This window comes from Magnetospirillum sp. (assembly GCA_027532905.1).
GTDB lineage: Bacteria > Pseudomonadota > Alphaproteobacteria > CACIAM-22H2 > CACIAM-22H2 > Tagaea.
Map to the genome: position 1 here is coordinate 166526 of JAPZUA010000002.1, position 55528 is coordinate 222053.

Here is a 55528-nt window from a genome sequence, read left to right on the forward strand (position 1 = left end):
ACATCGCCCCGGCGATCACGAGCGTGGTCGAAGACGGCACAGCGCTTCTCGCCGCCGAATATCTGCTCGACGGTTCGCTGCTGCGCCGCCTCGAAGACGACCGCCCGACCAGCTGGAATGCCGCAAAGATCGTCGTCGTCTATCAGGCGGGCTACACGCTGCTGTCGGGCCTGCCCTACGATGTCGAGCGCTGCGCGATCGATCTCGTCGTGCGCGCCTACAATGCGCGCGGCCGCGACCCGGGCCTGCGCAGCGAGCGCATCCTGGACGTGATCGCGCAAAGCTGGGACACGCCCGGCGGCGACGGTTTCAAAGGCGGCCTGCCGACCGACGTGGCCGACCGTCTCGATCCCTATCGCAAATGGGTGGTCGCGTGAGCGGGGCCGCCGCCAAGATCGCCCGCGCGCTCGCCGTCAATGGCCGCCCGATGGTCTTGAAGCGCCGCACCGGCACCACCACCACCACGACCGACGTCACGGTCAATGGTGTCGCCCAGAACTACGCGCCCGAAACGCTCGTCGGCGACATCCTGCAGGGCGACGCCAAGGTCACGATCTCGAATGCCGAGATCGCGGCCGCATCCTGGCCCGGCCCGCCGTCGCGCGGCGACATGATCGCGATCGACAGCCGCACCTGGTCGGTGCGCGGGGTTGAAACGAAATATCTGGGCAGCGTCGTGCTCGCCCATGTTCTGCATGTGCGGGGCGGCGGCTGATGGGCGCTTTCGCGCAGCAGATCCAAGTGGCGATCGACGGCATCGAAGAACAGGTCCGCGCGCGCCACGTCGCCGCGGCGCGTGCCGCTTTGGCCCGCGCGGTCGAGCCGCGCGCTTTGCCGCCCGCGATCATCCGCGTGGTCGACGGCAAAATCGGGGCACCGCTCGAATCCGTGCGCGTGCCCGGCGTGATCCTGTTTCGCTTGGGCCTGCTGCAGGAGGTCGCGACGTTTGCGCTTGCGGCCGCGCGCGATCTCTCGCCGGTCAAGTCGGGCCGCTATCGCGAATCGTGGGTTACGCTGGTCGACGGCAAACCGCGCGCCGTATCCGAAGGCCCGATCGGCCCCGACGCAACGGTGCACGTGGTCAACACGCAGCCTTATGCGCGCAAGATCCAGGTGCGCGGGGCGCGCTTCTCGGGTGTGGCACCCAAGATCGCCGACCGCCTCGCCAACAAGATCCGCGCCGAGTTCGGCACGGCGGCGTTCCGCGTGTCGGTCGCGTTTGTCGAGCTACCGGGCGGCTATGTCACGCGCGGGCGCGGCAAGGGTGCCAAGCGCGGCGGGACCAACGGCAAGCCGCTGCGCTACCCCGCCGTGCTGATCCGCCAGAAGCGGAGCTTCGACTGATGGCCCGCGCCGATGCCCGCCTTGCGATTCGCACGCGCCTCACCACGCTCGGGCCCGCTTTGCCGCTCACGCTCGAAAACGAGAACGACGACCGCCCCGATCCGCCGTCGCCCTGGATGTATCTCGAGTTTCTCGGCGAAGCCCCCGCGGTCGCCGGCATCGTCGCCACGGGCAGCCACGTCAATCGCCTGTTCGGCAGCTTCGCCGTGCATGTATTTGCCCCGCGCGGCACCGGCCTGGCCGACATCGAAACCGCCTGCGACGCGATCGCCGACCTGTTCAAGACGATCACGGTCGACGGCGTCTTCTACAACGGCGTGCCGCGCATCGATCCCGTCGATCTCGTCTCCGACGATGGCGTGTGGTTCGGCCGCACCGTGACCGTCGATTTCCAGCACGACTGGACCGGCTGACCTCTCGCCCCATTTCCCGCCAAAGGAGTATCCGCAATGTCCGCAACGATCGCGTCGGGCGTAGCCAAACAGCTGCGCTACAAGAAGGAAAGCACGCTCAACACGGCCCCCGGTGCGAGCGGCGCGCAGCTGCTGCGCCGCCAGACGAGCGAGTTTTCGCTGGTCAAGCAGACCTACCAGTCGGCCGAAATCCGCCCGGATTATCAGATCTCGGATTTCCGCCACGGCGGGCGCTCGGTGTCGGGCCAGCTCAACGGCGAATTGTCGTGCTTGAGCTACGCGGATTTCATCGCGGCGGCGCTGCGCGGCTCTTGGGCCACGCCGGCCACGACCGGCGCCCTCACGAACGTGACCGCTTCGGCGACGGGCCCGCATTTTGTGCGCCCGTCCGGATCCTTCCTCACCGACGGTCTCAAGGTCGGCGATGTCGGTCGCTGGTCGGGCTGGACCACCACGGCGGCGGCAAACAATGGCCGCAACTATCGCATCACGGCGCTGACCGCCACACAGATGACGGTGGCCGACCTCAACACCGGTACGGCAACGGTTGCCGCGAAAGCGTCGGGCGACAGCGTCACCTTTACGGTCGTCGGCAAAAAGGTCCAGGTGCCGCTCACGGGCCACACGAACGACAGTTTCTTTTTCGAGGAATGGCACCCCGACATCAATCAGTCGGAGCGTTTCGGCGGCTGCCGCGTGGGCCAGCTCGAAATCGGCTTCCCGGCCTCGGGCATGGCGACGATCGGCGCGCAGTTTACCGGCATCGACATGACCACGGGCACATCGGCCTACTACACCTCGCCCACGGCCGCGACCGTCACGGGCGTGCTCGCCGCCGTCAACGGCAAATTGCGCGTCGGCGGCAACGACATTGCCACGGTCACGCAGCTGGCCGTCACGATCGGCGCCAATTTGAGCACGGCCCAGGTCGTCGGCAGCAATATCAGCCCCGACGTGTTCGTGGGCTCGGTCGTGGTGAACGGCACCTTCTCGGCCTATTTCCAGGACGGGATCTTGCGCGACAATTTCGTCAACGAAGACGAAATCTCGCTGTTCAGCTACCTCACCGCCGACAATTCGAACGGCTCGCCCTTCATGGGCATCTACATGCCGCGCATCAAGCTCGGCCAGAGCCAGAAGGCGGACGGCCAGCAGGGCATCATCCGCAGCTACAATTTCCAGGCCCTGCTGCCGACCTCGGGCGGTGCCGGTACGGCAACCGACCAATCGACGATTATCATCCAAGATTCGCAGGTGCCGTAATGGATACCGATATCTTCTCGCTCGACGGCCTCGTCTATCGCGACACGCTCGAATTTGCGCTGTGCGACCAGGACGGCAACGAAACCGCCTGGCGCCTCACGCTCGCCGGGCCCGGCCACGCCGCCACGGTGGCCTTTACCGAAACCCGCGCCAACATCGCCCGCAAGCGCGAGGCCGAGCGTTTGGCGGCCGAGCGCAAGGGCAAGGTTTGGCTGCCGCCGCCTTCTTCCGAGCTCAATGCCGAGTTCGCCGCACAGTTCGCACCCCGCATCCTCGGCTGGTCGCCGGTCAAGATCGGCGGCGAAATCTTCGCCTACAGCGCCGAGAACGCGCATCGCGTGATGTCGGAGCCGAAGCTTGCCTTCGTCGCGTCCCAGATCGTCGAGCAGGCGAACAGGCTCGACGATTTTTTCGTCAAGCCCGCGAAGGCCTGATCGCCTTCGCGGAACACGCTTTCGGCCTCGCCAAGCGCCAGGCCGACGGCGAAACGCTGCGCACGCATCTCGAAGCGGTCGAGCGGTTCACCGGCCGCCGCCCGCCCGAGCTGGACGGGCCGAAACTGCCCGAGTGCCTCACCCATGTCTGGCTGTGGTTCTGCGAGCTTGCCGGTGCCCGCCAGGGCAGCGGCTTCGGCCCGCTGCCGCTCGCGTGGTCCGACATTGCGGCGTGGGCGCAGCTCACGGGGGCGAACCCCACGCCCGACGATATCCGCCTGATCCGCAGGCTCGACCAAGCCAACCTCGCCCACCTCGTCAAATAGAGCCGGAAAACCCCGCCAATGGCCGAACCCGTCACAACCGAAATCGACATTCGGACGGAGAAGTCGGAGGCGGGCCTGCGCCGTTTGGCCGAAGCGCTCAAAGCGACGGGTGCATCGACCGAAACCGTCACGGCCAAGCTCGACGCGCAGCAGCAGGAATTTGTGCGCCTCACCGCGCGCACCGATGTTGCCTCGGCCACGCGGCTGTCGTTCGAGCGTGCGGAAAAGCGCTTGGGTGCCGCCCTTGATGCCGGTCGCATCAGCACCGAGCAGTATACGGCCGCCCTCGACCAGTTCATCGCCAAACAGACCGTGGCGATCCAGCGCTCGCAGGGCTTCGGTGCGGCGGCGGGTGCGGCCGCAGGCGGCACGCGCAATTTGGGCCAGCTTGCGGGCCAAGCCGGTTTCCAGCTGCAAGACTTTGCCGTGCAGGTGCAAGGCGGTACGAGCGCGCTCACGGCTTTGAGCCAGCAAGGCTCGCAGTTCCTGGGCATCTTCGGGGCGGGCGGTGCGATCGCGGGTGCCGCTTTGGCGTTCGGTGCCATCGCCACGCAGATCGCCCTCACCACAGGCGCTTTCGATGCGCTGCTCGGCCGCTCGGCCGAATTGCAGAACCTGCTCAAAATCGCCAACGATTTCATCGACGACCAGGCCAAGGCCGCCGAGCGCGGGGCCGATCCTTACGAGCGCATGGCCTCGAACCTTGCCAAAGCCCAGATCGAGCTCGCCAAGCTCACCGAGGCCGAGGACAAGCGCCGCGCGCGCGATGCCGCCCGCGTGCAGGGCGAGCAGGATCAGGGCTATTTCGACCCCAACCAGATGTCGACCACGGCCGATCCGCGCCTCGGCCAAGCCCAGCAGACCGTCACGCGCGCCGAGCTCGCCCGCGACGTGGCCGTCATCGACGAGATCGAGAAGGGCCGCGTCGATCGGCAAAAGCAGCTCAACGACCAGACCAAAGAAGCCGCGGACATCGCCGAGCGCGCGCGCACCAAGGCCGAACGCGACGCCGAACGCGAGGCCGACCAGCAGCGCCGCCGCAACGAGGGCCTCGCCGAGCGCATCGCGAACTACGAGCGCGAGGCGATGCTGGCCGGCGAAAGCAAGGCCACCAAGGAAGAGGAGCTTCGCCTTGTCGAAGCCCAACGCAATGCCGGCCGCGAACTGACCGAGATCGAAGAGGCGCGCATCCGCACGGCCACGCGCATTCGCCAGGAGATCGACGAGCAGACGCGCCTTGCCGACGAGGCCCGCCGCAAGGCCGAGCGCGATGCCGAGCGCGAAGCCGAGCAGCTCAAAAAACGCCAGGAAGCGCTCGACGATTACATCGTCACGCTCGAGCGCGAGGCGATGCTGGCCGGGCAGACCAAAGAGGTCCGCGCCGAGGAATTGCGCCTGCTCGAGGCCAAAAAGAAGGCCGGCCGCGATCTCACGCAAGAGGAAGAGGCCCGGATCCGCAACGCCTCGCGCACCAAAGAAGAAAACGAGCGCATGCGCCGCGAGGCGGACGAAACCGCCAAGACCATCGACCGCAGCTTCGAGCGCGCTTTCGACCGCGTGGGCGATTCGCTGGTCGACATGGCGGTCAAAGGCGGCAAGGCCTTCGGCGATCTGCGCAGCATCGCCGCCGGCGTGGCCACCTCGATCTATGCCGATTTCCTGAAACTCGCGGTCGCCAACCCGCTCAAGAAATTCCTGCTCGGCGGCGGCGACGAAGGCGGGGTCGGCGGCATTTTCGGCAAGATCGGCGGCATCTTCGGCAGCGGCGACCAGGGCGGCGGCATGATGAGCGCCGATTTCGGCGGCGGGCTCGGCTCCTTGAGCTACATGGCCGGCGGCGGGCGCATCACGGGCGGCACGCCGGGCAAAGACAGCGTGCCCGTCATGGGCATGCCCGGCGAATTCGTCGTGCAGAAATCCGCCGTCGATTCCGTGGGGCTCGATTTCATGCAGGCGCTCAACGACAACGGCGTGCGGGCCCTCGAAGCCGCCAGCGCCACTTTTGCGCGCGGCAGCGGCAGCGGCAGTTCCGCGGGCGGCGGCGGCGTCACCATCATCGACCAGCGCAGCGCCGCGTCGCCGCCGATCGAAACCTCAACCGACAGCGACGGCCGCACGATTGCGATCGTGCGCGGCGAGATCCGCAACGCCACGCCGCGCATCGTCAATCTCTCGGTGTCGGAGGTCGAAAACCGCTCGGCCCGCGGCGCCCTCAAACTGGCGAACGCCTGATGCCGGTATCTTATCCGCTGTCGCTGCCCTCGCTGCCCGCCTCGGTCGAGTGGGGCGGGCGCTCGGTGGTCGCCATGACCGAAAGCCCCTTTACCTTGAGCCAGGAAACGCAAGTTTGGCCGGGGCAGGGCTGGACCGCGCGCGTGGTGGTGGGGCCCGTCACGGGCAATGCCGCGATCGCCCCGTGGCGCGCGTTTTTCATGGGCCTCAACGGCAAGCAGGGCACGTTCCTGCTCGGCGATCCGATCGGCGTGGCCCCGCGCGGTGTGGCGACCGGAACACCGCTCGTGAACGGGGCGGCCGCTGCGGGGGCGACCACGCTGGCGACCGACGGTTGGACCGCGGGTGTCACCGGCATCTTGCGCGCGGGCGACTATATCCAGATCGGCAGCGGTGCGACCACGCGCCTGCACATGGTCACGACCGACGCCAATTCGAACGGCAGCGGCCAAGCCACGTTCGATATCTGGCCGAACATCCGCCGCGAAGGCATCGCCGACAACGCGGCCATAACGCTGGCCAGCCCGCGCGGCACGTTCCGCCTTGCCCAGAACATCAATCGCCTGCTGCTCGAAGCGCCGTTCCGCGGCTCGTTCAGCTTCGACTGCGTGGAAGCGGTCTAACCCGTGCCAAGAACATTATCCACCGCCATGCAGACGGCCGTGTCGGCGGCGGCAAAAAGGCCCGTGCTGCTTGCCGAGATCGAGACCGCGACGGGCTTTCTGCGCGTCTGGACCGGCCTTGGCGATCTGACCTTTGACGGCGACACCTATGCGGGCGTGGGCGCGCTTGCGAGCGTGTCGGCCCCGGAAGAAACGACCGACCTCAAATCGACCGGGCTCGTCTTTTCGATGACCGGCATCCCCACCTCGCTGCTCGAGCAGTCGGTCAATGCCGTGCGCCAGAACCTGCCAGCACGCCTGTGGCTCGGGTTCTTGGACATGGGCACCGGGGCGCTGATCGCCGATCCGGTACTCGTCTTCGAGGGCACGTGCGGCGTGCCGAGCACCGAGGAAACCGGCGAGACCTGCACGATCGCGCTGTCGGCCGAGAACATCATGGCTTCGCTCAAGCGCCCGCGCGAGATCCGCTACACGCCGGAAGACCAGGCCAATCGCGCCGATGGCGACAAGGGTTTCGACTACAACGCCCTGCTGCAGGACAAATCCATAGATTGGGGGAGTTCGTGATGTCGATGCGGCTCGAAGGCTGGGAACTGCGCCTCGCATCGCTCGTCGACAAGTTCGAGCGCAGCAGCTACGCGCTCGGCAGCAACGATTGCTTCCGCTTCGCATGCGAGACCGTCGCCGCCCTCACGGGGCGCGACGCCTGGCCGCAATTCGAGGGCCGCTATGCCACGCGCAAGGATGCGATTCGCCTGATCCGTGGCGTCGATCCCGATCTCAAGCGCGCCGTCGAAATCGTGTTCGGCGTCGAGCCGGTCGCGATCTTCGGCGCCGGCCGCGGCGATCTTTATCTTTTTGTGGACGGTCTGCCGCATCTGGGCGTGGGCCTCGGCGCGCACGTGGCCGTGATGCTCCCCGAAGGGTTGGGCAGCGTGCGCATCGACGACAAGCGGCTGCAAGCCGCCTGGCGGGTCTGACACATGCCGGGCTTTGTCGCCGCCGCCGTCGCCACGGCCGTCTTCTCGGGCTCGACCTTCTCGGTCGCCGCCGGCCTCACGCTGGGCTTTTCCTGGGGCGCCTTCGCGGGCGCCTTGGTGCTGGGCGGCGTGTCGTCGCTGCTCGCACCCAAGCCCAAAGGTGGCGGGGCTCTGCCGAGCTTCGATCGCATCGCGCAAGACCGCACCGTCACGGTCCAAGAGGCGGTGGGCAAGGGCAAACTCCATTTCGGCCGGTTGCGCATCGGCGGCACGCGCACGCTTGTCGAGCAGACCGGCGGCAACAAAGGCACGCTGCACATCCTGATCACGCTCTCGGCGAACCCTCTCAAGGGCATGGATGAGCTGTGGTTTGCCGACGAGGTGGTGCCGCTCGACGCAAACGGCGACGCGACAGGCAACTATGCGGGCTACGCAAAGGCGTGGTTTGGCGACGGCACGTCCTCGGGCGACGCCACGCTGAATGCCAAGCTCAAAGAGGCGGTCCCGGCTTTGTGGACCGACGCGCACAAGCAGACCGGTTGCGCGAAGCTTTATGTGCAGCTGATCTGGAACGCCGACAAATTCGCAAATGGCGTGCCGAACATGACGATCGTCGGCCCCTGCGAAACCGCGATCGAGGATCCGCGCGACGCATCGACCGGCTGGACCGACAATGCGGCCCTCGTGCTGGCGCGTTACCTCACGATCCCGCAGAACGCCGGCGGCTTCGGCGCGGCCTGGTCGGAGATCGACGAAGCCGAACTCGCCGCGGCAGCGAGTATTTGCGACGAGATCGTCGGCTTGCGCGCCAAACAAACGACGTTCACGGCCAATGCCGGGACCGATCTGATCACGCTCGCCGACGGCGACATGAACCTCGTCACGGGCAGCCGCGTGCGCGTATCGAGTGCGGGCACGCTGCCGGGCGGCCTCACGGCCACGACGGATTATTTTTTCATCGTGGTCGGCAACCTCACCGGCAAGCTCGCGACGACGGAAGAAAACGCCAAAGCGGGCACGGCGATCGATCTTTCGTCGGCGGGCAGCGGCACGCACACTATTCGCGTCGCCACCAACTTTACGGCCGATCCGGCGACCGATCGCATCACGCTTGCCGACGCAAGCGGCCGCCTGCGCACCGGCACGGTCGTGCGGCTTTTCACCGACGGCACGCTGCCGGGCGGGCTTGCGACGGGCACGGATTACTATTTCAGCGAAACCGGCTCGAAAATCGGCGGCCTCGCAACTACGCTTGCCAACGCGCGCACGCGTACGCTGATCGACATCACCTCGGCGGGTACGGGCACGCACCAGATCGCCGCCGTGGGCGAGCCGCGCTACACCGCCAACGGCACGGCCGCCACGGAATCGGCCCCCGACAAGATCATCGGCGACATGCTCACCGCGATGGGCGGCCGCCTGATCCGCTCGGAAGGCAAATGGATCATTCGCGCGGGCGCCTGGCGCGCTTCGTCGCGCACGCTCGCCGCAGACGATCTGGTCGAAGGTTTCAAAGTGGCGTGGCGCCGCGAGCCGCGCGACGTGTTCAACGGCGTCAAAGGCACGTTTGTCGATCCCGATGGCGGCTGGCAGGCCACGGACTATCCCTCGGTCGCTCCGGCCGCGTTCCTCACCGAAGACCAGGGCGTGCGCGCCTGGTCGAGCGGCTACAATCTCGAATTCACGATTTCGCCGAGCATGGCGCAGCGCCTGGCGCGCATCGAGCTCGAGCGCGTGCGCCGCCAGATCGGCACATCGCTCGTCGGCAAACTTTCGTGCCTCGATGTGCGCGGCGGCGACACGGTCGCCTTCGACTGGCCGCGCTACGGCTGGACCGGCAAAACCTTCGAGGTCACGCGTTTCAAATTCGGCCAGCGGTCGGACGGAGACGCGCCCTCGATCGTCTGCGAAATGGAATTGGCCGAGATCGACGCGAATGTCTATGCCTGGAATCCGGCGACCGACGAAGCTTCGATGTCCCCGGCCCCGCGCACGAATCTGCCGAGTGCTTCGACCGTCGCCCCGCCGACGGACCTCGTGCTGTCGTCGGGCACGGGCGAGCTCGACACGCGCAACGACGGCACCATCTTCTCGCGCCTCAAGGCGGCATGGACGGCCCCCGCTGATGCTTATGTCGTCTCGGGCGGCCTGATCGAGATCCAGTACAAAAAATCCGCCGATGCCGATTGGGGCCCAAGCGAATTCACGCAAGGCAGTGCGACCTCCTATCGCATCCTCGATGTCGCCGACGGTGTCGCCTACGATCTGCGCATCCGCAGCCGCAACTATATCGGCGCCACGTCGCCCAATTGGGTCACGGCGACGAACCATGTCGTGCTCGGCAAGACCGATCTGCCGTCGGACGTGGCGGGCTTTTCGGCCGCCGCAAACGGCTCGGCGGTGGTGCTGCGCTGGCAGGCCGTGTCCGATCTCGATCTCGGCGGCTACGATCTGCGCTTCTCGCCGCAGACCGTGAACGACTGGAACGCGGCCACGCCCGTGAGCCAGGCGACGGGGGCGACATCTGTCACCACGATCGCGATCCCGCCCGGCGATTGGCGCTTCTACATCAAGGCTCGCGACAATTCGGGCAATCTCTCGGCCAATGCGGCAACCTCGCTCGCGTCGATCGGCGCCATCCCGGTCAATTCGACGAACAAGATCGTTTTCGCCGCCCCGCAAGCCCCCGATTGGCTGGGCACCAAGACCGACTGCCATGTGCATTGGACCGGCGTGCTGGTGCCGAACTCGACCAAGCTCGCCAGCGAGATCACCGAGGAAGAGGCCGCCGCCTCGTTCAACGCGTATCCGGTCGCCGAGGCGATCTACGAAGCGCCCGAGATCGATCTTCTCTACGACAGCCAGGTGCGCACCTACGCGGGCACGGCCGCGCGCCTGTGCCCCGGCGAAACCGTCGGCGGCGCCATCTGCCAGCTTGAACAGGATTACCGCCTGTCGGCCGACAGCTATGACGGTTTCGAGCCCTGGACGATCGGCACCAACGATCTGCGCTACGCCAAGCAGCGCATCAAGCTGCGCAGCGGCGACGGCATCCAGGTCGCTACGGCCTTCACGCCGACAGCGGACGCAACCTTGCGCACCGAAGAGGGCATCGGGGTCGCGGTGCCGTCGGGCGGCCTCACCGTCACGTTCGCGCGCCGGTTTTTCAGCGCCCCAAACGTGCAGGTGACGCCCACGGGCGGTGCCGTGCAGCAAGCCTGGGCCGAAAGCATCACCGAAACGGGTTTCGTTCTCAAAACCGCAAACGGCAGCGGTGCGGCGACGGCCGGCACCGCCAATTGGCAAGCAATCGGAGTCTAGAATGGTCGCAGCCTATATCGCCCCCGACAACACGTCGCAGCTTTGGCCGGTTTGGCGTTCCGGCATCGACGCCGCCATCGTCGCCGGCGCGCGGATCTCGGTCGCCTTCCTGCCGCAAGCCCAGGACACGCCGAACATGACGGTGAAGGTGCTCGCCGGCGCTTTGATGATCGGCGGCGTGCTGACCGAGGTCGCGGCGCAGAACACGGGCACGATCACGGCCCCCGTCGGCAATCCGAGAATCGACCGCGTTGTTCTCAATCCCGCCGACGGCACGATCGCGGTCGTGACCGGCACGCCCGGTGCTTCGCCTGTGGCCCCGGCGATCCCGGCCGACCGCCTGCCGATCTGCCGTTTCCAGCTGGCGACCAGCACCACCGCGATCGCAAATTCGATGATCATCGACGAGCGCGTGCTGGCGGGCAGTGGTGCCTCGGGCGGCGGTACGGCGACGATCACCGCCGGCGAAGCGCTGTCGATCCGCGATATCATCTACCAGGATGTGTTTAACCAGCGCGGCGGCGGCGCCGACCGCTGGTACCAGGTCGATACCGATGCCATCTCGCCGGTGCGCATCGGCCCGCGCATCGGCATTGCGCTCGCCGCGATCTCGAGCGGTGCGAGCGGAACGGCGCAGGTGCGCCCCGGCCGCGTCGCAGGCTTTTCGGGCCTCACGGCAGGACAGGCGGTCTTCGCCCACACGACGGCTGGCGGCATCACCCAGACCGCACCGACGCTCCCGTCGAGCGGCACGCAGAACGCGTCGCGCCTGATCGGCTATGCGGCCAGCTCGACCGAGATCGATTTCGATCCCGAAGACGACACGGTCTTTACGGGGCGCAATTCTTCGGTTGCGGTCGATGGCACTTTTACCGTCCAGCATTGGCCCGATGCCGGTGCGCGCGAACGCGAGCAGGCGGCGTACATTGTGCAGGCGTCTGCTGTTTTGACCACAGGCACCTTTGGTGTCGCCACGTCCAGCGCAAAAGCCGTAAGCAACGCGGTCGGGCAAAGTCTCGGGTTTCGATTTGACGCGACCACAACCGGCACGCTGACGAGCGCTCGCATTGACGTCAACGCAGTCGTATCCTCCGGCTCGTGGGAAGCGCGGCTCTACACAAACAATGCTGGCAGCCCCGGAACGCAGATCGGAAGCTCGAGCGGTGCGCAAACGATTAGCGCGGCGGGGGCTGTTACGTTTACCTTCGGCAGCCCGCCGTCGATCACGTCTGCAACGACGTATTGGCTCGTCGTTACGCCGACATCTGGCACTCCAAACATCGACGTGAATGCCTGCGCAAATCAAGCTGGTTATGGCTCGGGGCGAAACAATACGATTACGTCGATCACGGATACGAGCATCCTCGGGACCGAGGATTGGCGCGTCGAGATTAACCAAAGCGGCTCTGCCCGCGACGAACCGCTCACGATCGGCGGCAGCGTCGCCAACGCAACCGCCACCGACCGCGTGAATGTGCGCTACGATGACGGCAGCGGTTCGAATGCCGACACGCGCACGACGTTCATAAACCGCACGAACGCGACGCGCGATTTGGCCGTGGAGGTGGTGCTGTGAGCGCCGAGCCCAACAATGTCCGTCTGATCCACGTCGACGATCTCAAGACCCTGATGCGCGAGGCCGCCCAAGAGGGCGTGCGCGATTTCCTGACCGAGCTCGGCATCCCGCGCGACAAGGCGCATCTGCTGCGCAATGCGGTCGAGTTCCAGGTCGCGATCGACAAGACCAAGGGCGAGGTCGGCCGCGAGATCACCAAGGCGATCGCCAAGGCGCTGATCTGGGTGTTCGTGCTCGGCCTCGTCGCCGCCGGCGCCAAGGCGCTTGGCCTCGGCGTGCCCGCGTGGCTCGCCGCCTCGGCCGCCAGCAAACCCTAGGAGACCGACATGGACGAACGGCAAGCCCGCGCGGCGGACGTCGCGCGCATCGGCGGCGTATTGCCCGAAACCGTCGCGGCCGTGACCGATGCGATCGCGGCGGCCGGTGGCAACGCGCTTGCGTGCACCACATTCGCGGGCCCGCTCGCCGTGGCGTGCAAGCGCTTCGATATCCTCACGCGGCTGCGCCTGGCGCATTTTGTGGCGCAGCTCGGGCACGAGTCGGGCGGCTTTTCCCGCGTCGAAGAGAACCTCAATTACACGGCCGTGCGCATCCGCGAAGTGTGGGGCGAGCGCTTCGCCACGAACGCGATGGCCGAGCCCTATGCGCGCAACCCGATCGCCTTGGCGAATCTCGTCTATGCCAGCCGCAACGGCAACGGCCCGGTCGCCTCGGGCGATGGCTGGACCTATCGCGGCCGGGGCCTGATCCAGCTCACCGGCCGCCGCAACTATCGCGCCGCAGGTGCCGCCCTCGGCATCCCGCTCGAGGCCGATCCCGAGCAAGCGCGCAGCCCGTGGAATGCCGGGCTGATCGCCGGTTGGTTCTGGCAGCAGGCCAAATGCAACGCGCACGCCGACAAGGGCGAGGCGGGGCTGGCGGCCGTCACGCGGGCGATCAATGGCGGCCAAACCGGCCTGCAAGACCGCGCCAACCGCTACGAGCGCGCGCTGGCGGCCCTCGCCGCACACCCCGAAACCTTGGAGGCCTAGCCCATGCTGCAAGCCCTGATCCCGCTCGCCCTGCAATTCGTGCCCGGCCTGGTCGGGGCGGCCTTCGGCAAAAACGCCGAGGCCGTCGCCACCGCCGTCGGCGAAACCGCGAAGGCGGTGTTCGGCACCGACGACAAAGACCAGATCGAAAAGGCGATCGCGGCCGACCCGAACCTTGCGATGCGCTTCAAGGAAAAGCTGCTCGATCTGCGCGACCGAGAATCCCAGCGCGCGCACGAAGAGCGCATGGGCGAGCTCAAGGATCTCGAAAACGCGCGCGACCTGTTCAAGAACGGCGGCCAGTCGGTGTCGAGCAATCTCGCCTACGTCACGGTCGCGGCGTTCTTCGTGATCAATGCCGCGATGCTGTGGGGCTACTACGCGCTGCTCACGCAGGGCGTGCAGATCAAGAACCCCGAGCTCGTAATCGCGATCGCGAACGCGGTAGGCCTGCTCGCCGGATTCATCAATTCGAAGGCCGAGCAGGTCTATGGCTTTTTCTTCGGCTCGTCGGTCTCGGCCCGCTCGAACGCCCAGGCCGCAGGTGCGGCGCTGGGCGACATCGCCAAGAAAGCGGCGGGGGCGGGGCGATGAGCGAGAAGCTGCGCGCGACCGTCGATGGCCACGGTCAATCGAATGGGCATCTGCACTTCTGCCCTGGATGCGACGACATGCACCGGCTGCCGCCCGGCTGGGCTTTCAACGGCGATCTCGTCAAGCCGACCTATTCGCCGAGCTTCAAGCACACCTGGGGCCGCCACAAGCCGGGCCAGCCGGAGAAATGCTGCCACTACATCCTCACGGACGGCGTGCTCAATTTCTGCGGCGACAGCACGCATGCGCTCGCGGGCCAAAGCGTCCCGTTGCCGCCGATCCCGGAACGCTATGCGGATTGGGGTCGATGATGAGCGAGAAACTGAAACACCGTGCCGATCTAAATGGACCTTGGGGCTCAACAGCCGCCGAGGATTTCGATGCCGACGAACATCTTAAACGTGGCGAGTTCTGTTATCACCGCGACGAGATCGGCGTCATCAAGTGGATAACGTTCTGGCCCCTTGATTGTGGGACATGGCTTACGGTTTCAATCCTGCCGAACCGGCAAGCCAACGGCCATTCTTGGACGCTGACAGGCCCAGAGGATGCACCCACGCTCCATCCAAGCGTAAACGCAAACGGCATTTGGCATGGTTTTCTGACGGCCGGTGTCGCCAAAGCCTGCTGACGAACGTTGACGACCGATTAAGGGTCTATGTGACCAAGTGTAAAGCCCGCCCCGGGAAACCAGGGCGGGCTTTCTTCATTTCGGCGGTTCGACCGTCGTGACCGCCTTTTTCTCGTTGGGCACCAGCGGTGCGCCGGCGGCGCGCTTGGCGTCGATCTCGGCGATCGCGGCCTGCAGCGCCACGAAGCGGTCGTTCGTGGCCGGGTGCGTGCTGGTGTGCGAGATCCCGCCCGGGTTCTCGACCGCCATGCGGCGCCAGAATTGCGGCGCATTGTCGATCGCGAAACCCGCGCGCGCCATCACATAGAGCCCCACATAATCCGCCTCGGCTTCGAAATCCGGCGAGTTCGCATTCGCGGCCGCGTTCATGAAGGCCCCGCCCGTGCGCACGCCGGTCAGGCCCTGCAGCAGCCCGTCCAGAATGGCGCCGATCACGGCGTTGCCCTGCTTGGCGTCGATATGGCCGCGCATATTGTGGGCGAGCTCGTGCGCCACGATCAGCGCCAATTCCTCGTCTGTCGACGCAAAGCGCACCATGCCCGAAAACATCACGATCCTGCTGCCGTCCGCGTAGGCGTTGAGCTGCGGGTTCTGCTGGTAGACGACCTGATAGTCGCAAGACGGCACGCGCTGCAGCGTCGCCTCGAGCGGCGTGCCGTCGCGCGACACGCGCACGGTCACGGCCGGATCCTTGGTCGCCAGCGCCTTCTCGACGGCCGCCATGCCGTCGCGCCCGGCCGGAATCGGCGTGTCGCCGATGCGCTCGATCACGTCGCCCACGTGCAGGCCTGCAAGGGCGGCCGGGCCGCCCGCCGTCACGCTGGCCACGGCAACGGCCTCGTTGATGCCCTTGTCGCGCGCGGCTTCGCGCATGGCGCCGGAATACATCGCGGCCGTGCGCAGCGAGAAGCCGCCGGCGGGCCGCACCCGCGTGCCGCACAGCTCGGCCCCGGCCGACAGCACGCGGAAGGCGACGTCGTTGAGGCGCAGGCGCTGGGTCTCGAGATTGTCGAACGCCATGCCGCGCTGCAGCTTGGCCTCGGCCCCCGAGGCGGCCGAATCGACCGTCGGCCGCTCGGTCGTGGGCGCGCACGCGCCGAGCGCGAGGACGGCACAGAGCGCGAAGACGGGGGCGAGGGCGGCGAGGCGGGAAAGACTACGAAACATCGAAAACTCCCCTTGCAAGCGGTTTCTTGATGCCCGCAATGCGTGCAGGCGGAACGATGGCAGAAGCGACCCGGCGCGGTCAATGCGCGCGCAGCACCGAGGGGCAGGGCGGGGCGCGGGCAAAGCGGCAGAACGAATCGGCACAGCCCGAAAGCGGCTGCACGGATCCTGCACGGATGTTCGCGGATGGTTGCGGCTCGCGGTGGACGATCGCCGCCGCTGCGCGGGTGCCGCCGAAGCGGCAATAACGCAATAAAATCAGACCCGAAGGATGGTGGGCGCTGTAGGGATTGAACCTACGACCCCGGCCGTGTGAAAGCCGTGCTCTACCGCTGAGCTAAGCGCCCGAACCGGTTGCCCGAATTCGTCAGAGCAGGGGGTATAGTGCGTCCGCCCCGCCAAAGTCAAGAAAGCGCCACTTGTCGGGGGCCCGCACCCCCCTATATGCTTCGCAACGCACCCCCAACCCCGTTTTCGGTGACAGATATGCTGGTTTTGCGCCTCGCAGCCATCGGAGCGGCGTTTGCCGTCGGCGCGGCAAGCTCGCCGGCGGCCGCCCAGACCGCCTGGGCGCCGCGCGAACGGCTCGAAATGGTCTACGACGTCACGGCCGGGGCGCGCATCGTCGAACTCACGCTCGAATTCGCGGTGGTCGGCGACAACTACCAGATCGCTAGCCGCCAGGCCTCGGTCGGCGTTGTGCGCTGGGTGTTTCCATGGCAGTCGCGCACCGACGTGATGGGACGCTTTCTCGGCGATGCGACCCAGCCCGCCACCTACCGCGTCAAGGGCGAATTTCGCGGCCAACCGCGCAGCATCGAGATGGATTATCGCGATGGCCAATTGGTGCGCAACGAAGCCGTGCCCGAAAATCGCGACGACGAGCGCGACGAGGTAACGCCCGAACAGCGCGCCGGCGCCATCGATCCGATATCGGCCGTGATGGCCGTGATCCGCCAGATCAACGAAGGGCGCGGCTGCACCTCGCGCCACGCCGTGTTTGACGGCCGCATGCGCTTCGACATTCTGTTCGAAGACAAGGGCCAGCGCGAATTGCCGCGCACGGCCGGCTCGATCTTCCAGGGCGTCGCCGAGGTCTGCGAATTCACGTGGGTCCCGATCGCCGGCCGCTCGCGCAAAGCCACGGCCAACCGCAATCCGGAAGCCGAAAACCGCACCGGACGCGTGTTCATGGCCCCGCTCGGCGAGCGCGGCGTGCTCGCCCCTGCGCGCATTGAATTCGAGACATGGTTCGGCACCGTCGTGGGCCATCTGCGCGAGGTGCGCGGCCTGCCGCAGAAGGCCTCGGCCGAATAAGCTGCTCCCGCTACTCCAGGTCTTCCGTTTCGGCGGCCAGGGCGTGGCCCGAAACGCGTACTTCCCAGATGAACAGCGCGAGGGCGACGATCACGGCCACCACTGCCGCCGCAAACAGGGCGAGCGGCAGAATGCTTTGCGTGTCGCGCGACAGGCCGCCCACGAACAGCGCCAAGATCGCGCAGCACGTGAGAAAGGCCGAAAGTGCGGCAAGGGCGATGGCGCCGTTGACGATACGCAAGCGCAAGCGTTGCAGCGCCAATTCGCGGCGCAATTGGCGCAGCTCGGGATCGCCGGGGCCGGCGCGCAATTGCACGGCAACCTTGCGCATGCGATCGACCACGCGCGTAAGCCTGCCGGTGAACACGTTGAGCAGGATGCCGAGGCCGTTCAGCAGAAAGACCGGGGCGATCGAAATCTGGATCAGATGCGCGATGGTCTCGTTGTCGCCAATGCCCGGGATCATGCGACGAGGCTCTCGAGTTCGGCAAAATCGCCGATGACGGCGTCGCCGCCGAGGGAAGCGGGCACTATCGTGGAATAGCCCCAATCGACGACGACGAGTTGCATGCGCGCGGCTTTGGCGGCCGCCGCATCGTTGGGCGAATCGCCGACCATCAGGCAGTTGCGATGGCTGACGCCGAGCCGTTCGGCCGTCGCCAGCAGATGGCGCGGATCGGGTTTGCGATTCGGCACGTCACCGCCGACGATCGCGTCGAAATAGCCGGCAAGATCGAGCAGCTCGAGCAGGCGGACGGCCAACGCGTCGGCCTTGTTCGTGCACACGCCGAGCTTGCGCCCGCGCTTGCGCAAGGCCGCCAAGGTCGACGCCACATGCGGGTAGGGCTTCGAGAAGCTCGCGAGCGACGCGCCGTAGATTTCGAACCAGCGCGCGGTTGCGGCATCGACGTCTGGTGCCGGTGCGCCGCTTGCCAGAAACGCGCGCTGCACGAGCACGCGCGCCCCGTCGCCGATCAGGCGGCGGCCGGCGTCGAAACCGATCGGCGCGCGGTCGTATTCGGCGAGCAACGCATCGACAGCGGCGACGATGTCTTGCGCCGTGTCCACGAGCGTGCCGTCGAGATCGAAGATGACGGCGCTGCAATCGAAAATCTGGGACATCGACGTGCAATTCCTTGCAACATTTTGTGATTTCGCGACCGCTTCAGTGTATGGAATTGTTCCGCCGAATCGCCAGGGGTATCGCATCAATGAACGCGCGCGACAAGAAGCTTGCCGTGATCGTGCTCGCCGCCGGGCTCGGCAGCCGCATGAAAAGTGCCAAGCCCAAGGTGCTGCACGCCGTCGGCGGACGGCCGCTGATCGGCCATATCGCGGCCGAACTCGTTGCCTTGCAGCCGACCAAAATCGTGCTCGTGGTCGCTCCCGGCGACACGGCCGTGCTGGCGGCCGCACGTGCGGCAGCGCCCGGCCTCGACATTTCGAGCGTGGAACAACGCGAGCGGCTGGGGACCGGCCATGCCGCGCTGCAGGCCAAGGCCGCACTGCAGGATTTCGACGGCGATATTCTGGTGACGCTGGGCGACGCGCCGTTCGTAAGTGCGGCGACCTTCGCGCGGCTGCGCGCCGAGCTCAATCATGCCTCGAACCCGGCCGTTGCGGTGCTGGGCGTGCGGCTTGGCGATCCGGGCGCTTTCGGGCGCCTTGTCTGCGACGCCGACGGGAGTTTGGCGCGTATCGTCGAAGCCAAAGACGCCGACGAGGTCACGCGGCGCATCGAATTCGTGAACACGGGCGTGATGGCGTTTGCGGGCCGCGGCTTCTTCGATCTTCTGGGCCGGATCGCGCCCAACAATGCGCAGAATGAATTCTATCTGACCGACGCGATCGGGCTGGCGCGCGCAGCCGGCCGGGCGGCGCGCGCGATCGCTGGCGGTGCCGACGAATGGCTTGCCGCCAACGACCGTGCGGAACTCGCCGCCCTCGAAGCAGCGTTCCAGCGCAATAAGCGCCACGCGGCGATGCTAGCGGGCGTGACACTTGTCGATCCCGCGAGCGTTTGGTTCAGCTACGATACGCAGATCGGCGCCGACACGACCGTCTATCCGTCGGTGTTTTTCGGGCCCGGCGTGAAGGTCGGCGCCAATGTCGAGATCAAGAGCTTCTGCCATATCGAGGGCACGGCGATTGCCGACGGCGCTATCGTAGGGCCGTTTGCGCGCCTGCGTCCCGGCGCCGATATCGCAGCCGGTGCCCATATCGGCAATTTCGTCGAAATCAAGAATGCGACGGTAGCGGCCGGGGCCAAGATCAACCATCTGAGCTATGTCGGCGACGCCAAGGTGGGGGCGGGCGCCAATATCGGTGCGGGGACGATCACCTGCAACTACGACGGCTTCGAGAAATTCACGACCGAGATCGGGGCCGGCGCGTTCGTCGGCTCCAACAGCGCATTGGTGGCCCCGGTCAAGATCGGGGCGGGCGCCATCGTCGGCGCAGGTTCGGTCGTGACGGAAGATGTGGAAGACGACGCGCTCGTCGTGGCGCGCGGGGCGGCGCACGCGCGCAGCGGTTGGGCCAAGAAATTCCGCGCGCGTCGCGCGGCCGAAAAAGCGGCGAAGAAAAAGGAATAGCAGTTCATGTGCGGGATCGTCGGAATCGTCGGCAAGGGACCAGCCACGCCGCGTCTGGTGGACGGGCTGTTGCGGCTCGAATATCGCGGCTACGATTCGGCCGGGGTCGCGACCGTGGTCGATGGGCATATCGAGCGGCGTCGTGCGGAAGGGCGCATCCGCAATCTCGAAGCGCTGCTTGTCGAAGAACCGCTGACGGGATCGACCGGGATCGGCCACACGCGCTGGGCCACGCACGGTGCCCCCACGGCGAACAATGCGCATCCGATCGCGACCGAAAAAGTCGCCGTCGTGCACAACGGCATCATCGAAAATTTCGCCGAGCTCAAGGCCGAACTCGTCGCCAAGGGCCGCATCTTCGCGACCGAGACCGACACCGAAGTGGTGGCGCATCTGCTGACGGTGCTGATCCTGGAGGGGCGCACGCCGGATGCCGCGATGGCGGCGGCGATGCATCGACTGCACGGGGCGTTTGCCCTTGCCGTTATTGTGGCCGGGCGGCCCGGTCTGCTGCTGGCCGCCCGACGCGGCTCGCCGCTTGCGATCGGCTACGGCGAGGGCGAAATGTATGTGGGCTCGGACGCGCTCGCACTCGCCCCCCTCACCAAGATGATCTCCTATCTCGACGACGGCGACTGGGCCGTGCTCACGACCGACAGCGTCCAGGTCTACGACCAGACCGACAAGAAGGTGGCGCGCGAAGTGCGCGAGACGGTGCTGTCGGGCGCATTGGTCGGCAAGGGCAATTTCCAGCATTTCATGCAGAAGGAAATTTTCGAGCAGCCGGCCGTGATCGGCGACACGCTGCGCAGCTACGTCAATCCGGCCACGCATCGCGTGACCTTGCCCGAATTGCCGGTCGATCTTGCCGCACTCAAGCGCGTGCAGCTCGTTGCGTGCGGCACGTCGTTCTATGCGGCAAGCGTGGCGCGCTATTGGATCGAGCAACTCGCGCGCCTCCCCTGCGACGTCGAGATCGCGTCGGAATTTCGCTATCGCGACCCGGTGCTGGAAGATGGCGGCTTGTCGATGTTCGTCTCGCAGTCGGGCGAGACGATCGACACGCTGTCGGCCCTGCGATTTGCGCGCGGGCGCGGTCAGAAGATCGCGGCCATCGTCAACGTGCCCGAAAGCTCGATGGCGCGCGAAGCCGATGCGTTGCTGGCAACCCATGCCGGCCCCGAGATCGGCGTCGCCTCGACCAAAGCTTTCACGACGCAGCTGGCCGTGCTTGCCGCCTTTGCGTTTGCGGCCGCGCGCGCGCGCGGCACGCAGAGCCCCGAGCGTCTCGCGGCGCTTGCCCAAGCCATCGCCGGCATCCCGGAGAAAGTCTCGGCCGTGCTGGCGGCCGACGAGCATATAAGGGCCGCCGCCAAGATCGTCGCCCCGGCGCGCGACGTGCTCTATCTCGGGCGTGGCACGGCGTTTCCGATCGCGATGGAGGGTGCACTCAAGCTCAAGGAGATCAGCTACATCCACGCCGAAGGCTATGCCGCCGGCGAGATGAAGCACGGGCCCATTGCGCTGATCGCACCCGACGTGCCGGTGATCGTGCTCGCCCCCAACGACGAATGGTTCGAAAAGACCGCGTCCAACGTGCAGGAAGTGCGCGCGCGCGGCGGCCAGGTCGTGCTGTTCTCGGACAAGGAAGGCATCGCCAAAATCGGCAATCTCGCGGTCGCGGCGATCGAATTGCCGCCGTGCGATCCGTTCGTGGCACCGATCCTCTATTCCGTTCCCGTGCAACTGCTCGCCTACTACGTGGCCCTCATCAAGGGCACCGACATCGACAAGCCGCGCAACCTCGCCAAGAGCGTGACGGTCGAGTAGCGGGCAGGTATAGTACGGCACAAACAAGCCGAATTTTCTGGGGAGAAAAACATGGCCGAACCTGCCCGCGCAGCCCGCTACAGCGGCGTTGCCCTCAAGGACCCGTCGCTGTTCCGCCAGCAAGCCTATATCGACGGCGCTTGGTGCGAAGCGGATTCAAAAAAGACGTTTGACGTCGACGATCCGGCCACGGGCACGATGCTGGGACATGTGCCCGATATGGGCGCTGCCGAAACGCGCCGCGCCATTGAAGCTGCAGAGCGCGCCTTTGCCACGTGGCGAAAGGTGCCCGCCAAGCAGCGCGCTGCGGTCTTGCGCAAATGGCACGACCTCATGATGGCGAACGCCGACGATCTCGCCCTGCTGATGACGATGGAGCAGGGCAAGCCTTTGGCCGAATCGAAGGGCGAAGTCGGCTACGCCGCCTCGTTCCTCGAATGGTTCGCCGAAGAAGCCAAACGCGCCTACGGCGACGTGATCCCGACGACCGCCAACGACCGCCGCTACGTCATCACGAAGGAGCCGATCGGCGTCGTTGCCGCGATCACGCCGTGGAACTTCCCGGCCGCGATGATCACGCGCAAGGCGGGCCCGGCGATCGCGGCGGGCTGCACGGTCGTGCTGAAACCCTCCGAACTCACGCCGTTCTCGGCGTTGGCGCTGGCCGAGCTTGCCGAGCGCGCTGGCTTGCCCAAGGGCGTGTTCAATGTCGTGACGGGCGACGCACCGTCGATCGGCAAGGAGCTCACCGGCAACCCGGTCGTGCGCAAATTGGGATTCACGGGCTCGACCGAGATCGGCAAATTGCTGATGGCCCAGTGTGCGGGCACGGTCAAAAAAGTCTCGCTCGAACTGGGTGGCAACGCGCCCTTCATCGTGTTCGACGATGCCGATCTCGACGCGGCCGTCGAGGGCGCACTTGCCTCCAAATACCGCAACACCGGGCAGACTTGCGTGTGCGCCAACCGATTCCTCGTGCAGGACGGCATTTACGATGCGTTCGCCGCGAAGTTTGCCGCCGCCGCCAAGAAGCTCAACCCGGCACCGGGCACGGAGGCGGGCGCGAGCCAGGGTCCGCTGATCGAGAACGCGGCCGTCGATAAGGTCGAGCGCCACATCGCCGACGCGCTCGCCAAGGGGGCCACATTGCTCACCGGCGGCAAGCGCCATGCGCGCGGCGGGCGTTTCTTCGAACCCACCGTGCTGGCGGGTGTCACCGCGCAGATGCTCGTCGCGCGCGAGGAAACATTCGGGCCGGTCGCACCCTTGTTCCGCTTCAAGACCGACGACGAGGCGGTCCGCATGGCCAACGACACCGAGTTCGGCTTGGCGGCGTATTTCTACAGCCGCGACATTGGCCGCGTGTGGCGTGTGTCCGAAGCGCTCGAATACGGCCTCATCGGAGTCAATGCCGGCGTAATCGCAACGGCCGAAGTGCCGTTCGGCGGCATGAAGGAGTCGGGGATCGGCCGCGAAGGCTCCAAATACGGCCTCGAGGAGTTCATGGAGGTCAAATACGTCTGTATGGGCGGGCTTTGACTTTGTCCGATGCCGACACCCCCAGCCGCCGGAAACGTCCAATCAAATAGTATATACTTATGAATTAGTCAGTGCTAATTTGACGGTATGCTCGATGCAAACACCGTCGGTACCGTCATGCGCGCACTCGCCGATCCGACGCGGCGGGCGGTTTTTGAACGCGTGGTCCACGCAAACGAGATCAGCGTGATCGATCTCACGAAGGGCAGCGGCGTGACGCAAGGTGCGATCTCCCAGCACCTGAAGTCATTGAAGCAGGCCGGTCTGGTCGCCGAGCGTCCGGAGGGCCGCAACGTTTATTACCGTGCGAAACCCGAGGGGCTTGCGCCCCTCGTCGATTGGATGGGCCACTACGGCGCCTTCTGGCACGAAAAGCTCGCCAATCTCGGCGCTCTCTTGAAGGAAATCGATCCATGAACGACGTGACGTCGAAGCCGGCCACGCGGGAAATCGTCATCGACAAAGTCTTTCCGCACGCGCCTGAGAAGATCTGGCGGGCGCTCACGGATGCCACGTTGATCGGCCGCTGGCTCATGGCGCCGACGGGTTTCGCCGCGACGAAGGGGACGGAATTCACGTTCCAGACGAAGGCGGCCGGTGCTTGGGACGGCGTGATTCGGTGCCAGGTGCTGGAGGTCGTAGCGAACGAGCGCCTTGTCTATTCGTGGCAAAGCGGACATGCCGGAAATATCGGCTACGGCGCGCCGCTGGACACTGTCGTCACCTGGACCCTCTCCGCTGCCGCGAACGGCACGCGCGTGCGGATTATCCATTCGGGCTTCGTGCTGCCGAAGAACGACACGGCCTATTCGAATATGGGCGAGGGCTGGAAGAAGGTCGTGCGCAACCTCGATGCGCTTGTGGGCGAGCCGGCACTGTCTAAGCACCTGAATTGAACGCGCCGGATGCCGAGGCACGTCGCACGCGTCGTACAAAATCAATCTAAAATAATGTTCTGTCCAACCGAATAAGGAGACGGCACGTGCGTAAGGCCTATACCGGCGGATGCGCCTGCGGCGCGATCCGCTACGAAATATCCGGCGCGCCGATGTTTTCGAACCACTGCCAGTGCCGCCACTGCCAGCAAAACAGCGGCACAGGCCACGGCTCCTATCTGACATTCGCTTCGCGCGCGGACGTGAAGCTAACCGGGGCCGCGACGCATTGGGACATGCGCGGCGACAGCGGAAATGCAAAGTCCCGCGCGTTCTGTCCGACCTGCGGATCGCCCGTCTATCTGGTTTTTTCGGCGATGCCCGACCTGTTCACAGTGCACGCGGCAAGTCTCGACGATCCCGCCCGGTTCGAGCCGCAGGCGGTGACCTACGGCAGCCGCGGCTACGCATGGGATTCGCTCGATCCGGCACTCCCGAAATTCGACACGATGCCGACGTGAGCGGCACGGCCGAAATGCCGCTCGGCGACATGAAGGGTGCTGGCATTGGGCACGAAGGCTCTAAATACGTCTGTATGGGCGGGCTCTAGGCCAGCCGTTGGGTGCATTGGCTTGTTGGGGCGCGGCGCGCTAAACTGGTGTTCCATCAAGCCGTTCAGGCGAGTCGCCCCATGCCGTCGGAGACCCGGTTCATCTTTTTCGAAACTGGCGAGCTTTTGCGCGCAAGTCTCGATTGGGCCGTCGCCAACGGCAAGAAGATCGGCAAGGCCAAACCTTCGCGTCTGCATGTCGATCTCGAAGCGTTGGCCGTCAGCGTGCATTTCGACGTGAAGGGTGCCGAGCAGCCGACCATCCCGCCGCTCGAACTCAAAAGCGAACATCTGCAGACGGCCCTGCTGACCTTGTGCCGCAAGCAGAAGATCCCGCTGCCGATGAAATCCGCCAAAACGCTGATCGCACTCCAGAACCAGATCACCTTCATGATCACGCTGACGAACGAAAACGACGCGCCCAAGATCAAGATCGAATACGCCGATTGAGAGGCCGCCATGTCCGCCGACGGCTCGGACCTCGCCGCAGCATTGTCATTCGCCGCCAAAGCCCTGTTCTATTTTGCCGCCATCCGCATCGTGACGACCGCGGTCGTCGCGGCCTCGCTGCCTGCGGGTGCTGCGCGCGAGTCTGAATTGCGCTGGCGGCTCTTGTATCTCGACCGTTGGCCTGCCTATGTCTTCACAGCCGCGTGGCTCGTCTATTTCGGGTACGCGGCCCTTGGCGCTGAATCCGTGTGGACGCCGTCGGCGGCGGCTTTTCTTGCGGGGCTCACGCTGGTGCCGGTGCTGTGGAACAAGCGCTTCGGCCGCTACGATTACGCGCCTTCGCTCGCCGTCTACGCCGACGTGCGGCGCGTCTATCGCCGCCAGATCGCGTGGCTGACCGTTGCGTCGATCGCTGGTATGGTCCTGCTGTTCGACGCCGTTTGAGGAAAATCAGTTTATGGACAGTTTCGACTTCGATCTCTTCACGATCGGCGCGGGCTCGGGCGGCGTTGCCGCCTCGCGCCGGGCGGCGAGCTACGGCGCGCGCGTGGGCATTGCCGAGAATTGGCGCGTGGGCGGCACTTGCGTACTGCGCGGCTGCGTGCCCAAGAAGCTGCTCGTCTACGGCACGCATTTCGCGCACGAGATGGAAGACGCGCGCGGCTTCGGCTGGGACGTGTCGGGCGCGCTCGATTGGGGCAAGCTTGTCGCCGCTAAAAACGCCGAGACCAAGCGCCTGGAAGGCATCTACCAGACGATGCTCGACAACGCGAAGGTCGAGACGTTTCTGGGGGCGGCCAAGCTCGTCGACGCGCACACGGTCGTGATCGGCGACAAGCGCATTACGGCCAAATATATTCTGATCGCAACCGGCGGGCGGCCCGAACGGCCGGCCATTCCGGGCATCGCGCACAGCATCACCTCGAACGAAGCGCTCGACCTCACGTCGCTGCCGCGCCGTGTGACGATCGTCGGCGGCGGCTATATCGCGGTCGAGTTCGCGGGCATCTTCCGCGCGGCCGGCTCGGAAGTGACCCTCGTCGTGCGCGGCCCCAAAATCCTGCGCGGCTTCGACGAAGACGTGCGCGACCATCTGACGTCCGAACTCGTGCGCCAGGGGATCGAGATCCGCGCCAACTCTAAAGTGGCGCATATCGACAAGATCGGCTGGATCCTGCGTGCGGCCCTCGAAGACGGCAGCTCGCTTGACACCGAGCAGATCATGTACGCGACCGGCCGCGTGCCCAATGCCGACGGGCTCGGGCTCGAAGAGGTCGGCGTCGTGCGCGACAAGGCCGGTGCCGTCGCGGTCGACGAATGGCAGCAGACGAGCGTGCCCGGCATCTACGCAGTCGGCGACGTCACCAACCGCATCAATCTCACGCCCGTGGCGATCGCCGAAGGCCGCGGTTTGGCCGAGACCTTGTTCAACGCGAACCCGACAACCGTCGACCACAACGACATCGCCTCGGCCGTGTTCAGCCAGCCGCCCGTGGGCACCGTGGGCTTGAGCCAGACCGACGCCGAGCGGCTGCACGGTATCGACGGCGTGGACATCTATCGCGCGGTGTTCCGGCCGATGAAGCACACGCTGTCGGGCCGCCAGGAGAAGACGCTGATGAAGCTCGTCGTCGAAGCGGCGACGGGGCGCGTGCGCGGCTTGCACATGGTCGGCACCGATGCGCCCGAGATTGCGCAGGCGTTTGCCGTGGCCGTCAAAGCCGGGCTCACCAAAAAGGATTTCGACCGCACGATCGCCGTGCATCCGACGGCGGCCGAAGAATTCGTGCTGATGCGCGAGAAGGTGAAGCGCTGACTAGAGCTTCGGCAGCCACGCATCCGTTCGGCCGAGCCAGTAGTAGGCGGTGAGCCCGACGAGCTCCGACAGCGCGCTGGCGAGGATCGGAAAGGGGCCGTCGAAATTGCGCGGCAGCGACCAATCGTCGGCATCCTGCGGCAGCGCGCGGTAGCCGACCGGGTAGGGGATCACATTCCAGCCCGCTTTGCGAAAACAGCCCAATGCGCGGGGCATGTGGAAGGCCGAGGTCACGAGGAGCCACGTTTCGCCTGGCTTGGGCTTGGCGAGGTCAAAGCTGTTGCGCGCGTTTTCGAACGTGTTGCGCGACTGCTCTTCGAACTCGACGCGCGCTGGATCGAGCCCCAAAACGGGAAGCAGAATGCGCGCCCCGGCCGCATCTGTCGTGGCCGGGTCGAGCGGATTGCCCGAGCCACCGGAATAGACGATGCGCATCTGCGGATAGCGGCGCGCCAAATCGGCTGCCGCCACCTGGCGCATCGGCGGGCCGCCCGGCGAAAGTGGCCGGGCCTGCAGCAGAACATTGTTGGCGTCCCCGCCGAGCACGACGATGCCGTCGATATGCGCCGGCAATGCGGCGGGTGCTGGGATGCGCTCTTCGAGCCATACGCTCAGGCTTTCGCCGAGGGGAAGTGTGCCGATCGCGATTTGGAGTGCAAGAATGCTCGTCAGAAGCGCGCGCGCCGCACCCCGCCACCGCGTCCACAGCAGTACGATACCCACAACGAGGCCGAAATAAAGCGGCAGCCGCAGATCGATCGCCAATCCGACGATTTTCGAAAGCCAAAACAGAAGCGTTTGCGTGTCCATTTCGGGCGCCATGTGGCCTCGCGCCCGCGATTCCGTCAAGAAGCTGCTGCAGATGCGGACATCTGCATATAAATTGGGCGGTGAAATCGTGTTGGCGTCGTGCATCGGCCCATGCGGCCATGGCACGGCAGTTGCTCCGCCGAGCACACATGTCGGTCGATGCAAGACGCAACGCCGGACAAACAACCTTAATCGAGGGGAGAGCGAGCATGGATTTCGACAAACTGTCGCGCCGGACTGTTCTTAAATCGGCAGCTGCGACTGGGTTGGTGACGGCCTTGGGTGCGCGCGCGGCCAATGCTCAAGCCCCGCTCGTGGTCGGAGCCATCTATGTCGGCCCGCGCGACGATTTCGGTTACAACCAGGCGCATGCGCTCGGCATTGCCGAGCTCAAGAAGGTGCGCGGCGTCAAGGTCGTCGAAGAAGAAAACGTGCCCGAGACGATCGCCGTCCAGAAGACCATGGAATCGATGATCCAGCTCGACGGCGCCAAGCTCATCGTCGCCACGTCGTTCGGCTATTTCGATCCGCACATGCTGGCGATGGCCGCCAAGTTCCCGCAAGTCGAATTCCGCCACGCGGTCGGGTTGTGGGACGAGAAGAAGCACCCGAAGAATGCCGGCTCCTATTTCGGCTATCTCGACCAGGCCCACTATGTGAACGGCGTCGCCGCCGGTCTCGTGACCAAGACCAAGAAAATCGGCTTCATCGCCGCCAAGCCCATTCCGTCGCTGTTGCGCAACATCAACGCCGTCCTGGTGGGTTTGCGCAAGAACGTGCCCGACGCGACCGTGACCGTTATCTTCACGGGCGACTGGTCGCTGCCGGTGCGCGAAGCGGAGGCCACCAACGCGCTGATCGATGCGGGCTGCGATGTGATCACCTGCCACGTGGACAGCCCCAAGGTCGTGGTGCAGACGGCCGAGCGACGCGGCGCGATGGTGCTCGGCCACAATGCGAGCCAGGCCTCGCTCGCTCCGCGCGGCTTCATCACCGGTGCGGAATACAAGTGGGAGACGATCTACCAAGGCTTTGCGGGCAACCTTGCCAAGGGCGAGAAGCTGCCGAACTGGGTGCGCGGCGGCTACGATCTCGACTTTGTGCGCAACACGGCCTACGGCGCGGCCGCGACAGAGCCTGCGCGCCGCGCGGCCGATGCCGCGATCGCCGACATGAAGGCCGGCAAGCCGATTTTCGTCGGCCCCTTCAAGGACAACAAGGGTGCGGTCGTCGGCACCAAGACCTACGACAACTACGCGCCCGAGCTTGAGGGCATGAACTATCTGATCGAAGGCGTGGTCGGCTCGACGAGCTGACGGAAACGTTCGTGGACGCAAGCCCAGCCGCATCGCCTGCACCGGGGGGACTCGTTTCCGCCGGTGCGGGTGCGCGCCTGCGCCAAGCCGCCGAATACATCGCGATCCCGCTTTTTGCGCTCGCGGTTTCGGCCGTCTTGTTTTCGCTGTTTTTGCTCGCACTCGGCCATTCGCCGGACGAGTTCTTTTCGCTGCTGTGGCGCGGCGGTTTTGGTACCGCGTTTTCGTGGCGCAACACCCTGCAGCGCGCGGCACCCTTGGTGCTGACGGCTTTGGCGGTCGCGATCCCGGCGCGTATTGGCCTCACCATCATCGGCGGCGAAGGGGCCGTGGTGCTGGGCGGGCTTGCGGCCGCCGCTATCGCCATCCCGCTCGCAGGGACGGTACCCACGCTCGTGCTGCTCGGCTGCATGGCGATCCTCGCGGCGTCGGTGGGGGCAGGCTGGATCGGCCTTGCGGGCTATCTGCGCCATGCGCGCAACGTCAATGAGACGATCTCGAGCCTCTTGCTGGCCTATATCGCCATCGCGATTCTGAATTTCACGGTCGAAGGGCCGTTGCGTGATCCAGGCTCGCTCAACAAACCTTCGACCCCGCCCATCGGGCGCGAAAACATGCTCGCACCCGTGCCGGGCCTCGAAGTGCCGTGGGCGCTGGTCGCGGGCATTGCGGTCGCGATCGCACTCCATCTGCTCATGTCGCGCACGACGTTCGGCTTTGCCGCCCGCGTGACCGGCGGCAATCCGCGTGCGGCGCGTGCACAAGGTCTGCCGGTCGGCCGCCTAGTCGTGCTGTGCACGGCGATTGCGGGTGCCTGTGCAGGGCTCGCCGGTTTCTTCGAGGTCGCGGGTATTCACGGCAATGCCAATGCGGCGTTGGCCGCAGGCTACGGCTATACGGGTATCCTTGTGGCGTTTCTGGCACGCCACAACCCGATCGCGGTTGTCCCCGTCGCGATCCTGTTCGGCGGCATTGCGGCGGCGGGCGGCCTCATCCAGCGCCGCATGGGCCTGCCGGACGCAACCGTGCTGCTGCTGCAGGCAACCGTGTTCGTGGTGTTGCTTGCGAGCGAAACGCTCTACGGCCGCTTGCGCTTCTTCAAAGTGGGCGCGCGCGCATGAGTGATCTCGCAACCCTTGCGACCGTCTTGTTCGCGATGATCGGCGGGGCGATCCGCGTCTCGACGCCATTCCTGTTCGTGTCGCTGGGCGAGTGCGTGACCGAGAAAGCGGGCCGCATCAATCTCGGGCTCGAAGGCACGCTCGTGCTAGGGGCGATGGCCGCCTACATGGTCGCCTACGAGACCGGCGATCCGTGGCTCGGCGTGCTCGCGGCGGGGTGTGCGGGCCTGATCCTCGGCGTCATGCACGCAACCTTGTGCAGCCTGCCGCGCGTCAACGACGTTGCGATCGGCATCGCGCTGATGAGCTTCGGCACCGGCCTCGCGTTCTTCTTCGGCAAACCCTACATCCAGCCGCAAGCGCCGCGCCTGCCGTCGGTCGAACTGGGCGGCTGGATCGGCAATCCGCAATTGGCCGAAGCGCTGACGATCAATCCGCTGTTTTTCATCGGCGTGGCGCTGGCGTTTTTCCTGCGCTGGGCGTTCGACAATACGCGCTACGGCTTACTGTTGCGCATGGCGGGCGATTCGGTTGCGGCGTCGCGCGCGATGGGCGTGTCGGTCGATGGCGTGCGGCTCGCTGCAACGGCAGCCGGCGGTTTTCTCTCCGGCATCGGCGGTGCGTTTCTGTCGCTCTATTATCCGGGCAGCTGGAACGAAGCTTTGTCCTCGGGCCAGGGCTTGATGGCGGTCGCCCTCGTGATCTTTGCGCGCTGGGATCCGCAGCGCTGCTTTTACGCGGCGATGCTGTTCGGTGCGGCGGGTGCGCTCGGGCCGGCGTTGCAGTCCGTCGGCATCGTGAAGGGCTATTATTTCTTCAACGCGGCCCCCTACATTCTCACCTTGCTGATCATGATCGGCGCTGGGCGCAACGGCAAAGCCGCGCGCGCGATGCCGAGCGAATTGGGAGTCCAGCGATGAGCAGCGCACTGCGCCAAATCGTGTCGCGCCCCTATCCGTGGCCGTTCGACGGGCAGCTTTCGCGCGACAACACGGCGCTGATCGTGATCGATATGCAGATCGATTTCTGCGGCCCCGGCGGCTATGTCGACACGATGGGCTACGATATTTCGCTCACGCGCGCACCCATCGAGCCGATCCAACGCGTGCTGGCGGCGTTTCGCGCACGCGGCATGCCGGTCTTGCACACGCGCGAAGGCCATCGCCCCGATCTGGCAGACCTGCCCGCCAATAAGCGCTGGCGCTCGCAGCGCATCGGGGCGGGGATCGGCGATCCCGGCCCGTGCGGGCGCGTGCTGGTGCGCGGCGAGCCGGGTTGGGAGATCATCCCGGAGCTTTCCCCGCTGCCCGGCGAAACCGTGATCGACAAGCCCGGCAAGGGCTCGTTCTGCGCGACCGACCTCGATCTCATCTTGCGCCAGCGTGGCATTCGCAACATCGCCCTCGCAGGGATTACGACCGACGTGTGCGTGCACACGACGATGCGCGAAGCCAACGATCGCGGCTACGAATGCGTGCTGCTGGCCGATTGCTGCGGGGCGACCGATGCCGGCAATCATGCGGCCGCCCTCAAGATGGTCGAGATGCAAGGCGGGGTGTTCGGGGCAGTTGCCGACAGCCACGCTTTGATTGCGGGGCTGCCGTCATGAGCGGTGCGATCGGCCTTGCCACCGTCGGCATGACGAAGATCTTCGGCGACTTCACGGCGCTGGAAGACGTATCGATCGACGTGCGTGCGGGCGATTTCCACGCGTTGCTCGGCGAGAACGGGGCCGGCAAATCGACGCTTGTCAAATGCATGATGGGTTTCCAGCCGCCGACGCGCGGCCAGGTGCTGCTCGACGGCAAACCGGTTTCGATCGCCGATCCGCGCGCGGCGCGCGATCTCGGCATCGGCATGGTCTACCAGCATTTCACGCTCGTACCCTCGTTCACGGCTGCCGAAAATCTCGTGGCCGCGCGTGGCCATGTGCCGGCCGTAGTCGATTGGGGCAAGGAGCGCAAAGCCCTCGACAAGTTCCTCGAGACTACGCCGTTCCGCGTTCCTCTCGACCGGCCGGTGCGCGAGCTGGCGGCCGGCGAGAAGCAGAAGCTCGAAATCCTGAAGCTGCTTTATCTCGACCAGCACTTTTTGATCCTCGACGAGCCGACCTCGGTGCTCACGCCCGGCGAGGCCGACGAGATACTGGGGCTGCTGCGCGGCATGACCGATGCGGGGCTCGTGAGCGTGCTCATGATCACGCACAAATTCCGCGAGGTGAACGCATTTGCGCGGAACCTGTCGGTGCTGCGGCGCGGCCGCTTGGTCGGCACAGGGGCCGTGGGGGCCGTCACGACCGCCGAGATGACGCAAATGATGGTCGGCGATGCCGTCCCGCGCCCGCGCTCGGCGCGCGTGACGCATGCACCGGCGGCCGAGGCAAAACGCGCGCTCGAGGTGATCGCCCTCTACGCGTCGGACGATGCCGGCACGCCGCGCGTGCGCGAGCTTGATCTGCATGTCGAGCCCGGCGAAATTCTGGGCATTGCGGGCGTATCGGGCAACGGCCAGAGCGAGTTCATCGAGGCTTTGACCGGCCAGCGGCCGATAGACGACGGGCGCGTGTTTGTGGCGGGCCAGCCTTTCTCGCCGACGCGTGCGGATTTCGCGCGCTTCAAGGTGTTCGGCCTGCCCGAAGAGCCCTTGCGCAACGCGGCTGTGCCGCGCATGTCGGTCGCCGAGAATATGGCGCTGCGCAGCTTCGACCGCGCCCCTATCGCGGGCGTGTTCGGTTGGCTGCGGCCGGCGACGATGCGCGCGCGCGCGCGCGATCTTGTGGCGCGCTATCGCGTGAAGACGACGTCGATCGATGCGGCCATCGAGACGCTTTCGGGCGGCAACGTGCAGCGCGCGATCCTGGCGCGCGAATTGTCCGAGGCAGTCGATCTGCTGATCGTCGTCAATCCGTGTTTCGGTCTCGATTTTTCGTCGGCCGCCGAGATCCGCAACCAAATCCTCGAAGCGCGCAACAAAGGCACGGCTGTGCTGCTCGTCTCCGAAGATCTCGACGAAATCCTCGAACTCGCCGACCGCGTCGCCGTAATGAGCCAAGGCCATATCGCGATGACCGCGCCCATCGGCGAGACCGACCGCAACGCGATCGGCCGCGCCATGGCGGGGCATTGACCAGCCATGGCGATCGCGATTCCCGCACAGCCTTATGCGTTTGCGCTCGACGAAGCGTCGGTCGCCCTCGTGGTCATCGACATGCAGCGCGATTTCGTCGAGCCCGGCGGCTTCGGTGCTTCGCTCGGCAACGACGTGTCGCGGCTCGAAGCGATCGTGCCGACGGTCGCGCGCCTGTTGGCATTCGCGCGTCGGCGCGGGTGGCGCGTGCTGCATACGCGCGAGAGCCATCGCCCCGATCTTTCCGACTGCCCGCCCGCCAAGCGCCTGCGCGGCAGTGCGGCACTTCGCATCGGCGACGCAGGACCGATGGGCCGCATCCTCGTGCGAGGCGAGCCCGGCAATGCGATCCTCGAGGCGGTGGCGCCCATCACGGGCGAGACGGTCGTCGACAAGCCCGGCAAGGGCATGTTCTACGCGACGGACGTAGCCGACATCCTCGCGAAGTGGGGTACCACGCAGCTGGTTTTTGCCGGTGTAACGACCGAAGTGTGCGTGCAAACCTCGATGCGCGAGGCCAACGATCGCGGCTTCGAATGCCTGCTGGTCGAGGATGCGACGCAAAGCTATTTCGAGGAATTCAAGCAGGCAACGCTCGCCATGATCCGCGCGCAAGGTGCTATTGTCGGCTGGACGACGCCTCTAGCTTCCCTCGAAGGCGCTCTAGAGGGCTGAAACCAAAAGGAAAATCGTTTGGTTGCGGTTGCGAAGGCCGCCCTATAGTTTATCCCCAACCGAGTTTGGGGATAGACCATGCCTGCCAAATGGACGCCAGATAGCTGGCGTGCGCGCACCGCACGCCAAATGCCCGTTTACCCCGACGCCGCCGCTTTGGCGGGCGTGGAAAAGCGTTTGGCCGGATATCCGCCGCTGGTTTTTGCAGGCGAAGCGCGCGAACTCAAAGCCCAGCTCGCCAAGGCGGCCGAGGGCAAAGCCGTGCTGCTGCAGGGCGGCGATTGCGCGGAGAGCTTCGCCGAATTCTCGGCCAACAACATCCGCGATACGTTCAAGGTCATCCTGCAGATGACCGTCGTGCTGATGTATGCGGGCGGTCTGCCGGTCGTGAAAGTGGGCCGCATGGCCGGCCAGTTTGCCAAGCCGCGCTCGTCGGACGTTGAGACGGTCGGCGATACGACCTTGCCCGCCTATCGCGGCGACATCATCAGCGGCATCGAATTCACCAAGGAAGCGCGCACGCCAGATCCCGAGCGCATGATCCAGGTCTATTCGCAGTCGGCCGCCACGCTCAATCTGCTGCGCGCCTTCGCGCGTGGCGGCTATGCGGACCTCCATCGCGTGCATGGCTGGACGCAGGGCTTCATCGACCGCAGCCCGGCGGGCGAGCGTTTCCGCGAGCTGGCCGACCGCATTTCGGACTCGCTGCAGTTCATGTCGGCCGTCGGCGTGACGGCCGAAGCAGCCCCGCAGATCCGCGAAGCCTCGTTCTTCACGAGCCACGAAGCGCTGCTGCTGCCCTACGAAGAAGCGCTCACCCGCGTCGACAGCACCACGGGCGATTGGTACGACTGCTCGGCCCACATGGTGTGGATCGGCGACCGCACGCGCCAGCTCGACGGGGCGCACGTGGAATTCTGCCGCGGCATCAAGAACCCGATCGGCCTCAAATGCGGGCCGACGAGCGATCCCGACGAACTCATCCGCTTGATCGACGCGCTCAATCCCGAAAACGAGGCGGGGCGCCTCACGCTGATCGCGCGCATGGGCGACGACAAGGTCGCGGCCAAGCTGCCGCCCTTGCTGCGCCGCGTGGCGCGCGAGGGCCGCAAGGTCGTGTGGAGCTGCGATCCGATGCACGGCAACACGATCAAGTCGGCCTCGGGCTACAAGACGCGGCCCTTCGAGCGCATCCTTGCCGAGCTGCGCGGTTTCTTCGACGCGTGCGGTGCCGAGAGCGTGTTTGCGGGCGGCGTGCATTTCGAGATGACCGGCCAGAACGTGACCGAGTGCACGGGCGGGGCCGAGGCCATTCAGGATGCCGCCCTTGGCGACCGCTACCACACGCATTGCGACCCGCGTCTCAACGGCGCGCAGGCACTCGAACTCGCGTTCCTGCTCGCCGAAAAGCTGCGCGCCCAGACGAGTGCCCAGACGCGGCTGCGCGCGGTCGGCGAAGACGACTAGCCGTCTCGACCCGTCTCTAGCTTCCGAAAGGCACCGCAATGGCCGATGGCCGCGCGTCCGATGCATCCGCCGCTTCGTCGTTGATCCGCCGCCCGACGGCCGACGAAGTGTCGGCTTTGACCGACCATTATTTCAATCGCACGAAGGCCGCTGTTGCGCGCTTCGGCGACAAACGCGTGACCTATGCGGTGTTCATGCGCCGCCCGGTCGTGTGCGCGCCGCGCCTCGCTATCGAATGGCTCGAGACGATCGCGACCGCGCGCAAGACCAAGTTCGACATCGATCTGCGCCACAAAGAAGGCGAATGGACGGGGGCGGGCGATCCGATCATGTACGTGTCGGGCTCGCTCTATGAACTCGTCGATCTCGAGACGATCTATCTGCAGAAGCTGGGCCCGGCTTGCGTTGCCGCCTACAACGCTTACACGATGTGCGTGGACCTACCGCGTACCGCCTTCCTCGCGATGGACGCGCGCCATTGCGCGGGCTCCGAAATGGCCGAGATGATGGCTTATGCCGCATCCGTGGGCTCTGCTGCGGCCAAGGCGGAAGTTGGCGCCAAAGGGTTCGTTGGCAACGCCACGGACGCGACCGCGCATTATTTCGGCCAGACCGGCGGCTTCGGCACGATGCCGCACGCGCTGATCGGCTATGCGGGCTCGACCGTGCGCGCGGCCGAAATGCTGCTCGATCTTTTGGGCACGCAGAACGTGACCGTGCTCGTCGACTATTACGGCCAGGAAGTAACCGACGCGCTCGCGGTCTGCCGCCGCTTTCCCGACGTGGCCGCCTCGGGCCGCCTGTCGGTGCGGCTCGATACGCACGGCGGGCGCTATGTCGAAGGGCTCGATCTCGGCAAATCCTACGCGGTCCTCGAGCGCAACGCGCCGCTCAGCTTGCGCGGTTACCGCACCGAGCAGGAGCTGCGCTATCTGACCGGGACCGGCGTTTCGGCTGCAGCCATCTGGCACATGCGCGAAGAGCTCGACCGCGCCGGGTTCAGCAAAGTGCGCATCGTGGCTTCGTCCGGCTTCACGCCCGCCAAATGCAAGACAATGGCGGTCGCGAACGCGCCCATCGACACGGTGGGCACGGGTTCGTACCTGCCGGAAGTGTGGACCGAAACCTACGCGACGTCCGACATCGTCGAATATGACGGCCAGCCGTCGGTCAAGGTCGGGCGCGAGTTCTTGCTGCGCAAATGACGCTCGCCACGCGCTTCACAAAGGCCCTGGGCCTTCTCCATCCCATCGTGCAAGCGCCGATGGCGGGCGGCATGACCACGCCGGCTCTCGTTGCCGCTGTGTCGAACGCGGGCGGGCTCGGCTCGTTTGCGGCCGCGACCGTCGCCCCCGAGGCGATCCGCGCGCAGGTGGCCGCGATCCGAGCTGCGACCGACAAGCCGTTTGCAGTCAACCTGTTCGTGCTGCCGCCGACGCAAGCGAAGGACTCTGAAGTCGCGTTTGCCAATGCGCTCTTGGCCAAATATCGGCTCGAAGTCGGCATCGACAATAACGGTGCCCAGCCCGCCAAATGGGCCGAAGATTTCGAAGCGCAGTTCGAAACCGTGCTCGATCTCGCTCCGCCGGTGTTCAGCAGCACCTTTGGGGCTATCGGCACGCGCAAGACCGCTGCCCTTAAGGCGCGCGGCGTCTATGTCGTGGGCACGGCAACCAACGTCGCGGAAGCCAAATTGCTCGAAGAGCAGGGTGTGGACGCGATCCTCGCGCAAGGTGGGGAAGCGGGCGGCCATCGCGGCACGTTCCTCGGCCGCTTCGAGGATTCGCTGACCGGCACGCTTGTGCTGGTGCCGCAGATTGTCGATGCGGTGAAGGTGCCTGTGATCGCCGCAGGCGGCATCATGGATGGGCGCGGGCTTGCGGCCTGCCTCGCCTTGGGCGCTTCGGCCGCTGCCATGGGCACGGCCTTTCTCCTGGCCGAGCAGGCCGGCACGCATGCGCTGCACCGGGCCGCGATCGAAAGCGCCGACGACACGAAGACGGCGGTCACGCGCGCTTTCTCAGGGCGGCCGGCGCGCGGGCTTCGCAACCGCTACATCGAAGAAATGGCGCCGCACGCCGCCGAGATGCCCGCGTATCCCGTCACCAATGCGCTCACGGGGCCTTTGCGCGCGGCGGCGGCCGAGCAGGGCAAGCCCGATCTCATGTCGATGTGGGCCGGCCAAGGCGCAGCCCTTGCGCGCAGCGGCGATGCGGGCGACCTTGTGCGCAAGACGGCAGCTGCCGCCCAGGAAATTCTCGAAAAACTCGGGGGCAATTGATGCCGAAGCTCGAAAAAATGATCGAAGGCGCCATTTTCAGCAGCCGCTGGCTGCAGGTGCCGCTTTATTTGGGCCTCATCCTCGTGCTGCTGGTGCTGTGCGCCAAATTTTTCATGGTGCTGTTCAAGCTCGTGGTCGGCATGGGCGAGATGGACGAAGCCAAGATCGTGCTGATGGTGCTCGAGCTTGTCGACGTCGTGATGGTCGCCAACCTCATCGTGATGGTCGTGATTTCCGGCTACGAGAATTTCGTGAGCCGTCTCGACATCGAGGGCCATGGCGAAAAACTGTCCTGGTTCGGCAAGCTCGATGCGGGCTCGCTGAAGATCAAGCTTGCGTCGTCGATCGTCGCGATCTCGTCGATCCATCTCCTGAAGGCGTTTCTCGACGCCGGCGAAATCTCCAACGACAAGCTCTTGATGCTGGTCGTGATCCACATGACCTTCATCGTTTCGGCGCTGATGCTGGCCTATCTTGACAAGATGCTCGGCCAAAAATCCGCCGGCGGCAGCTGAGCGATGGCGGAAAGCTTCGTCCTGGCGCTGGCACAGGTCAATCCGCGCGTCGGCGACATCGCGGGCAATCTCGCGCTTGTGCGCGCGGCGCGCGCGCAAGCGGCTTCGGCGGGTGCGGATCTGGTGCTGCTGCCCGAACTCGTGCTGTCGGGCTATCCGCCCGAAGATCTCGTGCTGAAACCGGCGTTCCTGGCGGCCTGCCGCGAAGCGCTTGAGGCACTTGCCGCCGACACGGCCGACGGCGGGCCGGGCCTCGTGGTCGGCACGCCGTGGCTCGAAGACGGCAAACGCTACAACGCCATCTGCGTGCTCGACGGCGGCAAGATTGCGACCCAGCGCTTCAAGCACCATCTGCCGAACTACGGCGTGTTCGACGAAAAGCGCGTGTTCGACGCAGGCCCGCTGCCCGGCCCCGTGAATTTCCGCGGCGTGCGCTTGGGCCTCATGGTCTGCGAAGACATGTGGTTCGCAGACGTGGCCGAATGCCTCGTCGAAAGCGGCGCCGAGATCCTCGTTGTCCCTAATGGTTCGCCGTTCGAAACCGACAAGCTCGACCGGCGTTTGCAGCTTGCACTCGCGCGCAGCGCCGAAACCGAATTGCCGCTCGTCTACGTGAACCAAATCGGCGGCCAGGACGAGCTTGTGTTCGACGGTGCATCGTTCGTGCTGAACGCCGACCGCTCGCTGCCCGTGCAACTGCCGCAATTTGCGCAAGCGATCGTGGCCACACACTGGACGCGCGATGCGGCCGGCAAGCTCGTGTGCGCCGCCGCCGCACAAGCCGCACCGCTTGAACCGCTGGGTGCGATCTACGGCGCATTGACGCTCGGCTTGCGCGACTACGTCGAGAAGAACCGCTTCAAGGGCGTGATCTTGGGGCTTTCGGGCGGCATCGATTCCGCGTTGACGGCAGCACTCGCGGTCGATGCGTTGGGACCGTCGCGCGTGCATGCGGTGATGATGCCCTCGCGCTACACGAGCAAGGACTCGCTCGAGGATGCGGCCGCGTGCGCCACGTTGCTCGGCATCAAGCTCGACACTATCGCGATCGAGCCAGCCGTTGCCGCTTTCGGCGCCATGCTCGCACCGCATTTTGCCGGAACCCAACCCGACATCACGGAAGAGAACGTGCAGTCGCGCGTGCGCGGCCTCACGCTGATGGCGCTGTCGAACAAGTTCGGCCACATGGTCGTCTCGACCGGCAACAAGAGCGAAATGAGTGCAGGCTACGCAACGCTCTACGGCGACATGTGCGGCGGCTTCGCCGTGCTCAAGGACGTCTACAAGACGACCGTGTTCGCCCTGTGCCGTTGGCGCAACGAATATCGGCTTGAGGGGGCGCTTGGCCCTTCGGGGTCGGTGATGCCTGCGCGCGTGATCGAAAAGCCGCCGACGGCCGAATTGCGCGACGGGCAGACGGACGAAGCCTCGCTCGGGCCCTATTCGGAGCTCGACGCGATTCTGGCCGAACTCGTCGAAGGCGAGGCGGACGTGGCCGCGATCGTCGCCAAGGGCCACAAAGAGGCCGACGTGCGGCGCATCTGGCGCATGCTCGATCTTTCGGAATACAAACGTCGCCAGGCGCCGCCCGGCGTCAAAATCACCAGCCGTGCCTTCGGACGCGAGCGGCGCTATCCGATCACCAACGGCTTCCGGGGTTGAATTCTATGGTTCGCACGCGCTTCGCACCCTCGCCCACGGGGCGGCTGCATCTCGGCAATTTGCGCGCCGCTTTGCTGAACTGGCTCTTTGCGCGCCAGGCTGGCGGCAAATTTCTGCTGCGCCTCGACGACACCGATCGCGAACGCTCGACGCCGGAATTCGCGGCCGGAATCGAAGAAGATCTGCGCTGGCTCGGCCTTCAGTGGGACGAGTTCGCGCGCCAGTCCGATAGGCTTTCGAACTACGCGGCTGCGGCCGAAAAGCTCAAAGCAAGCGGGCGGCTCTATGCCTGTTACGAGACCCCCGAAGAGCTGAAGCTGCGCCGCTTCGGCCAAGTATCGGACGGCGGCATCCAGGTCTACGACCGTGCAGCCTTGCGCTTGTCGGCCGCGCAGAAGGCCGCTTACGAAGCCGAAGGGCGCCGCCCGCATTGGCGCTTTCTGCTGAATTGGGAAGAGACCGCGTGGGACGATCTCATTCGCGGCCACTGCACCTATCACGGTTCGAAAGTGTCCGATCCCGTGCTGGTGCGCGAAGACGGTTCGCCGACTTACACGCTGGCTTCGGTCGTGGACGACATCGAACTCGGCGTCACGCATGTCGTGCGCGGCGAAGACCATGTGACGAATACCTCGGTGCAAATCCAGATTTTCGAAGCGCTGGGCCGTGCGGCAAGTGAAATTGCGTTTGCGCACTTCTCGCTGATCTCGGACGGCGGCGGGCATTCGCTGTCCAAGCGCCTCGGCTCGCTGTCGCTTGCCGACCTGCGCGCCGAGGGTCTTGAGCCCGTCGCGATCGCGTCGCTGATCGCGCGCCTGGGCACGTCCGATCCGGTCGAGCCGCGCAGCACGCTTGCCGAACTCGTGCCCGGTTTCGCGTTCGAGAAGTTCAGCCGCGCTTCGCCCAAGCTCGACCCCGAAGACATTCTGCGCCTCAACGCCAAGATCGTGCACAAGCTCGAATTTGTCGACGTCGGCCATCGCCTGCCCGCGGGCGCCGACGCGCCCTTCTGGGAGACCGTGCGGCCCAATCTCGCCAAGGTGACCGAGGCGTCCGATTGGTGGGATCTTGCGCGCAATCCGGTCGCACCCGTCGTCGAAGACGCAGCCTTCCTGGCACAGGCGGCATCGCTGCTGCCGCCCGAGCCGTGGAGCGATGCCACCTGGAGTGCCTGGACCAAGGCGTTGGGCGAAGCCAGTGCGCGCAAGGGCAAGGCCTTGTTCATGCCGCTGCGCCTTGCGCTCACCGCGCGCGAGCACGGACCCGAGATGAAGGCGATGCTGCCGCTGCTCGGCCGCGCACGTACGCTTGCGCGCCTCGAGGGCAAGACCGCATGACGGCCCTCCATGTCCACAACACGCTGACGCGGCGCAAAGAAAAGTTCGAGCCGCTCGATCCAGCACACGTGAAGATGTATGTGTGCGGCCCCACGGTCTACGACGACGCGCATATCGGCAATGCGCGGCCGGTCGTGGTGTTCGACGTGCTGGCGCGCCTGCTGCGCCGCCTCTATCCGAAGGTTACGTACGCGCGCAACATCACCGACATCGACGACAAGATCATCGTGCGCGCGGCCGAACGCGGCGTGCCTATCGACACGATCACCGCCGACACGATCGCCAACTACCATGCCGACATGGCCGCACTCGGCGCCTTGTCGCCCGACGTCGAGCCGCGCTGCACGCGCTCGATCCCCGGCATGCTCGCGATGATCGAAACGCTGATCGACAAGGGCCACGCCTACGCGGCCGAAGGCCATGTGCTGTTCGCGGTCGCAAGCTATGCCGAATACGGCAAGCTGTCGGGCCGGTCGCGCGACGAGCAGATTGCGGGCGCCCGCGTCGAAGTCGCCCCCTTCAAGCGCGATCCGGCCGATTTCGTTTTGTGGAAGCCTTCCACGCCGGATCAGCCGGGCTGGGACAGCAAATGGGGCCGCGGCCGGCCGGGCTGGCATATCGAATGCTCGGCGATGGCCAAGGACGTGCTCGGCATCACGATCGACATCCATGGCGGCGGTCTCGATCTCACCTTTCCGCACCACGAAAACGAAATTGCGCAGTCGCAATGCGCGCATGGCGGCGTGCAGTTTTCGAAATACTGGATGCACAACGGCTTCCTCGTCGTGAACGGCGAGAAAATGTCGAAGAGTCTCGGCAATTTCTTCACCGTGCGCGATCTGCGCGCGCGCGCACCCGGCGAGGCGATCCGGCTCTTGCTGCTGAAGACGCACTATCGAGCACCGCTCGATTTCACCGATGCCGGTTTGGCGGAAGCCAAAGCCGAACTCGATTACTTCTACAACGCGCTCAAGAATGCGGCCGATGTCGAAGCGGCAACGACGGCGGCTGACACCGTTGTGGCTGCCCTGTGCGACGATCTCAACACCGCCAAGGCCATCGCCGAGATGCACGAGCTTGCGCGCACGCTCAACGCCACGCGCAATGAGGCGGCCAAAGGCGCTTTGCTGGATGCCGGCCGTCTGATCGGCCTGTTGCAGGGCGATGCGCAAGCATGGTTCAAACAGGGAGCGGAAGATGCGGGCTGGATCGAAGACGCGATCGCGGCCCGGCTTGCGGCGCGCAAAGCGAAGAATTTCGCCGAGGCCGACCGCATTCGCGACGAATTGAAGGCCAAGGGCATCGTCTTGGAAGACGGCCCCAAGGGTACGAGCTGGAAGCGGGACGGGTAACATGGGCGAGCGCGTCTATCTCTACGATTCGACCTTGCGCGACGGTGCGCAGACGCAGGGTGTGGATTTCGGCGTCGCGGACAAGATCGCGATCGCCAAAGCGCTCGACCGGCTCGGCATCGACTATGTCGAAGGCGGCTGGCCGGGGGCCAACCCCACCGACGACGCGTTTTTCGCAGGCCTGCCGAAGCTCGGCCATGCGCGCATAACCGCGTTCGGCATGACGCGGCGTGCGGGCCGCTCGGCCGGCAACGATCCGGGGCTGGCGGCCGTGCTCGGCTCGGCTGCATCAGCGGCCTGCCTCGTGGGCAAGACGTGGGATTTCCATGTGGAGCTCGCCCTCGGCGTGTCGAAGACCGAGAACATCGACATGATCGCCGACAGCTTGGCGGAAGCGATCAAGCGCGGCAAAGAGACGATGTTCGACGCCGAGCATTTTTTCGACGGCTACAAGGCGAACCCGGGCTTCGCGCTCGATTGCCTGAAGGCGGCGGCGGCTTCGGGTGCGCGCTGGATCGTGCTGTGCGACACCAATGGCGGCACCTTGCCGCACGAGATCGAGCGCATCGTCGGCGAAGTCGCGAAGACGATCGCGGGCGACCGGCTCGGCATTCATTGCCACAACGACACCGAAAACGCCGTGGCGAATTCGCTGGCAGCCGTACGCGCGGGGGCCCGCCAGATTCAGGGCACGCTCAATGGCCTTGGCGAGCGCTGCGGCAACGCCAATCTCGTGGCCTTGCTGCCGAGCCTCGTGCTGAAAATGGGCTACGAGACGGGCTGTGACGCCGAGCGGCTCACGCATCTCACGTCCGTGTCGCGCCTGCTCGACGAGCGCCTCAATCGCAGCCCGCAGCGCAACGCCGCCTATGTCGGCGAGAGCGCATTCGCCCACAAGGGCGGTCTGCACGTGTCTGCGGTCGAGAAGGATCCGAAGACCTACGAACATGTGCCGCCCGAGGCGGTCGGCAATCGCCGCCAGGTCGTGGTGTCCGACCAGGCCGGGCGTTCGAACATTCTGGCGCGCTTCAAGGATATCGGGCTCGAGATCGAGCCAAAGAACCCGGCGATCGGCCGCATCATCGAGGCGATCAAGGCGCGCGAACACGAAGGCTACACCTACGACGGGGCCGACGGTTCGTTCGAACTGCTCGCCCGTCGCGAATTGCACGGCGTGCCGGACTATTTCCGCCTGATCTCGTTCCGTGTGATTTCCGAGCGCCGCTTCAACGCGCGCGGCGAGCTCGTGACGATGTCGGAAGCGACCGTGAAGCTCGACGTGGCATCCGACCGGCGCTTGACGGTGGGCGAGGGCAAGGGCCCGGTCGAAGCGCTCGACCGCGCGTTGCGCGCGGCCCTGCTGCCGTCTTATCCGGCTTTGGCCGAACTCAAACTCATCGACTACAAAGTGCGCATCTTGGCGCCTGAGCGCGCCACGGCCGCCGTCACACGCGTGATGATCGAAAGTGCGGACGGGCATGCGCATGGCGACGTGCGCACGTGGGGCACTGTCGGCGTGTCCGAAAACGTGATCGAGGCGTCGTACGCCGCGTTGCACGATTCGATCACCTGGAAGCTCTATCGCGACGGCGCGCCGGCACCGGCCGAGTGATGCAACCGCAGGCGCAGCTGAGCCCGGCGATCGTGCTGGTGCGCCCGCAACTCGCCGAGAATATCGGTACGGCTGCGCGCGCCATGCTCAATTGCGGCTTGACCGATCTGCGCCTCGTGCGCCCGCGCTGCGACTTTCCGGACGAGCGGGCCGTACGCGCCTCGTCGGGGGCCGATCGCGTGCTTGAAGCGGCGCGCCTGTTCGACAGCGTCGAAGCGGCGGTCGCCGATCTTACGCGCGTCTACGCCACATGCCCGCGCGACCGCGACATGGTCAAGCCCGTGCTGGGGCCGCAAGCCGCGATCGTGGCGGCACGCGACGCGATCGCGGGCGGCGGGCGCGCGGGCTTCCTGTTCGGCGCCGAGCGCACGGGGCTCGAGAACGACGAAGTCACACTCGCCGATGCAATGGTGCCGTTCCCGGTCAATCCGGAATTCGACTCGCTGAACCTTGCGCAGGCCGTGCTGCTGGTCGGTTGGGAGTGGGTGCGCGGCGTCGAGCCGTCCAATCCGGGCCGCGTGCGCACCGGCAAAAGCGAGCCTGCGACCAAAGACGAAGTTTCGGGCTTTCTCCTGCGTCTCGAAGCCGAGCTCGATGCGTGCGGATTCTTGCGCAACGAAAAAATGCGGCCGACAACGGTGCGGAATTTGCGCGCCTTTTTGCTGCGCGCGCGTCCGACGTCGCAGGAGATCCGCACCGCGCACGGGATGCTCACAGGTCTTGTGGAGCGTCCGCATCTGCCCGCAGGCGATAGATCGAAACGCGCTCGGCCCGACCGCGAAGCGTGAATTCGCCGGCAAGGTCGAAATCGTCGGGGGCTCCCGCCGCCGCATAGGTCGCTCCGCTGGCCAGCACCAAGGCCGTATCGCCGTCCACCATCAGCGTGTGTCCAAGCTCTTCGATGCGATGGGCGGCGTTCACCGTGTCGCCGAGGATCGTGTAGTTGAGGCGCAAGGCGCTTCCGACATTGCCGGCCACGACAAGGCCCGTATGCAGGCCCAAGCGCAGCCGCACGTCGGCTTGGTCGGCCGAGGCTGCGATTGCGCGTGCGGCCGCAAGGGCCGCTTTGGCGTGGTTGGGCAAAGGCTCGGGCGCACCCCAAAACGCCATGATCCCGTCGCCCATGAATTTGTCGACAGTACCTCCGCTCGCTTCGATCGCGGCAATTGCGAGGGCGAAGTGGTTGTTGAGCAGCGTGGCCGTTTCGGTCGGCGTCATGTTCTGCGAGCGCGTGGTGAAGCCCACGATGTCGGAGAACATCACCGTCACCTCGCGCGTCTGCGAGGCGATGCCCGTCCCGTCGCGGTCGCGTGCCAGCACGCGCACGAGCTTGCGCGGCACGTAGGCTTCGAACCAGCGCAAGGCCGCGATGAGGCGGTTGAAGGCTTCGGCTTGGTCGTCGAGTTCGCGAATGCTGCTGGCGGGCAGGGCTTGGGCGCGGTCGAAATCGAGTTCGGCCAATTGTGCAGCAGCCGCCGCCGAGCGCTGGGTCGGCTGCGCAAGGCGCCGGGCGAGCAGGAAGGCCGCGACCACTGCAAGTCCGAGCACGCCGAGGCCTGCGAACGCCGCCAAGGCAAGCGAGCGCAGATTGCCCGCAATGTCGCGCGCGGGGAAATGCGCGCCCACGGTCCAGGGCACGTCGCCGAAATCGGTGAGCCGACGGTACAAAAACAGATAGCGCTCGTTCTGGTGCTCGATCATGTGCGAATTTTCGCTGTCGCGCAGCAAGGGCGCGTCGTTTCGCTCCGTCCACATGTTTGCGAGCACCGGATCGCCGATCTCGGCGAGGCTCGGCAGCGGATGCTCGGGCGACAGGCTTGCAAGGGCTTGCGGCATCCGCGCATGGGCCAGCACCGCCGCGTCGCCGTAGAGGATGAACGGCGTGCCGGCATATTCGGCCGCCGCCGAGCGCGCGACGATCGCGGTCATGTTGCCGAGCGGTATGATCGCGGCGAGCACGCCCACGAAGCGGTCGCCCGCCCACACCGACTGGCGGCGATTGACGGCGGGGCCCGCTTGGCGCGGCAGAAAAAGCAATTCGCCCCAGCGCCCGCCCTTGAAGCCCCGGCCCTCGGCGATGCCCGCAACGGCGGCGGGATCGCCGCGCACGTCGACGATGCGCCGTTCGGGCGCGGCCTCGCCGCGGTCGATAACGACGGCGCGATAGTCGGCCGAAATGAAAATCAGCCGTTCGATGCTGTCGGTCCCCGACAACGCACCCGTCAGCAGGTCGGCGATGCGGCCTTCGTCGTAGGCAGCATTGGGCTGGGCCAGCAATTCTGCCACGAACGCAAGCTGTGCCGCCGCCGGGTCGAGTTCGGCGCGCACGCGGTCGGCCATGCGCTCGACGAGCTGGTTGCCGTTGGCGCGGAAGAGGGCGGTTGCCGCCGAACCTGCCACGAAAAACTGGATCGCCAGCACGAGGGCAACCGCCAGCCCAACCAGCCCGACCATGGTCGAGGCAAGCACGGCGGCGATCCCGTAGCGTCGCCCTTTGCGCCCAAGCCCTTGCAATTCCATGGAGAACTCGCGTTTGACAGAACCGAGCGGATGACTATACTCCGCGACCTTCGGACAAAGGCCGCCTGCCTGGCAAGGCTTTGCCCCGTTCACGCGAACGGGCCATTACCGGGCGATCGTTTGTCCTCCTTTTTTCGGCGGCGCGTTACGGGGTTGCGCCAGGCTCCACGAGGCCGCCGAGGAGAATATGAGACCATGTCGAAGCGTCAAGAGTCCAAGTACAAAATCAATCGCCGCCTCGGGGAAAACCTCTGGGGCCGCGACAAGAGCCCGATCAACAAGCGCGAATACGGCCCCGGCCAGCACGGGCAGCGCCGCAAGAAGCCGACCGATTTCGGCACGCAGCTGCGCGCCAAGCAGAAGCTGAAGGGCTATTACGGCAACATCACCGAGCGCCAGTTCCGCAAGATCTACACGGAGGCCATTCGCAAGAAGGGCGACACGTCGGAGAATCTGATCGGCCTGCTCGAGCGCCGCTTGGATGCGGTCGTCTACCGCCTCAAATTCGCGCCGACCGTGTTTGCGGCACGCCAGCTCGTCAGCCACGGCCACGTGATGCTGAACGGCAAGCGCGCCGACATCTCGTCGATGTTCGTCAAGGAAGGCGACGAGATCAGCCTCAATCCGAAGATGCGCGAAAACGTCCAGGTGCTCGAAGGCGTGTCGAGCCAGGAACGCCAGGTGCCCGACTATCTCGAAGTCGTCGACCAGAAGGCGTTCAAGGGCAAGTTCGTGCGCACGCCGAAGCTGGCCGACGTGCCGTACCCGGTGCAGATGGAACCCAACCTCGTGATCGAATTCTATTCGCGCTGAGGTTTTTGGTTCGTCCCAAACGAACGAAGGCCGGTCCCTTGGGGCCGGCCTTTTTTCGTTTCAGGCGGCTTTGCGTGCAGTCCCTTTGCTTTTGGCGGCCTTGGCGAGCCGCGCATCCTGCGCTTCCCAGCGCCGCGCGATCTCGTCCAGCGCCACGAACACGTCCGACAATTCGGCGCCGCGCGCAGTGAGCGCGTAGGTCACCTGCGGCGGGATCGTGGCGGCGTATTCGCGCGAAACCACGCCGGCGTTTTCGAGCAGGCGCAAACGCTCGGTCAGCATCTTGGCCGACACGCCCGCGACATGGCGCTTCAAGGCGCCGAAGCGCGTCGGCCCTTGGCTGCGCAGGACCCACAGGATGTAGGTCGTCCACGGCCCCATCAGCAGTCGCAGAAGAGAATCCATCGGGCAGCCGCTCGGGCTTTGGCGCTTGGTCACGGGTACGGTCCTCGTCGAATTCGGTTTCGGATCGTCGATTTCGAAATGACCCTAAATCTTAACATGGTTACTAAATCGTACCTACTTTACTTTCGATATCGGATCGCTGATATCTAGTCGGTAAATAAAAGTAACCGAATTGGGCGGCTGCCGCAAGCGGCCCTGCCCGCGGTCCCATACCAGCAGGAGAGCCTTATGGCCAAAGTAGCGATCGTTTATCACAGTGGTTTTGGACACACGAAGATCCTGGCCGAAGCCGTAGCGCGCGGGGCGGCCTCGGTCGCTGGTACGCATGTCGACCTCATTCCGGTCGCCGAAGCGGAAGCGAAGGTCGAAACCCTGAATGCGGCCGACGCAATCATTCTCGGCTCGCCCACCTACATGGGCAACGTCTCGGGCCCGTTCAAAAGCTGGATGGATTCGACCGGCAAGCTCTGGTACGGCCAACAGTGGAAAGACAAGGTCGCGGCCGGCTTCACCAACAGCGGCAACCCTTCGGGCGACAAGCTCAACACGCTGACCACCATGTGGGTGTTCGCCATGCAGCACTCAATGATCTGGGTGAGCCAGGGCGTGATGGCGGGCGAACAGGAAAACGGCGAAACCTTGAACCGCCTGTCGTCGTGGGGTGGTACGATGGCGACGTCGGCCAACGCCGAAGCCACACCCGACAATCCCAGCAAGGCCGACCAGGCGACGGGTGCAAAGCTGGGTGCGCGCGTGGCGACATTCACCAAAAAGCTGAAGGGCTGATTTCGGCCCTCTGAAGGAAGGGGCAAAGTTGCGATGACAAACGAACTGCCGTCTCTGTTCGTGTCGCACGGTGCCCCGACCTTGAGCATCGAGGACGTGCCCGCGCGCGCGTTTCTGTCCGGGCTCGGTCAGACGATGCCGCGCCCGCGCGCGATTCTGGTGGCGTCCGCGCATTGGGAGACGGCGTCACCCGCCGTCTCGACCGCGACGAAGCCCGAAACGATCCATGATTTTTCGGGCTTCCCACGCGAACTCTACAGCATGCAATACGCAGCGCCCGGTGCGCCCGATGTAGCTGCACAGGCGATGGCCCTTCTCGACAAGGCCGGGCTCGACAAGGCCGGGCTCGACAAAGCCGGGCTCACGGCGACGGCCGATCCGCAGCAAGGGCTCGACCACGGGGCGTGGGTGCCGCTGCGCTTGATGTATCCGGCCGCCGACATTCCGGTCGCACAGATTTCGATCCAGCCGCATCTGGGGGCCGCGCACCATATCGCACTCGGTCGCGCACTCGCGCCGTTGCGCCGCGAAGACGTGTTGATAATCGGCTCGGGCGGGGCCGTGCACAACCTTCGCACCATCCGTTACGGAAGCCACGACGCCATCCCGGATTGGGCGCGGCATTTCGACGATTGGCTGGCCGTGCATCTCGAAACCGGCGACGATGCGGCGCTTGGCGATTATCGCCGCCTTGCCCCCAATGCCGCCCAAGCCCATCCGCGCGACGAGCATCTGATGCCGGTGTTCGTGGCCTACGGGGCGGGCGGGGCTGGGGCGAGGGGAACGCGCATCCACTCAAGCTTCACGCATGGCTCGCTGTCGATGGCGGCCTATTCGTTTGGCTGAAACGAAAACGGCGGCCTTTTCGGGCCGCCATTCGTGGAAAATCCCATGCGTTGAAACTCAGGCGAGTTTGACGTCCACGCCCTTGGTCTGCAGCATCTCGGCGAGTTCGCCCGTCTGGTACATCTCGCGCACGATGTCGCAGCCGCCGACGAATTCACCCTTCACATAGAGCTGCGGGATCGTCGGCCAGTTGGCGTATTCCTTGATGCCGTTGCGGATCTCGGGGTCCTCGAGCACGTTGATGCCCTTGAACTTCACGCCCATGTGGGTCAGCACCTGCACCACGGCCGAGGAAAAGCCGCATTGCGGGAACACCGGCGTGCCCTTCATGTAGAGCACGACGTCGTTCGACTTGATGTCCGTTTCGATGCGGTCTTTGACGTTGTCCATGGCGAATTCCTCGCTTGGGGGAAGGGGTCAGGCGCTGGCCGGGATCTCGGTCTGCAGCGCCATGGCGTGAAGTTCGTTGCCCATGCGCCCTTTGAGGGCGGCATAGACCATTTGGTGCTGCTGCACGCGGCTCTTGCCCTTGAAGAGGGCCGAGACCACGTGGCAGGCATAGTGGTCGCCGTCGCCGCGCAGATCGTCGATGCGCACGGAAGCGTCCGGCAGGGCCGTGCGGATCAGCGTTTCGATATCGGCGGCTTCCATCGGCATTTCGAATAACCCTAGTTTTTTCCGGACATATAACCCGGCAGCCAAGCCTCGTGCGCTGTGCGCAGAGCCTCAATCGATATAAGAGTAGCGCCATTGAGTGTCAATGTAGGCGCCTCTGCGACCGTCCCGAGAACGAGGGCGGGCACCTTTGCCTTCTTGGCGGCGGCCAACACGGTTTGGGGCTTCGCGGTCGTCACCAGATAGCGCGCCTGGTCTTCGCCGAACAGCAACGCCGGGGTGGAGTCTTTGAGGGTGAGGTCGACGCCGCGCTTGCCCGCAAGCGCCATTTCTGCGATCGCGACGAGCAGGCCGCCGTCGGACAAATCGTGGCAGGCATTGACGCGGGCCGCTTGGATCAGCTTGCGCACGAAATCGCCGTTGCGCTTTTCGGCCTTGAGGTCGATGGGCGGGGGTGCCCCCTCTTCGCGGCCTTCGATCTCGCGCAAGTAAAGCGTGGCGCCGAGCCAGCCGGCGGTCTTGCCGATCAAGACCAGCGTGTCGCCCGCGTTCTTGAAGGCAAGGTCGGTGCGCTTGGAAGCGTCCTTGAGAATGCCCACGCCGCCGATGGTGGGCGTGGGCAGGATCGCCTGGCCGTTGGTCTCGTTGTAGAGCGACACGTTGCCCGACACGACCGGATAGGCGAGCGCCAAGCACGCTTTGCGCATGCCTTTGATGGCGCCCACGAACTGGCCCATGATCGCGGGCCGTTCGGGATTGCCGAAATTCATATTGTCGGTGATGGCAAGCGGCGTTGCACCAACGGCCGTGAGGTTGCGCCAGGTTTCGACGACGGCTTGCGCCCCGCCGACTTCGGGATCGGCTTCGACGTAGCGCGGGGTTGAGTCGACGCACATGGCGAGCGCTTTTTGGGAGCCCGGCACGCCGACGATAGCGGCGTCGCCGCCCGGGCGCTGCAGCGTGTGGCCGCGCACGAGATGGTCGTACTGCTCCCAGATCCAGCGCCGCGAGGCGAGATCGGGGCAGCCCATGAGCTTCAGCAACGCCTTGCCCGGATCGCGCGTTGCGATCTTTTTGGCGTCGATCGTCTTGCGCTTGGGCGTCTTCTTCCAGGGCCGCGCATATTCGGGGCTTGCCTGCACCATGGGGGCGATCGGCATGTCGGCATCGACATGGCCGTTCTTTTTGACGACGAGCCGCCCGTTGGTCGTGAGCGTTCCGATAGTGGCGCAATCGAGCCCGTACTTTGCGAAGATCTTCTGGGCGACCTTCTGGCGATTGGGCTTGAGGATGATCAGCATGCGCTCCTGGCTCTCGGAGAGCATCATTTCGTAAGACGTCATGCCAGTTTCGCGCGCTGGGACCGCATCGAGATCGAGCTCGATGCCGAGCCCGCCTTTGCCTGCCATCTCGACCGACGACGAGGTGAGGCCGGCGGCACCCATGTCTTGGATCGCGACGATGGCGTCCGTCGCCATCAGCTCCAAGCACGCTTCGATCAGCAGCTTCTCGACGAACGGGTCGCCGACCTGCACGGTCGGGCGCTTTTCGTCGGATTTGTCGTCGAACTCGGCCGACGCCATCGTGGCCCCGTGGATGCCGTCGCGGCCAGTTTTGGCGCCGACATAGACGACCGGGTTGCCCGCACCTGCGGCAGCCGAATAGAAAATCTTGTCGGTCTTGGCGAGGCCCACCGTCATCGCGTTGACGAGGCAGTTGCCGTTGTAGGCTTTGTGGAAATTGGTCTCGCCCGCGACGGTCGGCACGCCCACGCAATTGCCGTAGCCGCCAATGCCGGAAACCACGCCCGCCACGAGGCGGCGCGTCTTCGGATGCGACGGCTCGCCGAAGCGAAGTGCATTGAGATTGGCGATGGGCCGCGCCCCCATCGTGAAGACGTCGCGCAAGATGCCGCCGACACCCGTTGCCGCCCCCTGATAGGGCTCGATGTAAGACGGGTGGTTGTGGCTTTCGATCTTGAAAATGCAGGCGTCGCCGTCGCCGATATCGATCACGCCGGCGTTTTCGCCGGGACCGCAAATGACCCATTTGGCTTTGGTCGGCAGCGTCTTCAGCCACTTCTTCGAGGATTTGTAGCTGCAATGCTCCGACCACATGACCGAGAAAATGCCGTGCTCGGTATGCGTGGGGATGCGGCCCAGAATGCGGCAAGCCAGATCGTATTCGGCCGGCGCCAGGCCCATCAGATCCTTGGGCTTCGGATAGGTCTTTTTCATTTCGCGAGTGCGTCCACAATGCCGTCGAAAAGCTTGAGGCCGTCGGTCGAGCCGCCGAGTGCTCCCGCCGTCGCCGGATTGGTCGCGTTCTCGGGATGCGGCATCAGGCCCAGCACGTTTTTGGTTGCGTTGAACACGCCTGCAATGTCGTTGGCCGAGCCGTTCGGATTATCGGCATAGCGGAACGCGACTTGGCCGCGATCTTCGATGCGCTTCAGCGTTTCGGCATCGGCAAAATAGTTGCCGTCGTGGTGGGCGACGGGGAAGACCACGTCTTCGCCGGTTTCGTAGCGATGCGTGAACAGGCTCTGGCTCGTCGCGACTTTGAGCGCTACGTCGCGGCACACGAATTTGAGGCCCGCGTTCGACAGTAGCACGCCCGGCAGCAAGCCGCTTTCGCACAGGATCTGGAAGCCGTTGCACACGCCGAGCACGGCGGTACCCTTCTCGGCGTGGCGCACCACTTCGCGCATGATCGGGCTGCGCGCAGCCATCGCGCCGCAGCGCAGATAGTCGCCGTGCGAGAACCCGCCCGGCAGCACGATCAGATCGAGCTTGTCGGGCAAGGCGGCTTCGCTGTGCCACACGAGTTTGGGCTTCTTGCCCGAAGCGCGCTGCAACGCGTCGGCAACGTCGCCTTCGCGATTGGAGCCCGGAAATACGACGACCGCCGCCTTCATCGGCAAGGCTCCCTTACTCGACGATTTCGATGCGGTAGTTTTCGATGACCGTGTTGGCGAGCAATTTCTCGCACATTTCTTTGGCGGTCTTCTCGGCGGCGGCACGCGACGAAGCCGCAAGTTCGACTTCCACGTAGCGACCGACGCGCACGTCGCCGATCCCGCCGAAGCCGAGGCCCGCGAGGCCGGCCGCAACTGCTTTGCCCTGTACGTCGAGTACGCCGTTTTTGAGCGTTACGTGAATCTTGGCCTTCATTGGATCGTTCCCGAACCTTTGAGGTCGCGCGGACCGCCTTCGGGCAGAATGCCCAAGCGGCGTGCCACTTCCTGATAGGCTTCCTCGACATTGCCGAGGTCGCGGCGGAAGCGGTCCTTGTCCATCTTCTCGTTCGTCTTGAGATCCCACAGGCGGCAGCAATCGGGGCTGATCTCGTCGGCGAGGATCAGGCGCATCTCTTCGTGTTCGTTCCAATGGCGGCCGAACTCGAGTTTGAAATCGACGAGTTTGATGCCCACGCCGAGAAACAGACCCGACAGATAGTCGTTGACGCGCAGCGCCATCGACATGATGTCGTCGAGGTCGCGCGTGTCGGCCCAGCCGAATGCGGTGATGTGCTCTTCGGAGACCATCGGATCGCCGAGCTCGTCGTTTTTGTAGTAGTACTCGACGATCGAACGCGGCAGAACCTGGCCTTCGGCAAGGCCGAAGCGCGTGGCAAGCGAGCCTGCGACGACGTTGCGCACGACGACTTCGAGCGGCACGATTTCGACCTCGCGCACGAGCTGTTCGCGCATGTTGAGGCGGCGGATGAAATGCGTCTGGATGCCCATCTCTTCCAGCCGCATCATCAGGAATTCCGAGATGCGGTTGTTGAGAACGCCCTTGCCGGTGATGATGCCCTTTTTCTTGTTGTTGAATGCGGTCGCGTCGTCCTTGAAATACTGGACGATCGTGCCGGGCTCGGGGCCTTCGAACAGGATCTTGGCCTTGCCTTCATAAAGCTGTTTGCGGCGGGACACTGGCAGATCGCCCCCTGGCGTCGCTGGATCGCGGATGCGGGAAAGAAGGGTCTGTATAGCCCTTGGCCCCGCGCGCCGCAATCGGGCGCTAATGCCTTGCTTTAGCGCAGCTTAACGGGCTCGAAGGACGGCGAATCGGCGCCAGCGGCGGCAAATCGCCAAATCGGCTTCAGCGCATGCGACCGCTGCGTGGTCGGCAGGCCGATCAGGCTGTGCGACGATGTGCCGAAGCCGGAAGGCAAATCGGCCCGCATGAAGGCGGCAGGGGTCGGGCCGTCGCGGCTTGCCAGCAGCGTTTCCCAGTTTTGCCACTGTCCGCGCTCGGGATCGGGGACGGTGGCCGCCTCGAAGCGCGGAAGGTTGAAAGCGATGCGGGGGCTGGCAAGATCGTTGCGATCGTCGGCCGTGATCATCGACAGGCCAACGGGTAGGGGCTCGACCACAATGCGGCTGGTGCCCGTCGATTTGAGCCAGAACGCGTCGCGATCGTCTGCCAGCAGCATGTTGAAGGGCCGGTAAGCGGCCGGATCGAGGCCTGCAAACGCGCGGGCCGCCTCGTTTGCGTCCGGGTAGTCGAGCGCGTCGAGCACCAATTCGCCACGGCTGCGTTTTCCGGCTGCCGGGCCCAAAGTGCCGTGGCGGTTGAGGATGCTCGCCACCACGCCCGTATCGTTGAGGCCAAGCCAGGAACCGCCTGCCAGCAGATCTTGCCCCGCCACGATATCGGGCCGGTCCGGCCAATGGCGGCCGGGCTTTTCCCAAGGGCGGTCGCGCATTTCGTCGCGATTGGCGGCGATCAGGACCGGCCATTCAGCATTCGGGCGCCGCAGAATTACGATCGTGCACATCAGCCAAACGCCTGAGATTGAACCGGATGCGGCAGCCCGCTATATAGCCGGTGGGTTGCAGTTGCCCGAGCCAGTTCGAGAGGACGTGCCATGAGCGGATTCGACGATCGTCAAAAGGGTTTCGAGAACAAGTTCAAGCACGACCAGGACCTTCAGTTCAAGGTAACGGCGCGGCGCAACAAGCTGGTCGGCCAATGGGTCGCCGCGAAATTCGGCCTCGCGGGCGAGGCTGCCGACGCCTATGCCAAGGAAGTGGTTGCGGCCGACTTCGACAAGCCGGGCGACGACGACGTGATCGAGAAGATCCAGAAAGATGCGGGCCTGCGCGGCGTGGCGCTGTCGAGCGCCGACATCAAGGCGCAGCTCGAGCATTTCATGCCGATCGCCAAGCAGCAGATTATGGAACAGCTGTAAGGCTGTTTCTTCAGCAAGGGCCTGCGGCGACCACGATTCCGGTAAGGCGCAGGCCGAAACTCGCGCGCAGCGGCACGAACGCCAGCGCGTAGCCGCCCACGTCG

60 protein-coding genes and 1 tRNA gene (2 of these 61 cut by a window edge) are annotated in these 55528 nt (G+C 65.4%); 46 read left to right on the forward strand and 15 right to left on the reverse strand.

Annotated elements, in window-relative coordinates; genetic code table 11:
- The 17 genes from O9320_08830 to O9320_08910 all read left to right on the forward strand — a co-directional run.
- Positions 1 to 377 carry the 3' portion of a phage head-tail connector protein gene (locus O9320_08830; protein ID MCZ8310946.1) on the forward strand. It extends 250 nt beyond the left edge of the window, so 377 of the gene's 627 nt are visible here — the last part of the coding sequence; its start codon lies beyond the left edge, outside the window; it ends in the stop codon at positions 375 to 377.
- A complete protein-coding gene (locus tag O9320_08835) occupies positions 374 to 715 on the forward strand; it encodes a hypothetical protein (protein ID MCZ8310947.1) in 342 nt (113 codons plus the stop codon). The genes O9320_08830 and O9320_08835 overlap by 4 nt, the downstream gene beginning before the upstream one ends.
- Positions 715 to 1344: a hypothetical protein gene (locus O9320_08840; protein ID MCZ8310948.1), complete on the forward strand. Its 630-nt coding sequence runs from the start codon at positions 715 to 717 to the stop codon at positions 1342 to 1344. Before O9320_08835 ends, O9320_08840 begins: the two co-directional genes overlap by 1 nt.
- Positions 1344 to 1757: a phage tail terminator-like protein gene (locus tag O9320_08845; protein MCZ8310949.1), complete on the forward strand. Its 414-nt coding sequence runs from the start codon at positions 1344 to 1346 to the stop codon at positions 1755 to 1757. Before O9320_08840 ends, O9320_08845 begins: the two co-directional genes overlap by 1 nt.
- A 36-nt stretch (positions 1758 to 1793) precedes the next feature.
- The gene (locus tag O9320_08850) at positions 1794 to 3020 is read left to right on the forward strand and encodes a phage tail tube protein (protein ID MCZ8310950.1); all 1227 of its coding nucleotides are present in this window, start codon (positions 1794 to 1796) and stop codon (positions 3018 to 3020) included.
- Entirely contained in the window at positions 3020 to 3454 is a 435-nt protein-coding gene (locus tag O9320_08855) for a hypothetical protein (protein ID MCZ8310951.1), read from the forward strand. The genes O9320_08850 and O9320_08855 overlap by 1 nt, the downstream gene beginning before the upstream one ends.
- 344 nt (positions 3455 to 3798) lie before the next feature.
- Positions 3799 to 6012 carry a hypothetical protein gene (locus O9320_08860; protein MCZ8310952.1) on the forward strand — a complete coding sequence of 738 codons (2214 nt, stop codon included), beginning with the start codon at positions 3799 to 3801 and terminating at the stop codon, positions 6010 to 6012.
- A complete protein-coding gene (locus O9320_08865; protein MCZ8310953.1) occupies positions 6012 to 6635 on the forward strand; it encodes a hypothetical protein in 624 nt (207 codons plus the stop codon). Before O9320_08860 ends, O9320_08865 begins: the two co-directional genes overlap by 1 nt.
- 27 nt (positions 6636 to 6662) lie before the next feature.
- Positions 6663 to 7202 carry a hypothetical protein gene (locus tag O9320_08870; GenBank protein MCZ8310954.1) on the forward strand — a complete coding sequence of 180 codons (540 nt, stop codon included), beginning with the start codon at positions 6663 to 6665 and terminating at the stop codon, positions 7200 to 7202.
- On the forward strand, positions 7202 to 7615 hold the full coding sequence (locus O9320_08875; protein MCZ8310955.1) for a hypothetical protein: 414 nt from the start codon (positions 7202 to 7204) through the stop codon (positions 7613 to 7615). The genes O9320_08870 and O9320_08875 overlap by 1 nt, the downstream gene beginning before the upstream one ends.
- A gap of 3 nt (positions 7616 to 7618) precedes the next feature.
- The gene (locus O9320_08880) at positions 7619 to 10936 is read left to right on the forward strand and encodes a hypothetical protein (GenBank protein ID MCZ8310956.1); all 3318 of its coding nucleotides are present in this window, start codon (positions 7619 to 7621) and stop codon (positions 10934 to 10936) included.
- A gap of 1 nt (position 10937) precedes the next feature.
- Entirely contained in the window at positions 10938 to 12512 is a 1575-nt protein-coding gene (locus O9320_08885) for a hypothetical protein (GenBank protein ID MCZ8310957.1), read from the forward strand.
- On the forward strand, positions 12509 to 12829 hold the full coding sequence (locus tag O9320_08890; protein MCZ8310958.1) for a hypothetical protein: 321 nt from the start codon (positions 12509 to 12511) through the stop codon (positions 12827 to 12829). Before O9320_08885 ends, O9320_08890 begins: the two co-directional genes overlap by 4 nt.
- A 9-nt stretch (positions 12830 to 12838) precedes the next feature.
- On the forward strand, positions 12839 to 13543 hold the full coding sequence (locus tag O9320_08895; protein ID MCZ8310959.1) for a glycoside hydrolase family 19 protein: 705 nt from the start codon (positions 12839 to 12841) through the stop codon (positions 13541 to 13543).
- A gap of 3 nt (positions 13544 to 13546) precedes the next feature.
- A complete protein-coding gene (locus O9320_08900) occupies positions 13547 to 14137 on the forward strand; it encodes a hypothetical protein (protein ID MCZ8310960.1) in 591 nt (196 codons plus the stop codon).
- Entirely contained in the window at positions 14134 to 14448 is a 315-nt protein-coding gene (locus tag O9320_08905) for a DUF6527 family protein (protein MCZ8310961.1), read from the forward strand. Before O9320_08900 ends, O9320_08905 begins: the two co-directional genes overlap by 4 nt.
- Complete coding sequence (locus O9320_08910) at positions 14448 to 14768, forward strand: DUF6527 family protein (GenBank protein ID MCZ8310962.1); 321 nt, start codon at positions 14448 to 14450, stop codon at positions 14766 to 14768. The genes O9320_08905 and O9320_08910 overlap by 1 nt, the downstream gene beginning before the upstream one ends.
- 75 nt (positions 14769 to 14843) lie before the next feature.
- On the opposite strand, the gene O9320_08915 is transcribed toward O9320_08910, so the two are convergent.
- Positions 14844 to 15935, reverse strand: coding sequence for a M48 family metallopeptidase (locus tag O9320_08915; protein ID MCZ8310963.1), 1092 nt, complete (start codon positions 15933 to 15935; stop codon positions 14844 to 14846).
- 272 nt (positions 15936 to 16207) lie between these two features.
- Positions 16208 to 16282: transfer RNA gene (locus O9320_08920), tRNA-Val, on the reverse strand.
- A 139-nt stretch (positions 16283 to 16421) separates the two neighbouring features.
- Here O9320_08920 and O9320_08925 point away from each other — a divergent pair.
- Complete coding sequence (locus O9320_08925) at positions 16422 to 17252, forward strand: DUF3108 domain-containing protein (GenBank protein MCZ8310964.1); 831 nt, start codon at positions 16422 to 16424, stop codon at positions 17250 to 17252.
- A 10-nt stretch (positions 17253 to 17262) separates the two neighbouring features.
- On the opposite strand, the gene O9320_08930 is transcribed toward O9320_08925, so the two are convergent.
- Complete coding sequence (locus O9320_08930; GenBank protein ID MCZ8310965.1) at positions 17263 to 17718, reverse strand: DUF2721 domain-containing protein; 456 nt, start codon at positions 17716 to 17718, stop codon at positions 17263 to 17265.
- Positions 17715 to 18374, reverse strand: a complete 660-nt coding sequence (gene gph / locus O9320_08935; GenBank protein MCZ8310966.1) for a phosphoglycolate phosphatase — start codon at positions 18372 to 18374, stop codon at positions 17715 to 17717. Before gph ends, O9320_08930 begins: the two co-directional genes overlap by 4 nt.
- An 89-nt stretch (positions 18375 to 18463) precedes the next feature.
- Between gph and glmU the strand changes: the two genes are divergently transcribed.
- The 9 genes from glmU (at position 18464) to gor (ending at position 26966) form a co-directional block, all read left to right on the forward strand.
- Positions 18464 to 19846 (forward strand): bifunctional UDP-N-acetylglucosamine diphosphorylase/glucosamine-1-phosphate N-acetyltransferase GlmU, encoded by a 1383-nt coding sequence (gene glmU / locus O9320_08940; GenBank protein MCZ8310967.1) that lies wholly within the window; start codon positions 18464 to 18466, stop codon positions 19844 to 19846.
- A 6-nt stretch (positions 19847 to 19852) separates the two neighbouring features.
- Positions 19853 to 21676, forward strand: coding sequence for a glutamine--fructose-6-phosphate transaminase (isomerizing) (gene glmS / locus O9320_08945; protein MCZ8310968.1), 1824 nt, complete (start codon positions 19853 to 19855; stop codon positions 21674 to 21676).
- Positions 21677 to 21727: 51 nt separating this feature from the next.
- Entirely contained in the window at positions 21728 to 23215 is a 1488-nt protein-coding gene (locus tag O9320_08950; GenBank protein MCZ8310969.1) for an NAD-dependent succinate-semialdehyde dehydrogenase, read from the forward strand.
- 87 nt (positions 23216 to 23302) lie between these two features.
- Entirely contained in the window at positions 23303 to 23632 is a 330-nt protein-coding gene (locus O9320_08955; protein ID MCZ8310970.1) for a metalloregulator ArsR/SmtB family transcription factor, read from the forward strand.
- Positions 23629 to 24111, forward strand: a complete 483-nt coding sequence (locus O9320_08960; GenBank protein MCZ8310971.1) for an SRPBCC domain-containing protein — start codon at positions 23629 to 23631, stop codon at positions 24109 to 24111. The genes O9320_08955 and O9320_08960 overlap by 4 nt, the downstream gene beginning before the upstream one ends.
- Before the next feature lie 86 nt (positions 24112 to 24197).
- Positions 24198 to 24611 (forward strand): GFA family protein, encoded by a 414-nt coding sequence (locus O9320_08965; GenBank protein MCZ8310972.1) that lies wholly within the window; start codon positions 24198 to 24200, stop codon positions 24609 to 24611.
- Between the two features lie 170 nt (positions 24612 to 24781).
- Positions 24782 to 25150, forward strand: coding sequence for a hypothetical protein (locus tag O9320_08970; GenBank protein MCZ8310973.1), 369 nt, complete (start codon positions 24782 to 24784; stop codon positions 25148 to 25150).
- A gap of 9 nt (positions 25151 to 25159) precedes the next feature.
- Complete coding sequence (locus O9320_08975) at positions 25160 to 25594, forward strand: hypothetical protein (GenBank protein ID MCZ8310974.1); 435 nt, start codon at positions 25160 to 25162, stop codon at positions 25592 to 25594.
- Between the two features lie 13 nt (positions 25595 to 25607).
- Positions 25608 to 26966, forward strand: a complete 1359-nt coding sequence (gene gor, locus O9320_08980; protein MCZ8310975.1) for a glutathione-disulfide reductase — start codon at positions 25608 to 25610, stop codon at positions 26964 to 26966.
- Here the strand turns inward: gor and O9320_08985 are convergent, their stop codons facing one another.
- The gene (locus tag O9320_08985) at positions 26967 to 27788 is read right to left on the reverse strand and encodes a YdcF family protein (GenBank protein ID MCZ8310976.1); all 822 of its coding nucleotides are present in this window, start codon (positions 27786 to 27788) and stop codon (positions 26967 to 26969) included.
- A gap of 197 nt (positions 27789 to 27985) precedes the next feature.
- On the opposite strand from O9320_08985, the gene O9320_08990 reads away from it, so the two are divergent.
- From O9320_08990 to O9320_09060, 15 genes are all read left to right on the forward strand, one after another.
- Positions 27986 to 29092, forward strand: a complete 1107-nt coding sequence (locus O9320_08990) for a BMP family ABC transporter substrate-binding protein (GenBank protein MCZ8310977.1) — start codon at positions 27986 to 27988, stop codon at positions 29090 to 29092.
- Between the two features lie 11 nt (positions 29093 to 29103).
- Positions 29104 to 30213: an ABC transporter permease gene (locus O9320_08995; GenBank protein ID MCZ8310978.1), complete on the forward strand. Its 1110-nt coding sequence runs from the start codon at positions 29104 to 29106 to the stop codon at positions 30211 to 30213.
- Positions 30210 to 31133, forward strand: a complete 924-nt coding sequence (locus tag O9320_09000) for an ABC transporter permease (protein MCZ8310979.1) — start codon at positions 30210 to 30212, stop codon at positions 31131 to 31133. Before O9320_08995 ends, O9320_09000 begins: the two co-directional genes overlap by 4 nt.
- Positions 31130 to 31822, forward strand: a complete 693-nt coding sequence (locus tag O9320_09005) for a cysteine hydrolase (GenBank protein ID MCZ8310980.1) — start codon at positions 31130 to 31132, stop codon at positions 31820 to 31822. Before O9320_09000 ends, O9320_09005 begins: the two co-directional genes overlap by 4 nt.
- The gene (locus O9320_09010; GenBank protein MCZ8310981.1) at positions 31819 to 33339 is read left to right on the forward strand and encodes an ABC transporter ATP-binding protein; all 1521 of its coding nucleotides are present in this window, start codon (positions 31819 to 31821) and stop codon (positions 33337 to 33339) included. The genes O9320_09005 and O9320_09010 overlap by 4 nt, the downstream gene beginning before the upstream one ends.
- 6 nt (positions 33340 to 33345) lie before the next feature.
- On the forward strand, positions 33346 to 34014 hold the full coding sequence (locus O9320_09015; GenBank protein ID MCZ8310982.1) for a cysteine hydrolase: 669 nt from the start codon (positions 33346 to 33348) through the stop codon (positions 34012 to 34014).
- A gap of 78 nt (positions 34015 to 34092) precedes the next feature.
- Positions 34093 to 35481, forward strand: coding sequence for a 3-deoxy-7-phosphoheptulonate synthase class II (locus O9320_09020; GenBank protein ID MCZ8310983.1), 1389 nt, complete (start codon positions 34093 to 34095; stop codon positions 35479 to 35481).
- 38 nt (positions 35482 to 35519) lie between these two features.
- Positions 35520 to 36686, forward strand: coding sequence for a nicotinate phosphoribosyltransferase (locus O9320_09025; GenBank protein MCZ8310984.1), 1167 nt, complete (start codon positions 35520 to 35522; stop codon positions 36684 to 36686).
- Positions 36683 to 37762: a nitronate monooxygenase gene (locus tag O9320_09030; protein MCZ8310985.1), complete on the forward strand. Its 1080-nt coding sequence runs from the start codon at positions 36683 to 36685 to the stop codon at positions 37760 to 37762. Before O9320_09025 ends, O9320_09030 begins: the two co-directional genes overlap by 4 nt.
- The gene (locus O9320_09035; protein ID MCZ8310986.1) at positions 37762 to 38277 is read left to right on the forward strand and encodes a TIGR00645 family protein; all 516 of its coding nucleotides are present in this window, start codon (positions 37762 to 37764) and stop codon (positions 38275 to 38277) included. The genes O9320_09030 and O9320_09035 overlap by 1 nt, the downstream gene beginning before the upstream one ends.
- 3 nt (positions 38278 to 38280) lie before the next feature.
- Positions 38281 to 39939, forward strand: coding sequence for an NAD+ synthase (locus tag O9320_09040; protein ID MCZ8310987.1), 1659 nt, complete (start codon positions 38281 to 38283; stop codon positions 39937 to 39939).
- A 5-nt stretch (positions 39940 to 39944) separates the two neighbouring features.
- Positions 39945 to 41276, forward strand: a complete 1332-nt coding sequence (gene gltX, locus O9320_09045; protein ID MCZ8310988.1) for a glutamate--tRNA ligase — start codon at positions 39945 to 39947, stop codon at positions 41274 to 41276.
- Positions 41273 to 42628 (forward strand): cysteine--tRNA ligase, encoded by a 1356-nt coding sequence (gene cysS, locus O9320_09050; GenBank protein MCZ8310989.1) that lies wholly within the window; start codon positions 41273 to 41275, stop codon positions 42626 to 42628. The genes gltX and cysS overlap by 4 nt, the downstream gene beginning before the upstream one ends.
- Before the next feature lies 1 nt (position 42629).
- A complete protein-coding gene (cimA, locus tag O9320_09055) occupies positions 42630 to 44240 on the forward strand; it encodes a citramalate synthase (protein ID MCZ8310990.1) in 1611 nt (536 codons plus the stop codon).
- Entirely contained in the window at positions 44240 to 45028 is a 789-nt protein-coding gene (locus tag O9320_09060) for an RNA methyltransferase (protein MCZ8310991.1), read from the forward strand. Before cimA ends, O9320_09060 begins: the two co-directional genes overlap by 1 nt.
- Here the strand turns inward: O9320_09060 and O9320_09065 are convergent.
- A complete protein-coding gene (locus O9320_09065) occupies positions 44952 to 46760 on the reverse strand; it encodes a hypothetical protein (protein MCZ8310992.1) in 1809 nt (602 codons plus the stop codon). The genes O9320_09060 and O9320_09065 overlap by 77 nt on opposite strands.
- A gap of 195 nt (positions 46761 to 46955) precedes the next feature.
- Here O9320_09065 and rpsD point away from each other — a divergent pair, with 195 nt between their 5' ends.
- Complete coding sequence (gene rpsD / locus O9320_09070) at positions 46956 to 47573, forward strand: 30S ribosomal protein S4 (GenBank protein ID MCZ8310993.1); 618 nt, start codon at positions 46956 to 46958, stop codon at positions 47571 to 47573.
- A 60-nt stretch (positions 47574 to 47633) separates the two neighbouring features.
- Here the strand turns inward: rpsD and O9320_09075 are convergent, their stop codons facing one another.
- Positions 47634 to 47978 carry a helix-turn-helix domain-containing protein gene (locus tag O9320_09075; protein MCZ8310994.1) on the reverse strand — a complete coding sequence of 115 codons (345 nt, stop codon included), beginning with the start codon at positions 47976 to 47978 and terminating at the stop codon, positions 47634 to 47636.
- A 228-nt stretch (positions 47979 to 48206) separates the two neighbouring features.
- Here O9320_09075 and O9320_09080 point away from each other — a divergent pair, with 228 nt between their 5' ends.
- Entirely contained in the window at positions 48207 to 48764 is a 558-nt protein-coding gene (locus O9320_09080) for a flavodoxin family protein (protein MCZ8310995.1), read from the forward strand.
- Positions 48765 to 48797: 33 nt separating this feature from the next.
- Positions 48798 to 49610, forward strand: coding sequence for a class III extradiol ring-cleavage dioxygenase (locus tag O9320_09085; protein ID MCZ8310996.1), 813 nt, complete (start codon positions 48798 to 48800; stop codon positions 49608 to 49610).
- Between the two features lie 57 nt (positions 49611 to 49667).
- On the opposite strand, the gene grxD is transcribed toward O9320_09085, so the two are convergent.
- From grxD to O9320_09120, 7 genes are all read right to left on the reverse strand, one after another.
- The gene (gene grxD / locus O9320_09090; GenBank protein MCZ8310997.1) at positions 49668 to 50000 is read right to left on the reverse strand and encodes a Grx4 family monothiol glutaredoxin; all 333 of its coding nucleotides are present in this window, start codon (positions 49998 to 50000) and stop codon (positions 49668 to 49670) included.
- A gap of 27 nt (positions 50001 to 50027) precedes the next feature.
- The gene (locus O9320_09095; GenBank protein ID MCZ8310998.1) at positions 50028 to 50267 is read right to left on the reverse strand and encodes a BolA family transcriptional regulator; all 240 of its coding nucleotides are present in this window, start codon (positions 50265 to 50267) and stop codon (positions 50028 to 50030) included.
- 11 nt (positions 50268 to 50278) lie between these two features.
- On the reverse strand, positions 50279 to 52429 hold the full coding sequence (purL, locus tag O9320_09100) for a phosphoribosylformylglycinamidine synthase subunit PurL (protein MCZ8310999.1): 2151 nt from the start codon (positions 52427 to 52429) through the stop codon (positions 50279 to 50281).
- 29 nt (positions 52430 to 52458) lie between these two features.
- Positions 52459 to 53142: a phosphoribosylformylglycinamidine synthase subunit PurQ gene (gene purQ / locus O9320_09105; protein MCZ8311000.1), complete on the reverse strand. Its 684-nt coding sequence runs from the start codon at positions 53140 to 53142 to the stop codon at positions 52459 to 52461.
- 13 nt (positions 53143 to 53155) lie between these two features.
- On the reverse strand, positions 53156 to 53398 hold the full coding sequence (gene purS / locus O9320_09110; protein MCZ8311001.1) for a phosphoribosylformylglycinamidine synthase subunit PurS: 243 nt from the start codon (positions 53396 to 53398) through the stop codon (positions 53156 to 53158).
- Positions 53395 to 54162 (reverse strand): phosphoribosylaminoimidazolesuccinocarboxamide synthase, encoded by a 768-nt coding sequence (locus tag O9320_09115; GenBank protein ID MCZ8311002.1) that lies wholly within the window; start codon positions 54160 to 54162, stop codon positions 53395 to 53397. Before O9320_09115 ends, purS begins: the two co-directional genes overlap by 4 nt.
- Positions 54163 to 54263: 101 nt before the next feature.
- A complete protein-coding gene (locus tag O9320_09120; GenBank protein ID MCZ8311003.1) occupies positions 54264 to 55010 on the reverse strand; it encodes an NRDE family protein in 747 nt (248 codons plus the stop codon).
- A 90-nt stretch (positions 55011 to 55100) separates the two neighbouring features.
- On the opposite strand from O9320_09120, the gene O9320_09125 reads away from it, so the two are divergent.
- On the forward strand, positions 55101 to 55424 hold the full coding sequence (locus tag O9320_09125; GenBank protein MCZ8311004.1) for a DUF1476 domain-containing protein: 324 nt from the start codon (positions 55101 to 55103) through the stop codon (positions 55422 to 55424).
- Positions 55425 to 55434: 10 nt separating this feature from the next.
- Here the strand turns inward: O9320_09125 and O9320_09130 are convergent, their stop codons facing one another.
- Positions 55435 to 55528, reverse strand: partial view of a hypothetical protein gene (locus tag O9320_09130; GenBank protein MCZ8311005.1) — the 3' end only. The gene runs 386 nt beyond the window's last position; the window shows 94 of its 480 coding nt (coding positions 387–480); the start codon falls outside the window, past its right edge — the gene reads right to left on this strand; the stop codon is at positions 55435 to 55437.

Excerpts from the sequence above, each read along its gene's own strand:
- O9320_08840 (MCZ8310948.1), top strand. The coding sequence starts at position 715 with ATGGGCGCTTTCGCGCAGCAGATCCAAGTGGCGATCGACGGCATCGAA.
- O9320_08845 (MCZ8310949.1), top strand. The coding sequence starts at position 1,344 with ATGGCCCGCGCCGATGCCCGCCTTGCGATTCGCACGCGCCTCACCACG.
- O9320_08850 (MCZ8310950.1), top strand. The coding sequence starts at position 1,794 with ATGTCCGCAACGATCGCGTCGGGCGTAGCCAAACAGCTGCGCTACAAG.
- O9320_08855 (MCZ8310951.1), top strand. The coding sequence starts at position 3,020 with ATGGATACCGATATCTTCTCGCTCGACGGCCTCGTCTATCGCGACACG.
- O9320_08860 (MCZ8310952.1), top strand. The coding sequence starts at position 3,799 with ATGGCCGAACCCGTCACAACCGAAATCGACATTCGGACGGAGAAGTCG.
- O9320_08865 (MCZ8310953.1), top strand. The coding sequence starts at position 6,012 with ATGCCGGTATCTTATCCGCTGTCGCTGCCCTCGCTGCCCGCCTCGGTC.
- O9320_08870 (MCZ8310954.1), top strand. The coding sequence starts at position 6,663 with ATGCAGACGGCCGTGTCGGCGGCGGCAAAAAGGCCCGTGCTGCTTGCC.
- O9320_08875 (MCZ8310955.1), top strand. The coding sequence starts at position 7,202 with ATGTCGATGCGGCTCGAAGGCTGGGAACTGCGCCTCGCATCGCTCGTC.
- O9320_08880 (MCZ8310956.1), top strand. The coding sequence starts at position 7,619 with ATGCCGGGCTTTGTCGCCGCCGCCGTCGCCACGGCCGTCTTCTCGGGC.
- O9320_08885 (MCZ8310957.1), top strand. The coding sequence starts at position 10,938 with ATGGTCGCAGCCTATATCGCCCCCGACAACACGTCGCAGCTTTGGCCG.
- O9320_08895 (MCZ8310959.1), top strand. The coding sequence starts at position 12,839 with ATGGACGAACGGCAAGCCCGCGCGGCGGACGTCGCGCGCATCGGCGGC.
- O9320_08900 (MCZ8310960.1), top strand. The coding sequence starts at position 13,547 with ATGCTGCAAGCCCTGATCCCGCTCGCCCTGCAATTCGTGCCCGGCCTG.
- O9320_08905 (MCZ8310961.1), top strand. The coding sequence starts at position 14,134 with ATGAGCGAGAAGCTGCGCGCGACCGTCGATGGCCACGGTCAATCGAAT.
- O9320_08910 (MCZ8310962.1), top strand. The coding sequence starts at position 14,448 with ATGAGCGAGAAACTGAAACACCGTGCCGATCTAAATGGACCTTGGGGC.
- O9320_08915 (MCZ8310963.1), bottom strand. The coding sequence starts at position 15,935 with ATGTTTCGTAGTCTTTCCCGCCTCGCCGCCCTCGCCCCCGTCTTCGCG.
- O9320_08925 (MCZ8310964.1), top strand. The coding sequence starts at position 16,422 with ATGCTGGTTTTGCGCCTCGCAGCCATCGGAGCGGCGTTTGCCGTCGGC.
- O9320_08930 (MCZ8310965.1), bottom strand. The coding sequence starts at position 17,718 with ATGATCCCGGGCATTGGCGACAACGAGACCATCGCGCATCTGATCCAG.
- gph (MCZ8310966.1), bottom strand. The coding sequence starts at position 18,374 with ATGTCCCAGATTTTCGATTGCAGCGCCGTCATCTTCGATCTCGACGGC.
- glmU (MCZ8310967.1), top strand. The coding sequence starts at position 18,464 with ATGAACGCGCGCGACAAGAAGCTTGCCGTGATCGTGCTCGCCGCCGGG.
- glmS (MCZ8310968.1), top strand. The coding sequence starts at position 19,853 with ATGTGCGGGATCGTCGGAATCGTCGGCAAGGGACCAGCCACGCCGCGT.
- O9320_08950 (MCZ8310969.1), top strand. The coding sequence starts at position 21,728 with ATGGCCGAACCTGCCCGCGCAGCCCGCTACAGCGGCGTTGCCCTCAAG.
- O9320_08955 (MCZ8310970.1), top strand. The coding sequence starts at position 23,303 with ATGCTCGATGCAAACACCGTCGGTACCGTCATGCGCGCACTCGCCGAT.
- O9320_08960 (MCZ8310971.1), top strand. The coding sequence starts at position 23,629 with ATGAACGACGTGACGTCGAAGCCGGCCACGCGGGAAATCGTCATCGAC.
- O9320_08970 (MCZ8310973.1), top strand. The coding sequence starts at position 24,782 with ATGCCGTCGGAGACCCGGTTCATCTTTTTCGAAACTGGCGAGCTTTTG.
- O9320_08975 (MCZ8310974.1), top strand. The coding sequence starts at position 25,160 with ATGTCCGCCGACGGCTCGGACCTCGCCGCAGCATTGTCATTCGCCGCC.
- gor (MCZ8310975.1), top strand. The coding sequence starts at position 25,608 with ATGGACAGTTTCGACTTCGATCTCTTCACGATCGGCGCGGGCTCGGGC.
- O9320_08985 (MCZ8310976.1), bottom strand. The coding sequence starts at position 27,788 with ATGGCGCCCGAAATGGACACGCAAACGCTTCTGTTTTGGCTTTCGAAA.
- O9320_08990 (MCZ8310977.1), top strand. The coding sequence starts at position 27,986 with ATGGATTTCGACAAACTGTCGCGCCGGACTGTTCTTAAATCGGCAGCT.
- O9320_09000 (MCZ8310979.1), top strand. The coding sequence starts at position 30,210 with ATGAGTGATCTCGCAACCCTTGCGACCGTCTTGTTCGCGATGATCGGC.
- O9320_09005 (MCZ8310980.1), top strand. The coding sequence starts at position 31,130 with ATGAGCAGCGCACTGCGCCAAATCGTGTCGCGCCCCTATCCGTGGCCG.
- O9320_09010 (MCZ8310981.1), top strand. The coding sequence starts at position 31,819 with ATGAGCGGTGCGATCGGCCTTGCCACCGTCGGCATGACGAAGATCTTC.
- O9320_09015 (MCZ8310982.1), top strand. The coding sequence starts at position 33,346 with ATGGCGATCGCGATTCCCGCACAGCCTTATGCGTTTGCGCTCGACGAA.
- O9320_09020 (MCZ8310983.1), top strand. The coding sequence starts at position 34,093 with ATGCCTGCCAAATGGACGCCAGATAGCTGGCGTGCGCGCACCGCACGC.
- O9320_09025 (MCZ8310984.1), top strand. The coding sequence starts at position 35,520 with ATGGCCGATGGCCGCGCGTCCGATGCATCCGCCGCTTCGTCGTTGATC.
- O9320_09030 (MCZ8310985.1), top strand. The coding sequence starts at position 36,683 with ATGACGCTCGCCACGCGCTTCACAAAGGCCCTGGGCCTTCTCCATCCC.
- O9320_09035 (MCZ8310986.1), top strand. The coding sequence starts at position 37,762 with ATGCCGAAGCTCGAAAAAATGATCGAAGGCGCCATTTTCAGCAGCCGC.
- O9320_09040 (MCZ8310987.1), top strand. The coding sequence starts at position 38,281 with ATGGCGGAAAGCTTCGTCCTGGCGCTGGCACAGGTCAATCCGCGCGTC.
- gltX (MCZ8310988.1), top strand. The coding sequence starts at position 39,945 with ATGGTTCGCACGCGCTTCGCACCCTCGCCCACGGGGCGGCTGCATCTC.
- cysS (MCZ8310989.1), top strand. The coding sequence starts at position 41,273 with ATGACGGCCCTCCATGTCCACAACACGCTGACGCGGCGCAAAGAAAAG.
- cimA (MCZ8310990.1), top strand. The coding sequence starts at position 42,630 with ATGGGCGAGCGCGTCTATCTCTACGATTCGACCTTGCGCGACGGTGCG.
- O9320_09060 (MCZ8310991.1), top strand. The coding sequence starts at position 44,240 with ATGCAACCGCAGGCGCAGCTGAGCCCGGCGATCGTGCTGGTGCGCCCG.
- O9320_09065 (MCZ8310992.1), bottom strand. The coding sequence starts at position 46,760 with ATGGAATTGCAAGGGCTTGGGCGCAAAGGGCGACGCTACGGGATCGCC.
- rpsD (MCZ8310993.1), top strand. The coding sequence starts at position 46,956 with ATGTCGAAGCGTCAAGAGTCCAAGTACAAAATCAATCGCCGCCTCGGG.
- O9320_09075 (MCZ8310994.1), bottom strand. The coding sequence starts at position 47,978 with ATGGATTCTCTTCTGCGACTGCTGATGGGGCCGTGGACGACCTACATC.
- O9320_09080 (MCZ8310995.1), top strand. The coding sequence starts at position 48,207 with ATGGCCAAAGTAGCGATCGTTTATCACAGTGGTTTTGGACACACGAAG.
- O9320_09085 (MCZ8310996.1), top strand. The coding sequence starts at position 48,798 with ATGACAAACGAACTGCCGTCTCTGTTCGTGTCGCACGGTGCCCCGACC.
- grxD (MCZ8310997.1), bottom strand. The coding sequence starts at position 50,000 with ATGGACAACGTCAAAGACCGCATCGAAACGGACATCAAGTCGAACGAC.
- O9320_09095 (MCZ8310998.1), bottom strand. The coding sequence starts at position 50,267 with ATGCCGATGGAAGCCGCCGATATCGAAACGCTGATCCGCACGGCCCTG.
- purL (MCZ8310999.1), bottom strand. The coding sequence starts at position 52,429 with ATGGGCCTGGCGCCGGCCGAATACGATCTGGCTTGCCGCATTCTGGGC.
- purQ (MCZ8311000.1), bottom strand. The coding sequence starts at position 53,142 with ATGAAGGCGGCGGTCGTCGTATTTCCGGGCTCCAATCGCGAAGGCGAC.
- purS (MCZ8311001.1), bottom strand. The coding sequence starts at position 53,398 with ATGAAGGCCAAGATTCACGTAACGCTCAAAAACGGCGTACTCGACGTA.
- O9320_09120 (MCZ8311003.1), bottom strand. The coding sequence starts at position 55,010 with ATGTGCACGATCGTAATTCTGCGGCGCCCGAATGCTGAATGGCCGGTC.
- O9320_09125 (MCZ8311004.1), top strand. The coding sequence starts at position 55,101 with ATGAGCGGATTCGACGATCGTCAAAAGGGTTTCGAGAACAAGTTCAAG.